Below are 41,397 nucleotides of genomic sequence, written 5' to 3'. Positions count from 1 at the left end.
CAACAGGCCGGATACATATGAGCGACTTCCGAGAACATGTCAGAAATCATTTGCGAACAGCAGCCGGTACATACATTTGGGCCGACATTACTTGGACCAACGTTGGCTTTCGGTGCGTTGCTGCTCTTTGTGCAAGGTGCAGCATCCGGAATTTGGGGCTGATTGTGTTGAAAAACTCCGAATTTCAGATGTCGCAACTTTTCGGAAAGAGCCCGTGTTATCGAAAAGTCAGATGAGATTTGCCATGAGGCGCAGTGAGCTGCCACATGAGCAGAAGAAGACTAATTTGGCCGAACCCCTCGCCTCGAAAAGTTGGCCGCGCTGTACGGGCAAAAATTTCTCCGATTTCGTCAAAAACGGAGTTTTTCAACAGTATGGGCTCACTGCCGACCTTCGCTGCACTTTCAAACAAAATCAGCTTCAAACCGGAGGCGAGCGGCGGCACTGCGGGACGAAGCCGACCTCGCGGCGCTCTCAACCAATGACCGCTTTCCAAATGCTGCTACCCCAGCGTAACGCACGTCGGGCAGTTTCCTGACATTCACTGCAAATGGCAATGGCCTGATTGGCTTCAGCGACATTTATGCATAGCCAAAATGAGCGATCTGACTTGATCGGAAGCATTTCAACTTTTGAATATTGGCATCGATCACGCGGCGGTGGTTTTTCAAAGGCAGCCGTTAAGAGTGACCGTAAATGTCTAGCACCAATTCCTAATTTATAGGGACATAACTTGGTTAGCGGGCTAAAGGTATCGTTAGCTTGATTGAAGCGCCCGAAGCAATTTCCATCAGTTCCAAGCGCCCGTCATGATTTTCCATCACTCTGCTTGCAATGGGTAGCCCTAAGCCACTGCCTGGCCCTCCGCCTGCTTGTGAAAAGCGGCTGAGAGCTGCAATGTGTCGATCTGCAGGGATGCCTGTGCCATCGTCACTGATGACGAGAGTTGCATTTAATCCGTCCTCCGACAAATCCAATGTAATCTGAGTCAGATCCGCTCCGCCATGGATGATCGAGTTGGTAAGTAGATTCAGCACAGCTTCACGAAGCATGGTTGTATCTCCTGTTGCAATTACATCCTCTGAGGGAAGGACATAGGCCAACTCTACATCACACTCGGGGTGTTGTTGACTAAATGCGATGCCGACGTTGCGGACGAAAGCTCTAAGTTCGACGGGCAATCCTGACCGCAGAATATCTGTGCCGCTCGCGCGTTCGAATGACAAAAGTTTATTCGTCAGATCGCTGGCCTCCCTTGCCGCAAGAAGTAATTCGGCACTACGCTTTTGTGCGGCTTTCGGGTTTGGCGCGTTTTCAACGGCTTCCGCTAACGCGAGCACGCCTGCAACGGGGTTTCTGAGTTGGTGCGCAGCGTTGGAAATGAATTCATCCTTCGAGCTGATCCGCCGCGAAATCCGGTCGAGCAAAGCGTTGAGTGTATTTACAAGCCCCTGCGCTTCTGCAGGCACAGCACGACGGATGGGCTTAAGCTCAGTCGGGCTGCGTTCTGCTATTGCGCGTTCCAGAGCAAGCAGGGGACGCAGTCCCAGCCCTACGCCGAACCAGACTACTACCGCCACACTGAGTACAAGAAGCGTGATCACCGCGAAGGAGCGTGATAGGACATCGCGCACAAAACTGCTGCGCACATCCGCGTTTTGCCAAACGGTAATACTGAAAACCCCAGCCACGCCACTTACGACGGTACTGTCGCGATAGCGTAGGACGCGGACCTTTTCGTTCTGATAGGTGCTGTTGTAATACTGCGGATCGGTTGGCTCATCCGTAAGGACGTTTGGCAGAACCGGCGGCGTTGAGTAGCCGGTCACGAACACCCCGTCAGGCGCGTAGACGTGATAAAATATCGGCCCTCCGGATGTGTCGTTCAAAAGCCGCTGAGTAGATGGGCTGATCGCGTCCCCATCCGACAGAGCCACATCGCGCGAGATCGCAAGCGCGGCTGACAATAGCCCCCGATCAAAAATGTTTTCGGCGCGATCGGTTGTCGTCCGAAACTGCCACGCGGCGGCGATAAGAGAGATGACCAGAAGCGGTGGCAGGATGATTAGGGTGAGCCGCGCGCGCAGAGACTTCAACTTCATGGTCATGTCCCGGCTGACATCTGATAGCCAATACCGCGGCGCGTACGGATATTGATACCGTGTTGTTTTAGGCGACTGCGCAGGCGCGAAACATAGACTTCGACGACGGTCTCTTCGACATCTGCCCCCACGCCATAGACATGATCCAAAACGGCGGTTTTCGAAACCGTGCGCCCCTCTGCAGCCAAGAGGCATTCAAAAACCGACATCTCGCGGCGAGGGAGGTCGATTTCGGTCTGACCATCTAATAATTGCCGCGCAGCGGGGTCAAACTGCAACGCTCCGAAGGTGCGTAACTGTTGCTGTGGAATGTCCCGCCTGCGCAACAGGGCCCGCACGCGAGCCTCCAACTCTGCCATCTCGAAGGGTTTAATCAGGTAGTCATCTGCTCCCGCATCAAGGCCTGTCACCCGATCTTCTGTATCTGCCCGTGCGGTAAGTAGGATCACCGGTCTGGTATCGCCCTGACCGCGCATTTTCTTGAGCAGCGACAGCCCATCCTGACCTGGCAGATTGATATCAAGGATGACCAAATCAGCCTGATCGCGGGCCAGATAATCCTCTGCAGCACTGCCGTCATGCAGCACATCGACAGAGTGTCCAGCGTCCTCAAGACGGTAGGTGATACCTTTTGCAAGGCTGACGTTGTCTTCAACCAGTGTGATCCGCAATTTGAATAAATCCCGATAATGCAAGTCTGGTGCAAGGTTCGCAGGTCAAAAGGAATACATCAACCGGGGGCGGACACCCTCGGAACGATTCTAAAATAGCCCCTTTGGGAGAAGGGGCATACAAAACCGGGAGGAATATATGTCCACTTTCAAATCCACGCGCCGCGTGGCCATGAGCCTTGTGGCCGCGGCCGCTGCAACATTCGGCCTGCAAGCGAATGCCGGTGGTCATGGCATCGATCTGACAGGAAAAACCGTTGAATGGATCATTCCATTTTCCGAGACTGGCGGCTCCGCAAAATGGGCGAACTTCTATGCGCCGTTGCTGTCCGAAGCGCTACCAGGCCAGCCGACCGTCGTTGTGAAGTTTATGCCTGGAGCAGGTTCAACCAAAGGGGCCAACTATTTCCAAGAGCAAACCTATGACGACGGCACCCTGATCTTCGGTTCTTCAGGCTCCACACAGTTTCCTTATCTGCTGGGTGATCCACGGGTGAAATTCGAATACTCTGACTGGAACGTGGTTCTTGCTTCTGGCACCGGCGGCGTGGCCTATCTGCCGCCAGAACTGGCCGCAAAGATGGATGGTCTGGACGCTACTGGTTTGCAAGACATCGATTTTATCTATGGCAACCAAGGGGCCACGCGCCTTGATCTGGTCCCGACATTGGCATGGGAAATGCTGGGCCTCAACGTAGAGAGCGTCATGGGTATCAAGGGTCGTGGAGACGGACGTTTAATGTTCGAGCGCGGCGAAGCCAATATCGACTATCAGACATCCTCGTCGTATCTTTCGGGCGTCACACCACTGGTCGAGGCGGGCACAGCCGTTGCCATGATGACATGGGGTGCGCTGGATGACGAAGGCAATATCGTGCGTGATCCCACGTTCCCCGACACCCCGACCTTCAAGGAAATTTGTGAAGCCACCGAAGGTTGCGAGACTTCCGGTCAAAAATGGGATGCGTGGAAAGCATTCTTTATCGCGGGCTTCCCTGCTCAAAAAATGGTGTTCCTGCCACAAGGGGCCACGCCTGACGCAATGGCCACCTACACAGCCGCTTTCGAGGCTATCAAGGCACGCCCTGATTTTAAGGAAATCTCGGGTAAACGTCTGGGTGAATATCCGCAGATGACGGGTGCTGCGGCACGAACCGCCATGGTCAGCGCCACGAAAGTTTCACCTGAGGCCAAAGCATTCATCGTGAACTGGCTTCAGGAAAAGTACGGTGTTTCTCTGAACTAAACTTTCCTTTTTGAACGCCCCACCCGCATGAGTGGGGCGTTTTTCCGAGGAAAGTGGGAGGATCATTTCATGGAAGTCATCATGGAGGCTTTGCCTGCATTCAGCGACGCTTGGACGCTAATATTGCAACCTGTTGTGTTGGGATATTTAGTCATGGGTGTCCTGATGGGACTGTGCATCGGGGTGTTTCCCGGATTGGGCGGCATTGCAGGTCTATCACTGTTGCTTCCGTTTATGTTCGGCATGGACCCCATACTGGGTCTGGCGCTGATGATCGGCATGGTTGCGGTCGTCCCGACATCTGATACCTTTGCCTCTGTTCTTATGGGTATTCCCGGATCTTCGGCCAGTCAGGCGACTGTGCTGGACGGCTTTCCAATGGCCAAAAAGGGTCAGGCGGCACGCGCGCTTTCAGCGGCATTCGCGTCATCTTTGTTTGGTGGTCTGGTAGGGGCCAGCTTTCTGACGGTGTTTATCCTGATTGCACGTCCCATCGTGCTGGAGTTCCGCACCCCAGAATTGTTGATGATCACCATCTTCGGACTGTCGATGGTCGGTATCCTTGCCGGTCGCATCGCGATCAAAGGGATTGTCGCCGCAGGCCTCGGCATGTTGATCGGTATGATTGGCGAAGGCGCGTCTTCGGGTGATCTGCGCATGTCGTCCTATGACTTTCCATATCTTACAGACGGCCTGAAACTCGTGATCGTGGGCCTTGGTATCTTTGCCATCCCCGAGATCATCTCGCTGCTGCGTCAAGACCGCGCCATCAGCCAAGAGCCGCAAATCGGCGGCGGTTGGATCGATGGTGTCAAAGACTGGTTCGACAATATCTGGCTATCTGTGCGTTGCTCTATCATCGGGGTTATCGTGGGCGTTATCCCCGGTCTTGGCGGGTCAGTGGTCGACTGGATCGCTTACGGCCATGCGGTACAAACGACAAAAGACAAATCCAACTTCGGCAAAGGCGAAGTACGTGGCGTGATCGGACCTGAGAGTTCCAATAACGCGAAAGAAGGCGGCGGGCTGGTACCCACCTTGCTCTTTGGCATTCCGGGCTCAGGCTCTATGGCGATTTTCATTGGCGCGATTGCCCTACTGGGATCTGGGCAGATTGAGGTTGGTCCCGCAATGCTAAAGAACAACCTCGACATCACCTACGCTATCGTGTGGCTGCTGGCGCTGGCAAACGTGGTCGGCACAGTCATTTGTATCGCCGCCTCTGGTGGCATCGCAAAGCTGACAACAATTCGCTTTGTCCTGCTGGCACCCTTCCTATTTATGATCATCAGCTTTGCGGCGTTCCAGTCAGGCCAGAACCTGATGGACCTCGTGGCACTGTTTGCTATCGGGTTCCTCGGCATCCTGATGCGGCGGTTTGACTGGTCGCGTCCGGCCTTCCTTATTGGTTTCGTATTATCAAATCCTGCCGAAACCTACGCAAACCAAGCGATTCAGATCGCGCAATCGCGCTTCCGCAAAGGTTTTGGCGAAGGGATCGACTACATCTTTTCGCCCATTGTTATCATTTTGGTAGTGATAACCGTAATCTCGGTTGTGCTTGGGCTGCGTCAGGCTAAACACATCATGGCCGAAGGCGATATCACAGCAGGCTCCAAGCGTGCGCCGATGGTCTTCATGCTGCTGGTTACCGCCTTCATCGGCTATGCGTTGTATGATGCGATGTCGATCCCCAGCTACAGCCGCGACCGGACCTTCCCGATCTTCGTGGCAAGCATTTGCCTGATTGGCTGTGCTTTTCTCATCATCCGGATGATGCTCAAGCCCGAGACGGACACGATCTTTGCCGATCGAGAACTGAATGGCGGAGATGCGTACGCGGCCCATGGATTGTGGCCAACGCTGGCATGGTTCGGGGCGCTGCTGGTGCTGACCTCACTGCTGGGTTTCATCCTTGCGCTAACGGTCTTTTTATTCACCTTCATGGTGGTCCGTGCGCGGGTCAGCATGGTCTTTGCCGCCGGATATACCGCCGCGGGACTTGCATTCATTTGCGCCATGGCATGGCTCCTGAACCGCGATTTCCCGCCCGGTCTTTTACAGGAATACTTTACCCTCCCATGGCCTTTCACATGACCCAAACAGAAATTCCTTTTATATTCATGCGCGGTGGCACCTCGCGTGGTCCCTACCTCAACCGCAAGGATCTACCGAATGATCTGGAAACCTTGGCACAGATACTCATCGCCATAGTAGGTTCAGGTCATCCGCTTAACATTGATGGGATCGGCGGTGGGGCGGCGGTGACGACCAAGGTCGCAATGCTTTCAAAGTCCGATGATGAGTGGGCTGATGTGGATTATTTCTTTGCTCAAGTGAGCGTCGAGGACCGGTTGGTGGATTTCAAACCCACCTGCGGGAACATCTTGTCTGGGGTCGGCCCTGCAGCCATCGAAATGGGGCTGATAGCAGCACAAGATGGCGAGACGACTGTAAACATTCGTGCTGTGAATACCGAGGCGCGGGTTGCCGCAGTTGTCCAAACACCAGGTGGGCAAGTCAGCTATGAAGGCATGGCTCAGATTGATGGCGTGCCGGGTACGTCGGCACCTGTAGCCTTGCAGTTTATGGAAACAGTGGGTGGCGTCACCGGTGCCTTTCTGCCCACCGGAAAGTTGGTCGATGTCGTCGACGGGATCTCGGTCACCTGCATGGATGTCGCCATGCCAATGGTAATAGCCAAGGCCAGTGATTTTGGCCTGACCGGATACGAGAGCGCAGCCGAATTGGACGAGAACCGCAGCTTTTTTGCCAAGATGGAGGCCCTGCGCATTAAGTCTGGTGCGCTGATGGGGATGGGCGATGTGACCAAATCCGTCACGCCAAAATTCGGGCTTTTGGCGCCTGCGCGTGCTGGCGGGACTATCGCGACGCGGTATTTCATGCCGTGGAACACTCATCCGACGATGGCCGTAACCGGTGCGCAATGTCTTGCAGCTTGTGTGCTGACGCCGGGCACTGTTGCGGAGGGGATGGCGGCCAAGCCCAATGAAGTTCCTGCCCCCATAACGCTAGAGCATGCCTCGGGCAGCATCGATGTGGTTGTAGATTACGCACAGACCGATGTGGGATTTGAGGTTATTTCTGCAGGTTTGATCCGCACGGCACGCAAGATTGCCGCTGGAAGCGTGTTTGTCCCTAAATCAGTATGGGCTGGCCTATGACACCACATGTAACAAGGGATAAGCCCATGAAAGTCCATATTCTTGACGATTGGTTTGATACGCTGCGCGGTCTGCCGTGCTTTTCGAAGCTGGCAGATCATGAGGTCACCGTCTGGACCGACCATGAGCCTGATCCAGCTAAACTTGCCGCGCGGGTGGCCGACGCCGAGGCGTTGGTGCTGTTTCGCGAACGCACAAAAGTTGGTGCTGAGTTGCTTGCGGGGTTGCCAAACCTCAAGCTGATTTCCCAGCGGAGTGTCTACCCCCATGTGGATGTGGCAGCTTGTTCGGCGTATAGCGTTCTGCTGAGTTCCAACATGCACGCGGGCGCGCCGTCCTATGCAGCGGCAGAACATACGCTTGCGCTGATCCTCGCCAGTTATCGCCAGATCCCACAGCAGACGGTGTCGATCAAGGCAGGCCATTGGCAATCCGGCGTTGGGCGCACGCTGCGTGGCAGAACACTTGGGCTTTATGGCTATGGGCGCATCGCGGGTGCAGTTGCCGAATACGCGAAAGCGCTGGGTATCAAGGTGCAATGGTGGGGATCAGAGGCTGGACGCTCACGCGCTCTCGCTGCGGGTGAAACAGTTGCTGAATCACGCGAAGCGTTTTTTGCGACCTCGGATATTGTCAGCGTCCACGTACGGCTCAAGCCGGAAACACGCGGCCTAATCACCGCCACTGATCTGGCACAGATGCAGCCCCGCGCGCTTTTCGTGAACACGTCGCGCTCCGGCTTGGTTGAAACCGGCGCGTTGGAGGCTGAAGTGGCAAAAGGCCAACTGCACGCCGCTGTGGATGTATTCGATCACGAGCCGCTGACCGATACGTCGAACATCTTGCTGACCCACCCTAATGTGCTGGCCACACCTCATATCGGTTTTGTAACCGAGGATGAATTTGACCTGCAGTTCTCTGACATCTTTGACCAAATCAACGCCTACGCGACTGGCGCGCCGATCCATATGATAAACCCCGAGGTCTACCCTTAAGCGTATTGCGCGGCCTCAACGAACCCGTCCTCGATCGCACGGCTTACAAAATCATTGAGTGCTGCGATACGCGGGTCGGTATTGTCAGGCAGCACCATCGCTTGGCGCACCGAGGTCAGCACGCCGGATAAGATGCGGATGTCGGGCGATCCTGCAAAAGCCCCCTCTAGCGAGGCACGGACACCGGCCACGGCATCACATCTGCCTGCACGGAATTCTTCAAAGCTTTCGGGTGGCGTACCTGAACGTTCCAGTGTGGCATGCTGGAGGCTCTTGGTCAGGTGCATATCATAGGCTGAGCCAGTCGAAGTTAATACCTTTACGCCGGCAGCATCGACATCCTCTACATCAGTGAATGGTGCATCACTGCGCACCGCATAGGTCGCCTCAATCACAATATAGGGCTGGGTAAAGGCGATTTTTTCGGCCCGCATGGGATCAATAGCAAGAAAACCTACGTCCCATTTGTTAAGGCGGGAATCTTCAAAGACTTTTCCGGCACCGCTGTAGATAACGGGCTCCATTCGCGCGCCGATCTCCTCCGCCAGTCTTTGGGCCAGCGCGGGGCTGACGCCCGTCAAATTGTTGCCATCCTGCTGGACCAATGCGCGATTGCCAGTATTGACTGCCACGCGCAACACACCGTCCAGTGCCAGTGTTTTCAATTCCGCTTGCATCGTTATTTCCTTTTTTCACGGTTAACATCGAACAGTCGTACGAAAAGCGGCGCACCGAGGATGACCACAAATATACGTAGCACGTGATGTGCCACCACAAAGGCCATATCCGCACCTACGATCAAAGCCAGCACTGTAAGCTCTGCCTGTCCCCCCGGCGCAAAGGCCAGGATCGTTTCCATTGGCGGGGCAAGGCCAGCAAGGTGGATGGTCTCAGCAAAGATGATGGTCAGCACCAGAAGGATCACGCAGAACCCCAGACCTGCCGTCACATCCGTGCGCACTTCGGCCATGGTGACACCTGCGTATTTGGTCCCCACGCTCATACCGATAAAGAACTGCGCGGCCCAGATCGCCTCTGCCGGTGGGCGGTGGTTCAGGATGCCCGCCAGTGCAAACGCCGCCGCCAGCAGAAGTGGGCCCAGAATTGTGGCACCGAACATGCCAACCCGCTTCGCGATCTGCCATCCAGCAAGACCGCAAAACACCATTAGCGCCAGTTGCACCGGCTCAATACTGGTTGCCGGCGCACCTGGAGGGTTGCTTAGATCAGCATCCCAGACCCATTTCAGTAAAAAAGGAAGCACAACCACAATTACCATAACCCGTGTGGCATGGATGAGTGACAAGGCGCGGACATCGCCGCCAGCTTCTTCTCCAAAGACAAGCATGTCCTGCAAGCCGCCCGGCATGGAGGAATAATAACTGGTTGCGAAGTCAAAGCCCCAGAGACGCTGAAAATACAGCACGCCGACCACTCCGATACAGCCGGTCATCACCGGGATCATCAGCAAGGTCGGCCACATTCCCACCATGGAACCCAATAACGTAGTTGTGAACGTCGCGCCCACAGCTACGCCCAAGATGGTGCGCATGGCATCATTAACCAACCTGATCCCGCGCATCGGCACACCGGCCATTGAGGCTATCAGACAGGCAAAGATCGGCCCCAGCAACCATGGGAGTGGTAAGTGCATAATCTTGAAAGCAAAAACGCCAATCGCGGCGATCCCAAAAGCGTAAAGGCGCGGCATCATTCTTGTAATACCTTGAGCCTGTGGCGCAGGGAGGTTTGCAAATGCGCCTCTGCAGCTTCACCCGCCGCCTGTTGGTCCCCCGCAGCAATAGCTGCGATGATTTGCTCGTGTTGACTGCTAACCGTTTTGATCCGCGCTTCGTCATCCAGCGTCGTCGGCCCCAGCAATATCAACGCATTGTTGAGCGCACGGGCCGAAGCCAGCAAGAAGCGGTTGCGCGTAGCGAGGTATATGCTGCGGTGAAAATCCTGATTGAGAGCGGCTGCGCGGGGAGTGTCGTGCCCCGCACTATCAATCTGTTCGTTGATATCCTTGAGAAGGTCGACCTCGGCGGGGTTAGCATGTTTGGCTGCCATCTCTGCAGCCGTACGTTCAAGGACGAGCCGCATTTCGTAGAGCTCAACGATTTCAGTGGAGCTCAACGTGCGAATGACAGCGCCTAAACGGGGTCGATGCTCGACGATCCCGTCGTTCTCAAGCTTGCGCAAGGCCTCTCGCACTGGTGTGCGCGACAGGTCCAATTTTTTAGCAACGTCTATCTCGCGCAGTCGGTCACCTGGAAGGAATTCCCCAGACCTGATCGCCGCATGCAAACGATGGTAAGCGAGTTCCCCCTGAGACATGTCTTGCAATTCCGAGTTGTGCATTCTAGTAATATCCAAATTGTATCCGCTTGGATACAATAACCACATGAAGAGGAAATACCAGTGTCAAAATCAGTGATTGTCGTCGGAACAGGTAACGCCGCCCTTTGTGCCGCGATCGCAGCGTTGGAAAACGGGGCGCAGGTGACCTTGCTGGAAAAGGCTGATCAGGCTTTGGCAGGCGGCAATACAAAATATACTGCGGGTGCCATGCGCTTTGCCTATGACGGGGCTGCGGATCTTTTGCCTCTGTTGCGCAACCCCAATGACCCTCGCGTTCAGAACGCCGATTTTGGTGGCTATGACACTGAGAAATTTAGCAATGACTTATTGGGCTTCAACGATGGCCGTCCGCTTTCTGAGGAGCAAGAAGCACTCGTCAACTTATCGGGCGAAACGATGCGCTGGCTTGCTTCGCATAATGTAAAGTTTGAACCGATCTATAGCCGTCAGAGTTTTGAAAAAGATGGTCGTCATGTGTTTTGGGGTGGCCTAACGTTGGCAGCAGAGAACGAAGGAGTTGGCCTTTTCGAGATGGAGCTGGCCGCTGTTGAGCGGATGGGCGGAACAGTCCGCTACAATAGCGCTGTCACAGGTCTCGTTACCGAGGATGACCACGTAATTGGTGTGCGCGTTGGCGATGAGGTCCTGCATGCGGACGCTGTGATCCTCGCTTCAGGCGGATTCGAAGCAAATGATGAGCTGCGGGTCAAGCATATGGGCCCGAACTGGAAAGCAGCAAAAGTGCGTGGCACTCCACACAACACCGGCGACGGTCTCATAATGGCGAGCGAAGTGGGCGCTGCTGAATATGGCCTCTATGCCGGATGCCATGCAACTCCAATGGACTTGCATATGGCCGACTTCGGGAATCTTGAACTGCCTGCTGGCGAACGTAAGAACTACCGCAAGATTTCATATTTTCTCGGTGTTATGCTGAATGCCGACGGCGCACGTTTCGTCGATGAGGGTGCCAATTTCCGCAACTACACCTATGCTCAATATGGTGCTGCCATTCTCGAGCAACCAGGTCAGTTTGCTTGGCAGGTTTTCGATAGCAAAGTGTTCGATCTGCTCTACGCCGAATACAGATTTCATGACGCCCATTTTGTTGAAGCTGACACCTTGGAAGCGCTTGCGCCCCTGATGGTTGGCGTAAACCCAGATGCAGCTATCGCTACGCTCGACGCTTACAACGATGCGGTGGATGCTCAAACCGCATTTGATCCAACCGTTCTGGATGGCAAAGCAACTGATGGTTTGACACCGCCCAAATCGAATTGGGCCCAGAAAATAGACGAAGGCCCCTTCCGCGCGTTTCCTGTCACCGGTGGGATAACATTCACGTACGGCGGACTGAAAGTAGACGCCAGGGGCAGTGTCGTTAGGGAAGACGGCTCAACAATTGCAGGCCTGTTTGCATGTGGCGAGATCGTCGGCGGTGTATTTTTTGCGGGATATCCTGGCGGGTCGGGCCTCACGTCAGGCGCTGTATTTGGCCGCCGGGCGGGTTATGGGGCATCTCAGGCAGAACACAATCAATGACAACTGCGCCGTTAAGGCCGTTGAGTGCGGCAAAGACCGCTTCGGGAAAGCTTCCTCTTAGCGCTGAACGAATAGCTACGGTCCACTTGGGTCGGGACTACATAGGTTGAAATTCCCATTTCTCGAAAGCGGACTTTAGCCGCGGTGCAGAAAATGGTAAGTGTGGGCTCGACGCCGCCTTTTGCTTACGCAGAAACACTTGGTGGCGCATCCACGGCGAAGCCGACATTAGTTTTCAGGTTATAATACTCTGTCAGCGCTATGTTGATGTTTGGGCTGGAGGGTTGAATGGAGGGCAAATCATGCCAAGAGTCCAACTTCCCGCCGTCGCCCCGAAACGCAGAGCTTGGAACAAGGGGCGCCTTGTCGGACAAAAGCGTCCACTACTTCCCAAGCAAGTCTGGGCCATCCGCGCGCGCTTAGAACTCGCGGGCAATCTTCGCGATTTGGCTTTGTTCAACGTCGCAATCGACAGCAAGTTGCGCGGGTGCGACTTGGTCGCGCTCAAAGCCGATCACCTAATCAGAGATGGCAGGGTGCGCGAACGCGTGTCGGTCGTTCAAAGCAAAACGAACAAGCCTGTGCAGTTTGAACTGGCTGAAAACACTCGAGAAACTGTGTCCAGCTGGATCAGATCTCCGGAAATGATCAGATGCCAATTCTTGTTTCCGAGCCGTTTTCATGATCGCCCGCACATATCAACACGCCAGTATGGGCGTTTGGTTCGGGACTGGGTTGTTTCCATCGGGTTAGAACCTAGTGGTTATGGCACCCATTCCATGCGCAGAACAAAGGTCGCGGAAATCTACCGCAAGACAGGCAACCTGCGTGCCGTCCAGCTTTTGCTTGGACACACAAAGGTTGATAGCACCGTCAGATATCTGGGGGTCGAGCTCGAAGACGCGCTGAGCATTTCCGAGCGGACCGACATCTAAGAACCTTGACGAACGGCAGGAGCCGTTCGTCATTTCAAAGCGGTCACGGCCGCTTGATAACTCTTACGGCAGTGCTGAGCCCTATCTGTGAATTCAGTTTCCAAGCTGCGCGCGCCTCATCAAAAGTAAGCGATCACAATTGGTCAAGTAAGTGGTCTCTCAGGCGCGCGAAGGACGGCTTATTCAGAAGCTCTTTGCGATAAACAAGGTAGTATCCAAAGCCATCCCGCGCGACTGGCGTGCCAACGCGCACAATCGCGCCTGATGCCACCAGATCATCCTCTAATCCCATGGTTCCAATGCCGATGCCTTCGCCTGCACTCACCAAGTCAAGCATCGTCGGGTAACTGGCGATCTTGGGAATTTGCCCACGATCCAGCAGGGACTGCCCTGTAAGATCACACCAAACAGGCCAAGTGACCCAGCCTACGTCATGAGGGTCGCCGTGATCAAAAATGAAGCGCGGATCAAGTGTCGCCAGTGCCGCATCAGGATCAAATTTCAGATGCTGATCCAGAAACTTAGGTGCTGCGATGATCTGGCAGTGTTCGCGGAACAGCAGATCTGCGCAATTCACACCAAAAGATCCACGACCAAAGCGGATCGAAAAATCGACAGACGGGTCATCGAAGGCGCGGTAATCATCGGCGGTCAGGAAGTTTACCGTGGCCTCCGACGCCATGCGCAGCGCGCTGATCTTTGGCATCAACCACAGATGCGCAATGCCAAAGGACGCACCAACAACCAATTCGTCTTTGCCGACACGTGTTGCATCCCGAATGCCAAGTTCAAGACGGTCTAGAAGGGTTGTCGCGAGCTCTGACAACACGGTCCCTTCTCGGGTCAGTTGGACAACACTGCCGTTGCGGCGAAAGAGCGGCGATCCGATCCAATCCTCTAACCGCGCCACATGGCGCGTAACGGCGGGTTGGGCGACAGACAGTTCCTGCGCCGCACGGGTGAAATTGCTATGCCGTGCAGCGGCCTCAAAGGCCAGCAGCGCGTTGAGAGGAGGGAGTTTTCGCCGCATGAGTGTATCGCCTTGTGATAACAAAAAGGTATTACAACATTCCACTTTTGAGGATCGCGGTAAAGTCAATTGATCTGCATAGTTTCGCAAAACCAGTGGGAGACGAACAATGGAAAAAGTCGCGTTCACGCAGATGAAAGACGGCACCAAAGAGGAATACGCGTTCCTCACCGAACATGAGACCGACTACGCCAAGGACACAGCGAAGCGGCTTATGAAAGCGATGGTTGAACTGGACGAAGGCCTATCAGGCTATCTCGTCACGCGGCTTGGCCATTCGTTGCAATCCGCGACGCGTGCGTGGCGGGACGGTGCGGATATCGACTGGGTCGTCTCCACGCTGCTCCATGATATTGGCGACATATACGCCCCCTATAACCATGATGAATACGCGGCGACCATTCTGCGCCCGTTTGTGCGCGAACAATGCGCATGGTGCGTTCAGACCCACGGCGATTTCCAGATGGTCTATTATGGGCATCACGTGGGCGGTAACCCCAACAAGCGCGACCAGTTCAAAGACAGCCCCTTTTTCGACGATTGCGCGGTGTTTTGCGAACGCTGGGACCAGGCGAGTTTCGATCCTGCGTATGACACCCTGCCGCTGTCGTTCTTTGCGCCGATGGTCGAAGAGGTGTTTGCCCGCACGCCCTATGATCCGAATATCATACAGGCTGGCGTTCGCGCGCCACTGACAGATGCTGTAGCGGCCGCAAACCGCGCTGCCGCCTAGCCCTTCGGAGGTGTCTTTATGACCGACCAGCCCGAAACGCCACCCCGCACCCCGCGCCGCATCTGGAACTTTACGCCTGCGTTACCGTTGCAGCTTGCCCCCTATTGGGATTGGCCGCTGCGTCCGCTCGCGTCACTGGTTTACCTGCTCAAAAGCTGGAACCCGGTTGGGATGCGGCTGATGTTCCTCATCGCGGCCGCGGTGACGTGGACGTTCTTCACACCCGATCTGTCCCGCGCCGAAACAGTGCAATTCGGTTGGGTGTTCGAAGTCTGGTTGCGCAATTTCGTTCTGCTGACGACAGTCGCTGGTGGCTTGCATCTGTTGCTTTGGAGGTTTCGCACGCAAGAAGACGAATACCGCTACGACATGCGCCCGATGATGAAGGGCGCAAAGGTTTTCTGGTTCAAAAATCAGGTTTGGGACAACATGTTCTGGTCCTATGTTGCGATGCACTTCTGGACATTCTGGGAATGCTTCATGTGGTACGCTTATGCTAACGGCTGGGCGACAATGATCACGTTTGACAGCAACCCTGTCTGGTTTGTGGCACTCATTATTATGATCCCGATTTGGGCAGGGCTATACTTTTACGCCCACCACCGCGTGCTGCATATGGGGTTCATGTATCGGCATGTGCATTCATGGCATCATCGCAACATCAATACCGGACCGTGGTCCGGACTTGCGATGCATCCGGTGGAAAGCTTCATCTTGATGACGGATACTTTAATCTGGCTTTTGGTGCCCGCGCATCCCATCCATGTCATTTTCTTGTTGTTCCACCACGGGATCGGCGCGCCTACGTCCCACGCCGGATTTGAAAAGGTAAAGCTGGGGCGCGGCGTTGCGTTGGACGTCGGTGACTTCTTTCACCAACTTCACCACCGGTTTTTCGATTGCAACTATGGCACCGGGGAAACGCCTTGGGACCGCTGGTTTGGAACCTTCCACGACGGGTCGGCGGACGGGAATGAGTTGGTCAAGGAACGCCGCCGCAAAATCTGGTCCGGCCAGTAAGGAGTTTACCTTTGAAGAACATCTACACCTTCGGGCGCAAGCCTGCGCAGCGCAACTATACCGTCGCAGACCTGATCGCGCTTAAGGGGTCGGGCAAGCGGCTGACCATGTGCAACCCAGCGACAGAGGCTGAATTCAAGGCCTGCGTTGAGGCTGACATCGACCTGCTGACTGTGTGGGATGTGCATCTGGAAATGACCCGTCAGATTGCGCCAACGCATTTCGCCGGCACCGCGATGAACTGGGGGCAATTTGCAACCAACGATGAAATTCTGCGCCACGCCATCGGCTGTATGGAAGCAGGCGCGGACATGTATTTCACCAACCGAAGCTTTGATGTGGTCGAGATGCTGGCGCGCGAAAGCATCCCTGTTCAGGTGCATATGGGGCTCGTGCCGTCGCTGTCGCACTGGGCGGGTGGCTTGCGTGCATTTGGACGTACGGCGGATGAGGCGATGCAAATCCTGCGCACGTTCAAACGCTACGAGGATGTAGGAGCCTTCGCCTGCGAGATTGAATGCGTTGCCGAAGATACCTTACGTCTGCTCAATGACCGCACGTCGATCGTCACAATTTCACTTGGGTCGGGCAATGCAGGTGATGTGATCTTCCTGTTCATGGCCGATATTTGTGGCGAGGCCGAGAACCCGCCACGTCACGCCCACGCCTTCCGCGATCTCGCACCCTTGCACCAGCAATTGCACACCGAACGGGTCGCAGCCCTCAAGGAGTTCCAGTCAGAAGTGCGCGGGATGGCCTTTCCTTACCCAGCTCAGTCGATCAGCATGCGGACAGGCGAATTGGACAAATTGCACGAAGCGCTTGAGAAAGTGTGACTGAAAGCTGTTGCGACAGCAGTTTTTGATGATGTCAACGGCATCTTGACGCCAGCATAATGTGGACCCCATACCCATCACTATGGACAGCTCGATTGCCCTTGCTAAGTCTGGTTTTCGTCAGTTGGGAGCGATCGTAGCGAGTGATCGGTTTGGATTCGACCGTTTCTGGCTCGATTGAATGGCTGGTTCATGGAAACCTGCTGCATTGCGTAGCTTCTTGTGCTGCACCTGCGAGAGAATGCTGCGTCAGCGAAGGCGGAAAGTCCAAGGTCGGCTTCGTCCGCATCTTACCAGCTCATGCGTCGTGCTGTGAAGGTCAGGTATCCCAAATTCGCATCTATCGCCGTGGGGCAGCTTCGGGCTGACAACGGCCATCAGGTATGTAAATCTGACGGCGGTGTTGCTGCAACCCTGCTGCCGCACTGCCGCAAGGCAGCTCTGAGTCCAGAGTTACCGATGCTAAGCCATGCCAGCGCTCCAGTAATTGATAGAGCAATGCAGCTCCGTTTCAAGCCATTGCCTGAATTTGCTGACGCTCGATTTTCGCGCTGAATGCTGGCTTGTCGCAAACCAATAGGCTGCGCCTGTCGGTGATCTGCGATCGAATGGAGACGCAACATGACCTTGCTCGAGAGCATCGCATGCGAGAGTCTCCCAGGCCATAAAGATGCCCTGTCCTGTCATCGCCGCATCTAAACACAATGAGGCGTCGGCATAGGTTGGTCCGGATTGCAGATCGACAGCTTTTAAGTCCTGGCCGGATAGCCAGCTTTTCCATCCGTACAACAGCTCGTTTTCGCGGATGATTGGGACGGTTCGTAGATCGTCAAGAGTGCCAAGACGCTGTGCCAAGTCGGGCGAACAAACGGGAAAAACACGCTGATCTAACAGCTTGACGGCGCCCGACCCAATTGACGGATCTTCACCGACCCGGATCCCGATATCGATCTCAGAATAGTCAAGATCGACGACCTCAGCAGTTGGCAGCACCCGCAAGCTAATGTTGGGGTTTTCCTGATTAAATCGCTTTATTCTCCATATAAGCCAACGACTTGCGAATATCGGCGCGACTGAAATAGTCAACATGCCTTCCTCTGGGGCACGAATTTCAGAGATGACCGACGAAAGCTCTTGCATGGCGCGTGTCAAACGCGGTGCAACTTGGAGACATATTGCCGTTGGTTTGAGGCCAGATGCTTCACGAATGAATAGGGACTGGCCCAGTACCGCCTCTGCCTTGGCAAGTCGTTGGCTCAAAGCGCCTGCCGTTATTCCCAACTCGTTGGCCGCCCGCCCAAGGGTGCCAGTTCGGGCAATGGCTTCGATGGCCCGCAGCGCAGAAAGCGGTATTGCGTTCAAGTTTTGCATTTAGTTTTTCTATACCCAAGAGATCGCGAAGTCGATTCCCAACATGATGTTTCTTCGTCAAAATCAACGTATGAAAAAAGCGTTCGCGATATATCTCAAATGGCTTTACAGAGCCCGACCACTGTCGCTTGCGGCAAGCTCTGCGGAAGCCAAATGGTCACGAGATCCACTGTCACATCCTGATATTGCGCGTATGTCGCAGCGGGAACTCGCGGACTTACCGTTAAGTCCCGAGCGGATCAAAAATGAATGACAACTTCGTCCCGCGCTGCCGAACTTTGACCTATGAAAATGCTGCAAGATGGACGAACGGCCGCAATGCGAAAGCTGCAACGCAGCGTTCGAGCTGTTCGTGGACGGCGGCTCCGGGCCGTCCTTACGAACGGCCCAAACGTTAAATCTCAATAGCTTCCGCAATAGCCAAAGCATCTTCGAGCTCGACGCCGAGATACCGGACCGTGCTGTCCATCTTGGTATGGCCGAGGAGCAACTGCACCGCGCGCAGATTGCCAGTCTTTTTGTATATCTGCGTCACTTTGGTCCGACGCATCGAATGGGTGCCGTATGCAGTCGCCTCAAGCCCAATCGACGTCACCCAATCACGGACGATCCGCGCGTATTGACGGGTCGAAATGTGCAGACGCTCATGAAAGCGACCTGGCCATAGGTACTCTGAGCCAACCATGAGCTCATCCTCCATCCATTTCTCGACAGAGGCGCGCGTTCCTTCGGAAATCTCGAAGCGCACGGGTTTTTGCGTTTTGCTCTGCAAGACGGATGCACGTTCTTTGACCTGACCAGAGGCCATGACGTCAACGACCTTCATCTTGACCAGATCACAGCCGCGAAGCTTGCTGTCTATCGCCATGTTGAAGAGCGCAAGGTCACGATGGTTCTCAGCCAGTTCAAGCCTTACTCGGATCGCCCAAACGTGTTTTGGTTTCAGCGGTCGTTTCTGGCCGACTATGCGGCCCTTGTTCCATGCAGGGCGCAGAGCGCGAATGGCTGGTAAGTTTGGTGTTTCCATGACTGATCCTCCGATCCGCCGCGCCCCCCCCACAACGACAACCCGACGTTGACTAGAGCACGATATCACAGGATGCTGCGCTGCCTCCGAGGTCCGGTTAGAGCCCTATCTTCGGGATGCTGCAAGATGCGCGAAGGTCCGCTTCGTGAGTTTGGCGACTTCAATTGCCTCGCATGTCGCAGTCAAAACTGCCAGAGTGCAGGATGACATGTATTTTTTGCTCAATAATCGCAGGCCAAGCCCCCGGACATGTTCTTTTTCGTGGCCAACGTGTAATTGGATTTCTGTCACTTGAAGGCCATCCGCTGGTTGTTCCGTTGAAGCACATCACCAGTCTTAAAGATTTGGATGATGAGACTGGCGCAGAGGTTTTCCAGTCTGCGAGGAGAGTTGCCAGCGAATTGCAGGCAGTGACGGGCTGCGATGGTGTGAATCTCCTTCTCTCGGATGGACCGGCTGCTGGGCAAGACGTGTTCCATTTGCATTTACATGTGAAACCGCGTTGGCATGGAGATGATGTGCGGTTGATATGGGATACAGCCACGGCTTCAGATAATGAGCGCAAAAGTCTCGCAGATGAACTTCGAGCGCGCTTATCGGAGGTTTGACCGATGTAAAAACTGACGTTCAGAGCATCAATTGCTAAGTCAGCTTCGTCCGCCCTGCCGCCGCGCCTTCCAGTTTGGCGTTGATTTGGTATGCAAATGCAGAGAATGTCGGCAAAGAGCCCAAGGTACCGAATGCTGCATTGTGCACGAATGTCCGCTGCCCGAAGTATGGTCAAAAACGTGTCGTGATCAAACCGCGTTCTGCAAAGGGCATGAGGCACACGATTTATGAAGGGTTTTTCTCTGAATCTTCGTCGGGAAATAAGGACCGGCTTTAGCGATGCGCCCTAAGCACAGCACCATGCGTTACTGTATGAACACGGAGCTATGTCATAGCTTATTGCGAAGCAGTTCTGCTATGTTTAAATTGAAGTATCTGAAAACCTTGGCATGCTTGGGCGATGAAAAAGCAAACGCAGACCAGCCTGCGCGCGCGTCTGCGAACTGACACGCGCTTGGCCCATGAACAGCTTGACCAAGAGGTGTCTAGGTTCGACCTGACGACGCCCAATGGGCTTATCGGCTTTTTAGATATGCAGTCCGCCGCGTTTCAAACTCTCTTGGAGTTCTACGCCTCTGCGAAAACAGAAGCCATGATACGAGATCTCCTTGAGCGTGCGACGCTTGATCTTTGTGAACTGCGGTCATCAGCTGAAACGGTACCGGCGGCAATCGAACCGGTCCACCCACTCTCCATCGACTACGCTGTCGCCGGGTCGAGGCTGGGCTCACGACTCCTCAAGAAGCGATGGCAGGCAGCCACAGACCCGAAGGTCAGGCGCGCCCGTGCTTACTTTTCGGCACCAAGTTACATCGATATATGGGCATCATTTTGCGACGCCACCGAAGCGATGCAGTCAACTGGACCGCAGGCCGATCAAGTCGTCAAAGATGCCAACCGAATTTTTCACATGTACCATGAGTGTGCCCGCGCTCTCATGCTTACGAAAGAAGCGACCCATGTCTGAGACAATTTCAAACCAGCCGCAATACGACTACGATCTGACCAACTGCGACCGCGAACCAATCCACATCCTTGGGCGTGTTCAAAGCTACGGATGCCTGATCGCAGTTTCGACCGACTGGATGGTGACATACGCATCTGAGAACTCTGGTGACCTGCTGGGACTTGATGCTCAAACCATCGTGGGCTCTCGCTTCACGGATATCTTCCCCCAAGAAACAGTCCACCATCTGCGGACGAAAATGCAGATGCTCAGCTATCACGCGGAGGCGGCGCGCGTGTTCGCCTATCCCGTATTGGAGGATGAACGGCTTTTTGACGTCTCGATCAGCCAGAGCGATCACAACATCATCTTCGAGTTTGAGCCACGTAACGGGCAAAAACAAACCGATCAGGATCGGTCAACTGTGCGCGCTTTGATCGGTCGCGTTAGACGACACAAAACAATCGATGACATGGCGCGCGAAGCCGTCCGAGCGGTCAAGATGCTGTCCGGATTTGACCGTGTCATGGCGTATAAGTTCAACGAAGACGATAGCGGCACGGTGATTGCGGAAGTTGCCCAACCCGATCAGGAACCGTTTCTGGGTTTGCGCTATCCGGCGAGCGATATTCCAAAGCAAGCACGTGCGCTCTATCTTCGTAGTCCATTGCGGATCATCTCGGACGTCGATGCAAAGATCTACCCAATACACCCTTCTTTTGATCCAAATGGTCAACCACTCGACCTTTCGTTGGCCATGACACGTGCCGTTTCTCCGGTCCATCTTGAATATCTGCGCAATATGGGCGTCGCCGCTTCGATGTCCGTGTCGATCATTCGAAATGGCAAGCTTTGGGGCCTGTTTGCGTGTCACCACCCGACGGCCAAACATATTAGTTATGAGACCCGCAGCGAGATCGAGCTCTTCTCAGAGCTCTTCAACTATCAACTCGCGCAAGTGGAAATGACCTCCGAACTGACAGAGGTTGATCTTGCACGGTCGCTGCATGATCGGTTGATGACACAGCTTTCCGGTGGCAAATCCATGGCGGAAGCCTTTGATGTCCTGTCTGAGAATATCAAAGAGGTTATCCCGTTCGACGGCGCTGCCGTCTACACGGATGGAGATTACAAATTTGCTGGAACCGTACCGACCAAAGAAGAATTTTTGGGTCTTGCACGGTTCCTGAACACCACGCAGTCGGGACAAGTCTACCATACAAATGCGCTTTCGACGCGTTATCCTGCAGCTGCAGACTTCGGAGATCGGGTTGCCGGTATTCTGGCTCTTCCGGTGTCTCGCACGCCGCGGGACTATCTCGTGCTGTTCCGTCGTGAGATCGCTTCCTCGGTAAAGTGGGCGGGGAACCCCGAAAAACCCGTCGAACTTGGTCCGAACGGAATCAGGCTAACTCCGCGTAAAAGCTTTGATGCCTGGCAAGAGGTCGTGCACGGACAATCCGCGCCCTGGCGCGCTTCAGAGCTCCGTGCCGCTGATGCCCTTCGGGTAACGCTGCTGGAGGTCGTGCTGAAGATGGCCGATGAACGGAACGCGGCACGCAAGCAGGCGCAGGATCAACAAGAACTCTTGGTTGCGGAGTTAAACCACCGCGTCCGGAACATTCTGAACCTTATTCGTGGATTGGTATCCCAAGGTCAGGAAGACGCGAAGTCGCTAGACCACTACCGGTCCGTTCTGGAAGATCGCATCTTTGCACTGGCGCGCGCGCATGACCAGCTGACACAAACAGAGTGGAATTGGGTTCCGTTCCGGTCTTTGGTCGAAACCGAGGTAAAGGCGTTTCTAACGTCGAAGGCCTCGCGCGTGAACATCACCGGAGATGAGATTGAACTGTCGCCCACAGCTTTCTCAACGCTTGCGCTGGTGATACATGAGCTTGTGACGAACTCGGCCAAGTACGGAGCCCTCAAAGACACATCGGGCCGCGTTGTGCTCGATGTTCGTCTGCAGCCAGATGGGGTCGCGAAACTGTCTTGGTGCGAAGAGAACGGCCCCCCTGTGCAGCCGCCAAAGCGACGTGGCTTCGGGTCGACAATTATCCAGCGCTCCATTCCCTTCGAGCTGAAAGGCCAAGCCGACACCCGCTACCGTGTGACAGGGTTCGAGGCAGATTTCGTCTTACCGTCTGCGCATGTGCGGAAGGCAGAGTCGACGGTCATTAAGTTTGAAGATGATGCAACGACAAAGGCCTCGGACGTGCGTCTTCAAGGTGAATGCCTCGTACTAGAGGACAACATGGTTATCGCGCTGGATGCGGCGGATATGCTTTCGGACTTGGGTGCCAAACATGTCAGCACAGCAAGCTCTGTTGCCACTGCGCTTCCGCTTATTGAGAAACGTGACATCTATTTTGCGCTGTTGGATGTCAATTTGGGCGATGAGACATCGCTACCCGTGATCGAGAAGTGTTTGGAGTTGGGCATCCCCACGGTCCTTGCAACGGGGTATGGTGCGAACTCAGCCGTCGTCGAGCGGTTTCCAGACGTTCCGGTGCTCAACAAGCCATACAACTCAGACAGCCTCAAGCAGGTTGCCGCGAAAGCGCTTGATATCTAGTCTTCAACTCAAGAAAACTGGTCGCTATTTCAGGCTCCGCGCGACCAAGTTATTGATATGAATCATCTTTATGCCCGCGGCCCCAGATGTCCGCACGCACGACTTTCTCTAACCCGATAGGCTCCTCGAAAGCAGACCCTGGAGCGGCTACAGCGGAATACTGCTTCGTTGCGCTCTGCCGACCTTCCCTTTCCGAAAGTGCTGCATGATGGACGAATGTCCGGTCTGGTGAAGCTGCGCTGCAGCGCTCAGCCTCGAAGCGAACGGCAGGAATGGGCCGTAATCGGCGGCCTGCACGAAGGGCGGGAAGCGGAAGTTCGCTACGCTCGCGAACAGAAAGGGCTAACTTTAGAAAGCAGACATTTTTTTTGCACTCAGTAAAGGTGCGGCCAAGAGTATTTGCTGTCTCAGGTGCTTGTCGGTCTACCCTCTGCACGGCACCGTGGAACGTAGTAGGCCCCAACTGATCCTCCGCGCCGCCACTTTGGAGAAGTTGGACCTATCCTTTTGGACTCAATCAATCGTGTTGCTCTTCGCGAGGTTGCACGAAGGACAACCGATCTGTCCATTTGTCACCGTTGTCTTTCCGCCATGAGAGTATGGAATGATGTGATCAGCATGCCATTCGCCCCACGACAGCTTTTCACCGGTGCAGTGGGTCTTGATCTGACAGTGGCCCAAGCCGCGGCGGAAGATTGCCAGCCGCTGCTCGAAGCTAAACGTCCTGATGGAGTCTTTCAGTTCGATATCTGGATATGCCGAGAAGAACAGCTTCTCCAGAAATTCCAATCGGCTGCGGATCGATTCCTCTGCATCGGTGGAATAACTCGTTAGGCGTTTGTATTCGACCAGTGCGGGATCGCGGTCTTCCTCTTCCAGCCTGTCGTTCGCACGTCGATCGGTCTCAAATGCGATGAACCATTTTGCTAAATCAGCCTCAGTCCCGATGTGCGCATATCCTCCGATCAGCGTTGAAACCAAACAATAGAGCGAAATCGCATTGTAACGTTCAAGCTCTGGCGTCTTTTCAGGGAATGCCCGCAACAAGTAATCCAAGACGCGCCTCACCTTTTTGCCAGTTTTGCCCGAAGTGTCGAACGTAGTGTTTTCACGGTAGATACGGTTCAAGTCGCTATCGCGCACACTGGCGGGCCCACCCGCCATCTCAATGCAGATCATTTGGGACGCGACCTGATCATAGGTAAAGCGGGAGTTGGAAAACTTGCAGTTTTCAAAGAACGCATGGCCTGCGATCTCTTTGGCAAAATCGCGCATCTGACCGGGCATAGCGTTGCGCTTTTCCTGTGCCTTCAGGGTCGTTCCATTCTGGAGACGCAAGAACATGTCTCGGACTTCATCTTCCTCGTCGGTCTGCACGGCATCATCAATGATAACAACATCAACCGCATAGGAATCAAACACCGTGCTTATATCCATATCGAGGTCGGCGTATTTCTTTCCGCCAACGGCAATCCCTTGGATCGGGTCGGTGTCGCGGGGTAAACCATACTCGCCCGCCTGATATTCCCAGATCGTGCGCAACCGCTGTTGGCCGTCGATCACCTCATATCTCACGCCGTCATCCCGCTCGACAGACCTCCAATACATTTTGGGAATATCGTATTCCCGCAAAATTGAATCGATAAGCAACTGCTTTTGCTTACGACTCCATGCAGGGGGGCGCTGGTAATCGGGCGTTGGGTCGATGCGGGGTTTCCACGCGCAAATGGTCGCGATGGGAAGTGTCTTCTTGCTCATTTTCATTCGACTAGTTCACCTTGCTTTGTGCCAACACATCCCACGCCGTGATCATACGTTGAACGGGTTTGTCCGGGGCGGCATTGGGAGTGACAAACACCGCACCCACCCGTGTAAATGGCCCTGTGACGGTCAGGAATGCATCAGCCACCCGATCTTCCGACGCGGATGGGCTGATAAACTGGAACGCCTCAATGTGATCGGCACCAATGCGACACTGGTCACGCAAACCGTTCAGCGTGTCATCTGGTTCGATCATCATGATCATCTCGGATGATATCAGGTGGGCCAAGATTGCGGCTTCGTTGAACACTCCTTCCACCACGCCTGCGCCACCCATGATCGGAATGTGAGAAAAGCAGTTTTCCCTCATCGTGGCGATGATCGGGAGGATTGGGTCGTCCCAGCGCGCGACAGCCACGTCTCGAATATTGACCCCGATCTTACCCGCCGTCGTCGCTTGGGCCAATTGCGCTTGGATACTACGGCAGAAATCAACGAACGTTTGCGTCAGCGCAAAGGTTGGCAGGCCGCTCTTTTGTTGTTGGTGGACGTGCAGGTTTCGAACGTCTTTGATGTATTCAAGCTCAGTGCGACGCCGTTGAACCCGAGCGTTCTTTCGGCATGCCGCAGATAGCATAAACTCCTGATTGCCTTCCTCACCAGCTAAGCGGTTAACGACAGCCTTGATCTCCTCGAAGACCTGCAAGAACTCGGTATTCAGGTCTGCCGCGCTCAAACCTCAGGCTCCGCGTCGGGGTGTCCTGCGGCGAGGGTGTTGCAGTAGGCCAGTGCGAGGTCACGGGACAGGTAGCACCCGTGTTTGGCCATCTCCTGCTTTTCCACGATTGGGAAGGTAGAGTAGATGTAGCTAATATCGTCGCGGCTTTGTTCACGATTGTCGGCGTAAAATAGGCCGTAAAGGTGGAAGAATACCGCGTCGAGCTTGGCACGAAGACGTAGGCGGCGGTCCTCATCCCATGGGAATGGCGGCAGCACTTCGCCCTTGGCGTCCACATGCCCCATGTCACGTGCAAACGAGGCCATGTCATGGGCGGTATAGGTGAGTTCGAGAACCAGCGGCTTGATGACCTCGGCTGCGGTCATTGGGCCAAAGGTGTGGGTGGTGAAGGTTTCGGGCGGAACGATGGGGAGTTGTTCAACCAAATACCAATTTAGATGGGTGCTTTGGGCCTTCTGACGGACAACATAATCGGACACGATTGAATTGAGATTTGCCAAGAAAAGCATGGCTTGACCCGAAGCGCCGTCTTCAAGTGCCATGTTGATGATTGGTGCCGTGTTGCCCAATGCCACAGGTGGAACAAATCCAGCGATCATTGTTCTTACGTCTGTCGCCCTTGCGATATCTCGAAACGCAATGTTCCAGTTGTTGGCTACCGCTGCCCCTAACTTGCTCTCCGCAACCCAGAATTGTGGTGTTGGTGCAAATTTCGGATCAGCTTTCTGTTCGTCAGACACGTCGCTACTCAATGCGGCGTTATGCACATTCTCTTCGTTTACTTCGACCGACGCAGCGCGGTGGTCAAACTGATGAAGCATACGGCCCACATAAAGTGGCACCCACTTGCCGTCGCCGCTTTCCCAGATGTTACCACCAAGGTGCCAGGCCCCCTCCTGTCCCTCCAACTCCGCTTGGGTGCGGAACAGGCCCGAGTCATTGGTCATGTGGAACATGGTAACGTATTTTACAGGCCATACTTTCACGAGCGTATCACCAGAGCGATCAACAAGGACTGGCAGGCGGGCATAGATGGCTTTGGTCAGGTTTGCATCGCGGCGAGTGCGCAGGATAGGCGCTGTGCCGGTGTTGGGGTTCACACGGGCAAAGTCTTCAGCTGATAGCGGGAAACGGCGGTCTGGGTTTTCCAACTCGGCCAGATTGTGGATGTAGAACGCGCAGTTGGTTTCAGCGAATGTGCGATGCGCCGCCCCGATGAGTGCGCAGAACTTGAAGGACGCATGCACATCGGGAAAGAAGACCTTCTTGTTCTCAAAATCATACAGCGCCTTGAGCCGCCCTGTCGTCGCCACGCCTTTGAAGAATGTCGATGCGGTCTTGTCCGATGCGATCCCTGATGGCGTCAGCAGGCCCATCATGCCCGTGGGCGACAGTAGGTTCATCGCCCGTTCTACGAACAAGGAATACAGATTGATGTCCCCACCTGACAGCAGCGGATAAAACCCGCCCTTGCGGGCCATGTTCGCCGTCGCCTCCGCACGGCCCTTGGCCGTAAGGTAGTCATCAAACAGCGGATCACCTGCCTTCTCCAGCGCCTTGATCATCTTGCCTCTATCCGAGGCACGTTGGGCCAGCGCAATCTTGGGGTCACGTAGTCCGAACCATTCGACCTCTTGCAGCTTGATCCGATCCCAAGGTGGATTGCCGATCACGGCATCAAAGCCACCAGTGCGTTCCCCATCCCATTGCCGCCAAACACCAGGGAATGCGACCTCCCAGTTCATGAACCGTTCTTCGGCCACCAATGCCAAGGCATCATCAAGGATGGCAGCAAAGCGCATCGCTTCCGCCCGTGCGGGCGTCTCCGCATCCCCTTTTTTGACTTTAACTTTGACCTTACCGCGCGCAATTTCAATCGGGTCACCGAACTGCCCGTCGAGCCACGCTTGGATCGCCGCCTTGTCGTCCTTGGACTTGAGGCCAAGCCAGTCGATGGCGTGGATCAACTTCATGAACCGATCCAACGGGTCCGTCATGGCCACGACACCAGCAAAGATGTCAGCCGATTGATGTGCCTCGGCTATTTCAGCGTCTGTCAGACCTTCGATGGTGGTCATCGAGGCCGCAGAAGACCGCGCCTTGGTCAGTGCATCATGGATCAGGAGCTCCTGCCCGCTGACGTTCAAACGGGTGAGAACACGGCCCACAGTCTCGCCGAACAGGCTGTCACCGCAGCGCAGGTGGTGGTCGAGGAACGACAGCGGAGCGCCAACGGTGAACGAGTGCAGCCAGAGAGCCACCTTGGCCAGTTCGACCGCCATCTGATTCTTGTCCACGCCATAGACGCATCGTTTCAGCACCATACGTCGGATAATGTGACGGTCGTCGAGTTGTTCGATATCGACGGTCCAGTTGTTGGCCTCGGCGTTACGATTTATCGTGTTACGGATGTCCGCAATACGGTTGGCAAGCGGCGAGATGTAGGGCTCTTCGGCCCAATCCACAACGCTAGTCGCTTCGGCCATGGTGTTGATGATGGTATCTGACAGGAAATCGACCAGATTGACCAGAAAGTGCCCCGACCCCATTGCCGGATCAACGATGCGCAGGCCCAGCAGCGCCTCGGCCGGGTCAAGCCCATGCAGAAGTGCGATCTTGCTATCATCATCACGGGGGTCATCTCGCAGTGCCTCTGCCTTGGTGTTGAAGGCTTCGGTGCGGTCTGTGATCAATGGCTCCAGCGTTTCGCGCAGGATCAACCCGACCAGTTCATCGGGTGTGTAGTAACTGCCACTGGATTTACGGGCGAAGAGGTTCGGGCGAACGATCAGTCCCTCTTCGTCATCATGGCTCAGTTCGAATTCTAGTAGGCGTTCGTAGATCGACCCGAGTTGCTGGACCGACAGATCGCGGTAGTTGATGTAACGGCGCTGCCCGTCGATGCGTTCAAAGCTGAGAAGGTCGATGACATCGGCCATCACATCATCGGCAATCCGTGCCGTAGCCAGCAGCGGAGTCGCATCACGGTTGAACAGACCACCGTTGTAGGCGGGCAACCCGATAGAGGTATCACCCTTGTCGATGGCCCGAGACAGGTCATCGATGATCGCCCAGTAGCGGCTTTGACTGGTTGAGAACGTATCATTGTCGTCTTTGCGTTTGCCTACATTGCCGCGCACGTTTTCACGTAAGGCGTAGTCATCAAAGCGTTTGTCACGAACAGGTAATAAGTTCCGGTCCTCGGCATACAAGAGGAACAGCAACCTGTAGAGCAGGATCAGGGCCGCATGGCGCACCTCTTGCAGGGACGCCGAGGGCTGGTTTACGGCGATTGCTTTGGCCAGCAGTGGAAAAACGGTTTGGAAGACGACATCAGACAGGTTTTTGGCGACGCGCTCTTCATAGAACTTGCCTTCATCCAGTGCGCGAAGGTGGAACGTCTTGCCTCCACCGACCGCAGGGGCGAACGATGCACGTCGAAACATCATGACAAAGACACGTAGCAGGTGGTCACGCTCGTCGTCGGCTTCGGGCCCAGCATCCTGCTCAAGCAGATCGCCGCGCACTTTAAGCAACGCGGCCAGATCAAGCTCGAAGAATTGTTCGGATACGGACCGAGCGCCCTGATAGTATAACCGCCACACAGCTCCGTTTGTCAGGAATCCCCAACGCAAATTGCCGCTGGTCAGATCATCGACGCGACGAAGATAGCGCAACATCTGGGTGGACGGCGCAGTGGCCTCATCCTTTTTGCGCAGGCCGCGATCCAATGCACGATCCCAGCGTTTGGATTCGACAACGACCACACCGTGGTTGTATCGCTTCCAATCCTCAACGTGCTTGTCAGCCAGCGATTTTGCTTCAGCATTCAAAAACAACAGGCCGTCTGGCACGTTGTCACGCCCGACAGGGGCAAGATTTTGCTGGCGTAACACCTCGTCCCATCCGAGCACAGCCAAAATTGGCCATATCAGATCGTCTTCAGTCTGGGCTTCGCTTGGCGTTCGTTCCGTTGGAAACTTGTTGTAAATCTCACGAAGCTTTTCACGTATCGCATCAACATCGACCGCGGCGTAGTCCGCATCGTTTTGAATTGCCTCGTTCAGATAGTCCCGCGTGAAAAGCGAACCAGCGAGATATAAGTTATGGTTCATTTTACACCAATTCATGTGTCCGAGAATACTGCTGACACTATGCCTCGATAAAGCGAAGGATCAAAAGGGCTAGTTGGATCATTTTTGCGGCCAGAACCAATTAGCCACATTGATTTTGGCTACCACCAATGCAACCTTGGCTGATGAAAGGCGTTCGCCATGTTCATGGCATGACACAAGCCGTCAGGCCGAAAGCCCGATTTTCTAGTATATCAATGGCTTCTACAATCCGTGCCGCCGCCACTCATTGCTGGACGGTAAAAGCTCCTTGGCATTAGAGCGATAGGCTGCATAAGTGAAATGAGAAATCGGAACGTAAGCGCGACAAGGCCACAGAGACCGTTAATGCGGCGAGATGAGGTGGCGGCAGAATGACACATTAAACAATGGATCCCCAATGCCGTTCGATCAGCACATTCAGTTTATAAATACGCTTATTGAAGCCCGTCCCGTGAACGACGAATTCACACTGCCTGACCTGTTCCAAGCTGGATGGCCTGAAGGAATAGTTGAAAGCCAGCATCAAACTCTCGGTGCATGGTTCCGTCGCAAAGTAGCCGAGGGACGAATTCTTTGCGTTGATGACATTGATATTCCGACAGGTAAAATTCACAACATCCATTATCGGCGTGTAGTGGAGGGCAGTGGACAAGTCTGGGTGCGCATGAGTTTGACACGTGATACTTGGAGTTGGGTTGATCAGCAAAGGGGCGACCAACAACGGACAATTTTCCTTCAAAACCTTATTGAAACGGCGCGCGTGCAATGAACAATCCGATCCACAAGTCATTCGAATCGCTGGACGTCCAGTCGCTTGAAAATGTTAAGATTATGACCCGACCAGACGAGGTTCCGGAGTGACAGAATGACCATCCGTGACAAACTTGTTTCGGCTCTTAATGAAGCTAAAGAGCAAGCGGCCGATGAGCGCCAGAGGATAAGCGAACTTATTAGGGGTAAAGACGAACCACTGGCGCGTCAGATATGGGATGAGGAAAGCAGCCAATTCCTGCGCTACTATGAAGAGGAGGTTGAAGTCGCTGAAAGCAGTTTACTTTTGCACGACGCTGACACTTTCCATCTCCCCATGCCCCACTACAGCGACAAGCATGCTTGGGACGAGTCGAGACTGACCTACAGTCGGTATTTGATTCGGGACGAGCGTCGCAAACTTCGCCGTGCACTGCTTGAAGAGAGACGGCGCGAGGACGACGTCAGGAGTGCGAGAGGCAACCAGAAGATTGGAATTGGAGGACTTATAGTCGCTGGCATCGCTCTCGTCCCAGCTTTCATCTCAGCTATCTTAGACTTGCTTAAGGGCTAGTTTTCAAGATGCCGCAAAATGCTAAATGACCGATCTGTCGAAGCCGTGGCACGGCATCAAATCTCAGCGATGGGCGAGACATGTTACTGCGTCTGCAAACTCTTTCGCCTCGCGGTGGTGTGCCTGAATGTCGCTGAAGGGCTTGAAGCTGCCGTTGCTATAAGAGGCGTAGATGGCAGCTTGCTGAAAGCGAGGACGTTCGCCGACATTGCGTGCGACTGAGGACGCTTTTCGCCCGTCAAATTTACGAACACACATTGATATCGGTGATCAAACCCTCCTCCGCGCAGCCAAAACATCCAGGTGCGCCCCGCACATACGCCCCTAAGACATCAGGAAATGAGCGTCTGCTTCTCGCTTCGGCACTTCACCGTCCCTGATATATCCGGCCACGCGGCAACAGAATACGCAGCAATGTTCAACGGGCCTTTGCGCTAGGGCCCTAGTGATGAAATCGCTGTGCGAATAGAGCCTGTTTTACTGACACCCGTTACTTCTCATGTTTCACTTTTAAAGAAAAAAAGAGTTTGCCGACGAATGTGTCAACTTAGCTGAGCGAACGCCATATTTTGTTGACACTTTAGTTGCATCAGTTGTCCAAAACGGCCCAATAAGTTTACATATAAGTTTACCTTTTCCCGAAAATGTTGACAGTTGGTTGACACATTTGGCAAAAATGTTGTCGCTTTTGGGTGCTATGTAAACATACGATTAGTGACATCGCCCCGTGATTATCAGAATACATTTTTAATGCAGACAGCTTGAATTCAGCAGATAGCGGCCCATCACTTTCGTCGATTTGGTTGTGTTGCGCCACACGCTTTCGAGGCCTGATGGCGCAGCTTTACCTACAAAGCTCCCGATTTCCCAAGCAACGCGAGACGCACGCCCTGAACCCTTGCAAGGTTTGGCGCAGGGTCCGTGTCTTTGCTGATCAGCCGTATGAAACCTATCCAAGCCTTTTCGTTTTCGGACAGATCTGCGATCAAAGGCATCAGTTCAGATGAGGGCAAGTTGGTCATTTGTTAAAAATACTCCGGAGGGCAGTGCGTGACCGCGTGGTGAGTGCAGGATCTTTGTGGTCCGAAGCCTCACGCAGCGCTTCCAGCCAGGTGACTTCGTTGCGTGAGACAATGGTCCCGAAGATCTCGTCGATCACCTTTGATGTTGTTTCGTAGCTCGACTGTTCGACCGCCATTTTAAAAAGCAGCCGCGGGTCGACTTCGAGCGCCTTAGCGAGCGCGGACACACGGTCCAACGGGATCTTACTTTTCCCGCTCTTCAGCATGCTCATCATGTTAACGTTGATGAATCCGGCTTCGGTAGCGATCTCTTGCTGGCTTTTGCGCGGGCGCAACTCGAGTATTCTCTTGGTCAGATATGTTGCCAGTCGCGTATCTGCGTATGGGGGTTTGGGGGCCATCGTCTTTTCCATTTATGATGTATCGCAGCAATTCGACTGCTTGATTTCATTATAGAACGGCTGATGTTGGGAGTGCGTTGGGAAGAACTGACCGCCAGATTTGTTTGTAAGATTAATCAACCCACTTGCTTCATAAGAACTGCGCGACAAGTAGCCAAATGAAACCTATAGGATTAGCTTAATCACGGCTTTTGATGATCAAAAGAATAAGGCCCGAAATCTTTCGATTCCGAGCCTGTATTGAGATGTTACAGTGATTAGCGGCTGTCGTTGCCTGGGCCGTAGCCGCCATAGATGTAGCCCTCGCCAGCGGACTGCAGATTTGAACGCGTGCTAATGCTCATGTCGTTCTGCTTGCTGTCATTGGCTGTGTTCAGGCGCAAATCATTTGAACGCGTGGAACCCTCGGGTTGCGCTTTTGACTGCGAACCGGCCGCATAGTTGGTTTCAGCGGTGATCGAAGTGTCCAGACGCATGTCTTTTTCACGTGAAGAAAGATCCGCGAAAGCCGTTGTTGAGATCAGTGCGGCGGTGGCGGTTGCGATGAAAAGTTTCATATTTTAGGTCCTTTATATTTCCTGTCGATCAAACGCGAGTTGCGTTCTCTCGACTTCCACTAAAACAACGACACAGCTCGCTAGAAAGTTTCTGCGCGATCTTCAGGAGGTCCGACTGGGAGAGAGTATTGCCGTGTCACGGCCTGAAAATTTCAAAAATATGCCGATAATGTGTGCCCCGATAACAGGGGGTTAGCCGTTAGACGACCCAATCCGGTGGCCACTTCAAACGCGCCGATCACAGTGACGTAACCCGATGTTACAATAGCATTTTCCTGCGCTCTTCATAGCGCAACGCATTGATCCGAGGTCATGTAGCAGAACGTCTCGGACACGAGGTTTCCAGAAGTAAGACCCAACGCTAACTGGACCTGTTCTTTGAATTAAAGGACGGGGCGACGTGAAAAGCGTGTTTCTGAGCGGCTCGAAGGCGGTGCAAACGTTTCACACAGGGAGGATTGTGTTATAGGAGAGGCAACGTGGTAATAAATTTTTGCTATACATTTTGCATTACAATTTGCGTCACAGCGAAACAAAATAATTATTTAATATCAAAGCGTTAATAGTTTAAAAACAGACCGGTGGCGGACTTCGTCTCCGCCACCATACCTTTCACTCAGTGCGCCTATTGTTGATCATTTCATGATGATCAGCACCTGAGATTTACGGCGACGACAATCGGATTTTGGCCATGTCTTTTTGATCTCTTGCCCATGGCAAAAGACCTCTGAAATCAAAAACAAGACAGAGCAGCAAGCGCCTATCAGCGCTCACATTTTCTTAGGTGTTGAACAAGAAGTGCAGCACGTCGCCGTCTTTGACGGTATAGGCTTTACCTTCTGAACGCATCTTACCGGCTTCTTTCGCGGGGCCTTCGCCGCCAAGCGTAACAAAATCATCATAGGCGATGGTTTCGGCGCGGATGAAACCTTTTTCGAAATCACCATGGATCACGCCGGCGGCTTTGGGGGCGGATGTGCCTTGCTTGATCGTCCAGGCGCGTGCCTCTTTCGGGCCTACGGTGAAATAAGTCTCAAGGTGCAGCAACTCATAGCCGGCGCGGATCAACCGGTCGAGACCGGCCTCGTCCAGACCCATTTCGGTCAGGAACATCTCGGCCTCATCAGCTTCAAGCTGGCTGATCTCTTCTTCGATCTGGGCAGAGATGATCACGGCTGAATTGCCTTGCGCAGCGGCCATTTCAGCGACTTTCGCAGACAGCGCGTTGCCTTCGGCAGCCTCAGATTCGCCGACGTTGCAGACATAGAGAACGGGCTTGGTCGTCAACAGCTGCAGCATACGCCATGCTTTGGCGTCGTCTTCGTCAATCGTAACGGTGCGGGCGGGTTTACCGTCTTCGATGGCAGCTTGGGCAAGAGCCAACAGCCGGTCTTGCTGCGCAGCATCTTTGTCGTTGCCCTTGATCTTGCGGACCAAACCGGCGCGGCGTTTTTCAATGCTTTCCAGATCGGCAAGCATCAGTTCGGTATCAATTGTCTCGGCATCCGCAACGGGATCAACGCGACCTTCGACGTGGGTGACATCGCCGTCTTCAAAACAGCGCAGCACATGGGCAATCGCATCGGTTTCGCGGATGTTGGCAAGAAATTGATTGCCCAGACCTTCGCCCTTGGATGCCCCTTTGACGAGGCCCGCAATATCAACAAAGGTCATGCGGGTCGGGATGATCTGTTTGGACCCTGCGATTTCAGCCAGCTTATCAAGACGCGCGTCCGGAACGGCCACTTCGCCCACATTGGGTTCGATTGTGCAAAACGGAAAGTTCGCCGCCTGCGCCGCTGCTGTCCGTGTCAGCGCATTGAACAGGGTCGATTTGCCGACGTTCGGCAGACCCACGATACCCATTTTGAAACCCATGACATCTATCCTTTATAACTTGGCGCTGTCCTAGGGTTTTGCAGGCGTTTACGCAAGTCTTAGCGATATCAGGGGTGGTTTCGGGTTTGGTAAATCAGGATCCATGCCAGAATGATAAACATCGGATGGGTCAAGCCCCCGGAAAAGATGATCGCGGGGATCCAGATCAGCAGCACGACAATGGCCGTGAAAATGCGGCCTGTCAGCAGGATTGAAAGCGGCGGGAGCAGCAAGGCGAGTACATAATTCATAGCCCATAAATAGGGCCTGCGCCCTGAATTTAAAGATGCCACCAGATGTCGTGCCCAAAAATTCGAATTTCCGGATCGGAAGTTTAGAAAATTCCACCACCCTACGGTGCTGTGTTGCATTGATTTCTGTCGTTATATTCGGCATTGCAACAGGACCATCTAACAAGGGCTGCACCAATGACACGCATCGACGCCAAATTCGCTGATCTGAAATCGCAGGGCAAAAAGGCATTTGTGTCTTATGTCATGGCTGGCGATCCTGATTTTGACACGTCGCTGGAAATCGTGCGCGGGCTGCCTGCTGCCGGTGTTGATATCATTGAGCTGGGCCTGCCCTTCACCGACCCCATGGCCGACGGCCCTGCCATTCAATTGGCCGGTCAGCGCGCGCTTGAGGGCGGGATGACGCTGGATAAAACCCTCGCCCTTGCCGCCGCCTTTCGCGAGCAGGATGACACCACCCCGATTGTTTTGATGGGCTACTACAACCCGATCTATTCCAAAGGCGTCGATAAATTTCTGGTTGCTGCCAAGGCCGCAGGCGTCGACGGGTTGATCGTCGTCGACCTGCCACCAGAGGAAGATGCCGAACTGTGCATTCCCGCCCAAGCCGCCGGTCTGAACTTTATCCGCCTTGCCACCCCAACGACCGATGACAAACGGCTGCCGCGGGTTGTGCAAAACACATCGGGCTTTGTGTACTATGTCTCGATCACCGGAATCACCGGTTCTGCCGAGGCTGAAGCCAGCGATGTCGCGCCCGAAGTTGTGCGTATTCAAAAGGCCAGCGGATTGCCCGTGATCGTGGGCTTTGGTGTGAACACGCCAGAAAAATCCGAAGCCATTGCAGCGGTTGCTGACGGTTGTGTTGTCGGGTCCGCCATCGTGTCCAAGATTGCAGGCGGCGCGCCGGTTAAGGACGTGCTGGCATTCGTGAAAACCCTGTCGGACGGTGCGCACCGCGCCTAAGCGCAAAGCGATTGATTTCGCGCGCGTCTATTGGTTAGGTAACCTGACCAATATATAGGATGCCCGCCGATGCCCGTGATCACGACAATAGACGACCTTAAGCGCCTGCATGAACGCCGCGTGCCGCGCATGTTCTATGATTACGCCGAATCGGGCAGCTGGACGGAACAGACCTTCCGCGAGAATACATCCGACTTTGACCAGATCCGTCTGCGCCAGCGCGTTGCTGTGGATATGAGCGGCCGGACGACCAAAACCCAGATGATCGGCCAAGATGTGGCCATGCCCGTGGCCCTTGCGCCTGTCGGGCTGACCGGCATGCAGCACGCCGATGGGGAAATCAAAGCCGCCCGCGCCGCCGAAGCCTTTGGCGTGCCCTTTACCCTATCCACCATGTCGATCAACTCCATCGAAGACGTGGCCGAGGCGACAACCAAGCCGTTCTGGTTCCAGCTTTATACCATGCGCGACGAGGATTATGTGGCGCGGCTGATCCAGCGTGCCAAGGATGCGAAATGTTCTGCGTTGGTGATCACGCTTGATCTTCAAATTCTGGGCCAGCGCCATAAGGATTTGAAAAACGGCCTGTCTGCCCCGCCCAAACTGACCGCGAAAACCATTGCGAACCTCGCGACCAAATGGTCGTGGGGGATCGAGATGCTGGGCGCGAAACGCCGGACCTTTGGCAATATTGTGGGTCACGTAAAAGACGTGGACGACACGGCCAACCTTGGCGCGTGGACCGCTGAACAGTTTGATCCCACGCTTGATTGGGGTAAAATCGCCAAGCTGAAAGAACAATGGGGCGGCAAGGTGATCCTTAAGGGTATCTTGGATGCCGAGGACGCTAAAATGGCGTTGAAGGTCGGGGCCGACGCGATCATCGTCAGCAACCACGGCGGGCGTCAGTTGGACGGGGCCATCAGCTCGATCCGGGCCCTGCCCTCGATTTTGGATGCTGTCGGCGATCAGGTCGAAGTGCATCTGGACAGTGGAATCAGGTCCGGCCAGGACGTGTTGAAAGCAATGGCGATGGGGGCCAAAGGCACCTATATCGGCCGCGCCTTCATCTATGGTCTGGGGGCAATGGGCCAACAGGGTGTCACCACCGCGCTAGAGGTAATCCATAAAGAACTGGATTTGACCATGGCGCTTTGCGGTGAAATCTCGGTCGAAGCTTTGGGTAAACATAACCTTTTGGTTCCAAAGGGTTTTGAGGGAGAGTGGCAGGATTAATCCGGCCAGAGGCGCGCGATCAGGTACACTCAAGCGTGTCGTAATCCGGCATGCGGGTGCGAAATAACAGACAAGGGCTGCCGTATCATAAGATCGGCTGCCCGAGCTGCCTGCCGATCTGGGGCTTTTTAGGCTTTTCACAGCGGCCAATCCCGTCTATACGCGCGGCTTCACGCGGACATACAGCCTTGGAGGATGTCCGCCCTAAACATATTGGAGAATAACATGGCTGGAGAGATTCCTGATCTTGAAGCTTTCGAACGGACGGGGACAGGCAAGGGCGCCGCTCGTCAGGCACGTCGCGACGGTATGGTGCCGGGCATCGTGTTTGGCGGTGACGTTGATCCACTGCCAATCAACCTGGACTTTAACAAACTGCTGACCAAGCTGCGCGCCGGCCGTTTTAAGGCCACGCTTTTCAACATGAAAGTCGAAGGCCACGACGACGTTCGTGTGATCTGCCGCGACGTTCAGCGTCACGTTGTGAAAGACCTGCCAACGCACGTCGATTTCATGCGCCTTAAGCGCACCACCAAAATCAACCTGTACATCCAGGTTGAGGTTTCGGGCGAAGAAGAATGCCCAGGCCTGCGCAAAGGTGGCGTTTTGACCATGGTACGTCCCGAAGTTGAACTGGTTGTGACCGCAGGCGACATTCCTGATCACATCACAGTCGACATTTCCGGTCTGGAAATCGGCGATAGCGCGACAATCGCAAACGTCGTTCTGCCTAAAGGGTCCAAGCCGGTCATCGACCGTGACTTTGTGATCGCTCAGGTATCCGCGCCTTCCGGTCTTGCCAGCCAAGATGATGAAGAAGACGAAGATGTTGCAGCAGACGAAGTGCCAGCAACAGAAGTCAAAGAAGACTGATAGAACCGAACGACCTTATACAGGTTTGTTCAAGACGAAACGGGGTCGCCATTGGCGGCCCCGTATTCCGTTTGGCACATCCGTTTGATATGCTGGCGCAAATAGTGGGGTATGGCATATGAAACTGATCGTGGGGCTTGGCAATCCGGGTGCGAAATACGCCCGTAACCGCCACAACATCGGCTTTATGGCCGTGGACCGCATCGCCGAGGATCACGGATTTTCCCCATGGAAGGCCAAACATCAGGGCTTGGTCAGCGAAGGCCGGTTTGGGTCCGAGCGTGCCATTTTGCTAAAGCCCGAAACATTTATGAACCTGTCCGGTCAATCGGTCCAAGCCGCGATGCGGTTTCACAAGATCGACCCCGCCGATGTCATTGTACTGCATGATGAAATCGACCTCGCCCCGGCCAAGGTGAAATGCAAAACCGGTGGGGGGCACGCGGGCCATAACGGCTTGCGGTCAATCCACGCGCATATCGGTCCGGATTATGACCGTGTGCGCCTTGGCGTTGGTCATCCGGGTCACAAGGATGCCGTGCCCGGCTATGTTCTGCGCGACTTTGCCAAGGCTGATGAAGATTGGTTGGATGATGTTCTACGTGGTATCAGCGATGGTGCGCCCGAACTTGCCCGTGGAAATACGTCGAAATTCATGAACGCAGTGGCGATGCGGGTATCACCCCCAAGGTCCGGCACAGGGACCAAGAAGCCTGCAAAACCTACCGACGTGGCCAAAGCTCCGGCCCAGCCCAAAGCCGATGCGACCCCACCCACACCGGAGCCGGACGCCCGTTCGTCCCTCCAAAAATTAATGGACCGCTTTAAATGACACTGAAACAAGCTTTCGAAGATCAGGCGGGCCATTGTGTCGCGTTGGGCTCCCCCTTTATGGAGCAATTGATGAATGTGCTGGCGCGCGACTGGCCCCACGACAGTGCCCTTGGCCGAAAGTTTGCCAGCGTAACAGGTGATGTCGGGCCCATGGGGGCATCCCTGCCCTTGCGTATTGCGGGCGGATTACATGCGCTGGTGCTCAACCGGAAATCACCTGATCTGGCAAAGGCATATCCGCCCAACAACGTGTCTGATGCAGAGCTGTCCGAGGCCGTGCTTAACGCCCTAAGCGCGCATGAAGCATTTCTGCTGGAGTGGACCGACCATGCCCCCCAAACCAACGAGGTACGCCGGTCAGCAGCCCTGATCGCAGGCGCGCGGGTGGCAGCAAAGCATTTCAATCTGCCGATCCACCTGTCGGAATTGGGGGCCAGTGGCGGTCTAAACCTGATGTGGGATCACTTTGCGCTTGAGATTCAAGGCCATCGTTACGGGCCAAACATGTCATCGATCCTGTTGTCGCCGGAATGGACGGGCCAACTGCCACCATCCGTACAGCCGCAGATCGAAAAACGGCGCGGCGTGGATTTGAACCCGCTCGACCCCACGCGCCCGGATCATCTGATGCGGCTGATGGCGTATCTTTGGGCGGACCAACCCAAACGGTTAAGCCTGACCCGCTCTGCCGCGTCCGTGCTGGATGTAAAGGTGCAGCAAGGGGACGCAATCGACTGGCTGGCAAAGCACCTGCCGCAGCAACCCCAAGGGTGCCTGCACCTGATCCAGCACACCGTCGCATGGCAGTATTTCCCAAAAGACGTGCAAGCCCGTGGCAAAGCATTGATCGAGGCCGCTGGCAAACGCGCCACCGCCAATCGCCCCCTCGCGTGGCTGTCGATGGAAAATGACGGCGAGAATAACAAAGGCGCCGCCCTGACTTTGCGCCTGTGGCCCGGTGATATCACGCTGAACTTGGGCCGTGCGGATTTCCATGGCCGTTGGATCGACTGGCAGCACACAGACTGACCCCAAGTTGCACTGGCAAGCACGGGGCCGCTGTGATTGGATGCCTCAAAGATAGAGGGGGGATCCATCATGCGGACATTCGGAAAATGGCTTGGGCGAATTTTACTGGCGCTGATCTTGGCAGCCGTGGTCGTTGGGTTTTGGAAGCGGGATGAAATTACGCGCCTCTTGGCCGTGAATTCGTTGTTCAGCGAAGACAAGATTGTCACTAACTTCAGCCATATGGATCGGGCCTTTCTTTCCACGCCAGTTTCGCGCGGCACCGGCCCCACAACCGAACTGACATACGGCGCTGAATTCACCTTACCCCCACAAGTCGACGATTGGATCGCCCAGCGGGATGTGACCGCGCTTGTTGTTCTGAAAGACGGCGAAATCGTTTACGAGAACTATTTCAAAGGCACCGCACCCGAGGATCTTCGGATCAGTTGGTCGGTCGCCAAAAGCTATCTGTCAGCCTTGGTCGGTATCTTGCTTGAGGAAGGTCAGATCGCATCGCTGGATGATCAGGTCACCCAATACGCGCCATTACTGATTGGCACCGCCTACGACGGGGCCACGATCCGTAACGTGTTGAACATGGCCAGCGGCGTCACCTTTGACGAAGATTATCTGGACAAGAATTCGGACATCAACCGCATGGGCCGCGTGATCGCCCTTGGTGGCGAACTGGATGCCTTCGCTGCATCGCTCAAGGACAGCTTCGCCAAACCGGGAACCAAGTGGCAATATGTATCCATCGACACGCATGTGATCAGCATGGTCATCCGCGGCGCGACAAACCGCTCCATCCCCGATCTGCTAAGCGAGAAGATCATCGCCCCCATGGGGCTTGAACGGGAACCCTATTATCTGACCGATGGATCAGGCGTTGCCTTTGTGCTGGGCGGGCTGAACCTGACCACCCGCGACTATGCGCGCATGGGGCAGATGTTTTTGCAAAACGGGATGTATAACGGTCAGCAGATTGTGCCTGCCGACTGGGTTGCCACATCAACCGCACCCACTGCCCCGACTCAAGCCGACGCAATCGGTTATGGCTATCAATGGTGGGTTCCCAAAGGGGCCGCACAGGGCGAATTCATGGCGCGGGGCGTTTATGGGCAATACATCTATATCAATCAGGCGGATGGTGTGGTGATCGCGACAAACGCCGCCGATCGGAAGTTCCGGAACCCCGGCGTTGCGGATCAAAACGTCGAAACATTTCGGTTGATCAGC

35 protein-coding genes (1 of these 35 only partly in view) are annotated in these 41,397 nt (G+C 54.7%); 20 read left to right on the top strand and 15 right to left on the bottom strand.

Features of this window, described 5'->3' with window-relative positions; translation table 11 throughout:
* Positions 1-737: 737 nt before the first annotated feature.
* Positions 738-2,102 (bottom strand): sensor histidine kinase, encoded by a 1,365-nt coding sequence (locus WNY39_RS12485; protein WP_342845834.1) that lies wholly within the window; start codon positions 2,100-2,102, stop codon positions 738-740.
* 2 nt (positions 2,103-2,104) lie between these two features.
* Positions 2,105-2,773, bottom strand: coding sequence for a response regulator transcription factor (locus WNY39_RS12480; protein WP_342845833.1), 669 nt, complete (start codon positions 2,771-2,773; stop codon positions 2,105-2,107).
* A 139-nt stretch (positions 2,774-2,912) separates the two neighbouring features.
* Between WNY39_RS12480 and WNY39_RS12475 the strand changes: the two genes are divergently transcribed.
* The 4 genes from WNY39_RS12475 to WNY39_RS12460 all read left to right on the top strand — a co-directional run bounded on the left by WNY39_RS12475 (position 2,913) and on the right by WNY39_RS12460 (position 8,199).
* Entirely contained in the window at positions 2,913-4,019 is a 1,107-nt protein-coding gene (locus tag WNY39_RS12475; protein ID WP_342845832.1) for a tricarboxylate transporter, read from the top strand.
* Between the two features lie 69 nt (positions 4,020-4,088).
* Entirely contained in the window at positions 4,089-6,116 is a 2,028-nt protein-coding gene (locus WNY39_RS12470) for a tripartite tricarboxylate transporter permease (RefSeq protein ID WP_342845831.1), read from the top strand.
* Complete coding sequence (locus tag WNY39_RS12465) at positions 6,113-7,204, top strand: 4-oxalomesaconate tautomerase (protein ID WP_342845830.1); 1,092 nt, start codon at positions 6,113-6,115, stop codon at positions 7,202-7,204. Before WNY39_RS12470 ends, WNY39_RS12465 begins: the two co-directional genes overlap by 4 nt.
* Positions 7,205-7,230: 26 nt before the next feature.
* The gene (locus tag WNY39_RS12460) at positions 7,231-8,199 is read left to right on the top strand and encodes a D-2-hydroxyacid dehydrogenase family protein (protein ID WP_342845829.1); all 969 of its coding nucleotides are present in this window, start codon (positions 7,231-7,233) and stop codon (positions 8,197-8,199) included.
* Here WNY39_RS12460 and WNY39_RS12455 read toward each other — a convergent pair.
* The 3 genes from WNY39_RS12455 to WNY39_RS12445 are packed head-to-tail and all read right to left on the bottom strand — an operon-like array spanning position 8,196 to position 10,560.
* Positions 8,196-8,876 (bottom strand): transporter substrate-binding domain-containing protein, encoded by a 681-nt coding sequence (locus WNY39_RS12455; RefSeq protein WP_342845828.1) that lies wholly within the window; start codon positions 8,874-8,876, stop codon positions 8,196-8,198. The genes WNY39_RS12460 and WNY39_RS12455 overlap by 4 nt on opposite strands.
* A 2-nt stretch (positions 8,877-8,878) precedes the next feature.
* The gene (locus WNY39_RS12450) at positions 8,879-9,913 is read right to left on the bottom strand and encodes an AbrB family transcriptional regulator (RefSeq protein WP_342845827.1); all 1,035 of its coding nucleotides are present in this window, start codon (positions 9,911-9,913) and stop codon (positions 8,879-8,881) included.
* Positions 9,910-10,560, bottom strand: coding sequence for a GntR family transcriptional regulator (locus tag WNY39_RS12445; protein WP_342845826.1), 651 nt, complete (start codon positions 10,558-10,560; stop codon positions 9,910-9,912). The genes WNY39_RS12450 and WNY39_RS12445 overlap by 4 nt, the downstream gene beginning before the upstream one ends.
* Before the next feature lie 60 nt (positions 10,561-10,620).
* Here WNY39_RS12445 and tcuA point away from each other — a divergent pair, with 60 nt between their 5' ends.
* Together tcuA and WNY39_RS12435 are read left to right on the top strand one after the other, a co-directional pair.
* Positions 10,621-12,102: an FAD-dependent tricarballylate dehydrogenase TcuA gene (tcuA, locus tag WNY39_RS12440; RefSeq protein WP_342845825.1), complete on the top strand. Its 1,482-nt coding sequence runs from the start codon at positions 10,621-10,623 to the stop codon at positions 12,100-12,102.
* 302 nt (positions 12,103-12,404) lie between these two features.
* Positions 12,405-13,037: a tyrosine-type recombinase/integrase gene (locus WNY39_RS12435; protein WP_342845851.1), complete on the top strand. Its 633-nt coding sequence runs from the start codon at positions 12,405-12,407 to the stop codon at positions 13,035-13,037.
* A gap of 133 nt (positions 13,038-13,170) precedes the next feature.
* Here WNY39_RS12435 and WNY39_RS12430 read toward each other — a convergent pair whose 3' ends face one another.
* Positions 13,171-14,067: a LysR family transcriptional regulator gene (locus WNY39_RS12430; RefSeq protein WP_342845824.1), complete on the bottom strand. Its 897-nt coding sequence runs from the start codon at positions 14,065-14,067 to the stop codon at positions 13,171-13,173.
* A gap of 109 nt (positions 14,068-14,176) precedes the next feature.
* Between WNY39_RS12430 and WNY39_RS12425 the strand changes: the two genes are divergently transcribed.
* Genes WNY39_RS12425 through WNY39_RS12415 form a run of 3 tightly spaced genes read left to right on the top strand, consistent with a single transcriptional unit; the run spans position 14,177 to position 16,656 of the window.
* Entirely contained in the window at positions 14,177-14,800 is a 624-nt protein-coding gene (locus tag WNY39_RS12425) for a peptidase (protein ID WP_342845823.1), read from the top strand.
* Positions 14,801-14,818: 18 nt separating this feature from the next.
* Positions 14,819-15,820 carry a sterol desaturase family protein gene (locus WNY39_RS12420; protein WP_342845822.1) on the top strand — a complete coding sequence of 334 codons (1,002 nt, stop codon included), beginning with the start codon at positions 14,819-14,821 and terminating at the stop codon, positions 15,818-15,820.
* A gap of 11 nt (positions 15,821-15,831) precedes the next feature.
* Positions 15,832-16,656 carry a 3-methyl-2-oxobutanoate hydroxymethyltransferase gene (locus WNY39_RS12415; protein ID WP_216038058.1) on the top strand — a complete coding sequence of 275 codons (825 nt, stop codon included), beginning with the start codon at positions 15,832-15,834 and terminating at the stop codon, positions 16,654-16,656.
* Between the two features lie 462 nt (positions 16,657-17,118).
* Here the strand turns inward: WNY39_RS12415 and WNY39_RS12410 are convergent, their stop codons facing one another.
* The gene (locus tag WNY39_RS12410) at positions 17,119-18,027 is read right to left on the bottom strand and encodes a LysR substrate-binding domain-containing protein (protein ID WP_342845821.1); all 909 of its coding nucleotides are present in this window, start codon (positions 18,025-18,027) and stop codon (positions 17,119-17,121) included.
* 394 nt (positions 18,028-18,421) lie between these two features.
* Entirely contained in the window at positions 18,422-19,054 is a 633-nt protein-coding gene (locus WNY39_RS12405; RefSeq protein WP_342845820.1) for a tyrosine-type recombinase/integrase, read from the bottom strand.
* A 203-nt stretch (positions 19,055-19,257) separates the two neighbouring features.
* Here WNY39_RS12405 and WNY39_RS12400 point away from each other — a divergent pair, with 203 nt between their 5' ends.
* The 3 genes from WNY39_RS12400 to WNY39_RS12390 all read left to right on the top strand — a co-directional run bounded on the left by WNY39_RS12400 (position 19,258) and on the right by WNY39_RS12390 (position 23,187).
* Complete coding sequence (locus WNY39_RS12400; protein WP_342845819.1) at positions 19,258-19,662, top strand: HIT family protein; 405 nt, start codon at positions 19,258-19,260, stop codon at positions 19,660-19,662.
* 401 nt (positions 19,663-20,063) lie between these two features.
* The gene (locus WNY39_RS12395) at positions 20,064-20,630 is read left to right on the top strand and encodes a biliverdin-producing heme oxygenase (RefSeq protein WP_342845818.1); all 567 of its coding nucleotides are present in this window, start codon (positions 20,064-20,066) and stop codon (positions 20,628-20,630) included.
* The gene (locus WNY39_RS12390) at positions 20,623-23,187 is read left to right on the top strand and encodes an HWE histidine kinase domain-containing protein (RefSeq protein ID WP_342845817.1); all 2,565 of its coding nucleotides are present in this window, start codon (positions 20,623-20,625) and stop codon (positions 23,185-23,187) included. Before WNY39_RS12395 ends, WNY39_RS12390 begins: the two co-directional genes overlap by 8 nt.
* 513 nt (positions 23,188-23,700) lie before the next feature.
* Here WNY39_RS12390 and WNY39_RS12385 read toward each other — a convergent pair.
* Genes WNY39_RS12385 through WNY39_RS12375 form a run of 3 tightly spaced genes read right to left on the bottom strand, consistent with a single transcriptional unit; the run spans position 23,701 to position 29,802 of the window.
* Positions 23,701-24,951, bottom strand: coding sequence for a DUF262 domain-containing protein (locus tag WNY39_RS12385; protein WP_342845816.1), 1,251 nt, complete (start codon positions 24,949-24,951; stop codon positions 23,701-23,703).
* 4 nt (positions 24,952-24,955) lie between these two features.
* Complete coding sequence (locus WNY39_RS12380) at positions 24,956-25,684, bottom strand: hypothetical protein (RefSeq protein WP_342845815.1); 729 nt, start codon at positions 25,682-25,684, stop codon at positions 24,956-24,958.
* Positions 25,681-29,802: a restriction endonuclease gene (locus WNY39_RS12375; protein WP_342845814.1), complete on the bottom strand. Its 4,122-nt coding sequence runs from the start codon at positions 29,800-29,802 to the stop codon at positions 25,681-25,683. Before WNY39_RS12375 ends, WNY39_RS12380 begins: the two co-directional genes overlap by 4 nt.
* Positions 29,803-30,199: 397 nt before the next feature.
* On the opposite strand from WNY39_RS12375, the gene WNY39_RS12370 reads away from it, so the two are divergent.
* The gene (locus WNY39_RS12370; RefSeq protein WP_342845813.1) at positions 30,200-30,571 is read left to right on the top strand and encodes a hypothetical protein; all 372 of its coding nucleotides are present in this window, start codon (positions 30,200-30,202) and stop codon (positions 30,569-30,571) included.
* A 96-nt stretch (positions 30,572-30,667) separates the two neighbouring features.
* Positions 30,668-31,126, top strand: a complete 459-nt coding sequence (locus WNY39_RS12365) for a hypothetical protein (protein ID WP_342845812.1) — start codon at positions 30,668-30,670, stop codon at positions 31,124-31,126.
* Between the two features lie 1,018 nt (positions 31,127-32,144).
* On the opposite strand, the gene WNY39_RS12360 is transcribed toward WNY39_RS12365, so the two are convergent.
* The 4 genes from WNY39_RS12360 to WNY39_RS12345 all read right to left on the bottom strand — a co-directional run bounded on the left by WNY39_RS12360 (position 32,145) and on the right by WNY39_RS12345 (position 35,235).
* Positions 32,145-32,549 (bottom strand): helix-turn-helix transcriptional regulator, encoded by a 405-nt coding sequence (locus tag WNY39_RS12360; protein ID WP_342845811.1) that lies wholly within the window; start codon positions 32,547-32,549, stop codon positions 32,145-32,147.
* Positions 32,550-32,806: 257 nt separating this feature from the next.
* A complete protein-coding gene (locus tag WNY39_RS12355; protein WP_342845810.1) occupies positions 32,807-33,106 on the bottom strand; it encodes a hypothetical protein in 300 nt (99 codons plus the stop codon).
* 780 nt (positions 33,107-33,886) lie between these two features.
* Entirely contained in the window at positions 33,887-34,984 is a 1,098-nt protein-coding gene (ychF, locus tag WNY39_RS12350) for a redox-regulated ATPase YchF (RefSeq protein WP_342845809.1), read from the bottom strand.
* A gap of 68 nt (positions 34,985-35,052) precedes the next feature.
* On the bottom strand, positions 35,053-35,235 hold the full coding sequence (locus tag WNY39_RS12345; RefSeq protein WP_341233367.1) for a hypothetical protein: 183 nt from the start codon (positions 35,233-35,235) through the stop codon (positions 35,053-35,055).
* A gap of 177 nt (positions 35,236-35,412) precedes the next feature.
* Here WNY39_RS12345 and trpA point away from each other — a divergent pair, with 177 nt between their 5' ends.
* The 6 genes from trpA to WNY39_RS12315 form a co-directional block, all read left to right on the top strand.
* On the top strand, positions 35,413-36,204 hold the full coding sequence (gene trpA / locus WNY39_RS12340; RefSeq protein ID WP_342845808.1) for a tryptophan synthase subunit alpha: 792 nt from the start codon (positions 35,413-35,415) through the stop codon (positions 36,202-36,204).
* A 69-nt stretch (positions 36,205-36,273) separates the two neighbouring features.
* Positions 36,274-37,440, top strand: coding sequence for an alpha-hydroxy acid oxidase (locus WNY39_RS12335; RefSeq protein WP_342845807.1), 1,167 nt, complete (start codon positions 36,274-36,276; stop codon positions 37,438-37,440).
* A gap of 225 nt (positions 37,441-37,665) precedes the next feature.
* Positions 37,666-38,313: a 50S ribosomal protein L25/general stress protein Ctc gene (locus WNY39_RS12330; protein WP_341233364.1), complete on the top strand. Its 648-nt coding sequence runs from the start codon at positions 37,666-37,668 to the stop codon at positions 38,311-38,313.
* A 118-nt stretch (positions 38,314-38,431) separates the two neighbouring features.
* Positions 38,432-39,145, top strand: coding sequence for an aminoacyl-tRNA hydrolase (gene pth / locus WNY39_RS12325; protein ID WP_342845806.1), 714 nt, complete (start codon positions 38,432-38,434; stop codon positions 39,143-39,145).
* The gene (locus WNY39_RS12320) at positions 39,142-40,176 is read left to right on the top strand and encodes a DUF2332 family protein (RefSeq protein ID WP_342845805.1); all 1,035 of its coding nucleotides are present in this window, start codon (positions 39,142-39,144) and stop codon (positions 40,174-40,176) included. The genes pth and WNY39_RS12320 overlap by 4 nt, the downstream gene beginning before the upstream one ends.
* Before the next feature lie 69 nt (positions 40,177-40,245).
* Positions 40,246-41,397: the 5' portion of a serine hydrolase gene (locus WNY39_RS12315; RefSeq protein ID WP_342845804.1), read on the top strand. It continues 21 nt past the right edge of the window; 1,152 of the gene's 1,173 nt are visible here — the first part of the coding sequence; the start codon lies at positions 40,246-40,248; its stop codon lies off the right edge, out of view.

Source organism: Sulfitobacter sp. AS59, assembly GCF_038899995.1.
GTDB lineage: Bacteria > Pseudomonadota > Alphaproteobacteria > Rhodobacterales > Rhodobacteraceae > Sulfitobacter.
The sequence above is the reverse complement of the archived record's forward strand: the minus strand, read 5'-3'. Positions and strand labels throughout refer to the sequence as shown.

Coding starts and splice junctions, on each gene's coding strand:
- WNY39_RS12370 (WP_342845813.1), top strand. CDS start 30,200: ATGCCGTTCGATCAGCACATTCAGTTTATAAATACGCTTATTGAAGCC.
- WNY39_RS12425 (WP_342845823.1), top strand. CDS start 14,177: ATGGAAAAAGTCGCGTTCACGCAGATGAAAGACGGCACCAAAGAGGAA.
- WNY39_RS12330 (WP_341233364.1), top strand. CDS start 37,666: ATGGCTGGAGAGATTCCTGATCTTGAAGCTTTCGAACGGACGGGGACA.
- WNY39_RS12385 (WP_342845816.1), bottom strand. CDS start 24,951: ATGAAAATGAGCAAGAAGACACTTCCCATCGCGACCATTTGCGCGTGG.
- WNY39_RS12420 (WP_342845822.1), top strand. CDS start 14,819: ATGACCGACCAGCCCGAAACGCCACCCCGCACCCCGCGCCGCATCTGG.
- WNY39_RS12460 (WP_342845829.1), top strand. CDS start 7,231: ATGAAAGTCCATATTCTTGACGATTGGTTTGATACGCTGCGCGGTCTG.
- WNY39_RS12320 (WP_342845805.1), top strand. CDS start 39,142: ATGACACTGAAACAAGCTTTCGAAGATCAGGCGGGCCATTGTGTCGCG.
- WNY39_RS12465 (WP_342845830.1), top strand. CDS start 6,113: ATGACCCAAACAGAAATTCCTTTTATATTCATGCGCGGTGGCACCTCG.
- WNY39_RS12435 (WP_342845851.1), top strand. CDS start 12,405: ATGCCAAGAGTCCAACTTCCCGCCGTCGCCCCGAAACGCAGAGCTTGG.
- ychF (WP_342845809.1), bottom strand. CDS start 34,984: ATGGGTTTCAAAATGGGTATCGTGGGTCTGCCGAACGTCGGCAAATCG.
- WNY39_RS12450 (WP_342845827.1), bottom strand. CDS start 9,913: ATGATGCCGCGCCTTTACGCTTTTGGGATCGCCGCGATTGGCGTTTTT.
- WNY39_RS12345 (WP_341233367.1), bottom strand. CDS start 35,235: ATGAATTATGTACTCGCCTTGCTGCTCCCGCCGCTTTCAATCCTGCTG.
- pth (WP_342845806.1), top strand. CDS start 38,432: ATGAAACTGATCGTGGGGCTTGGCAATCCGGGTGCGAAATACGCCCGT.
- WNY39_RS12430 (WP_342845824.1), bottom strand. CDS start 14,067: ATGCGGCGAAAACTCCCTCCTCTCAACGCGCTGCTGGCCTTTGAGGCC.
- WNY39_RS12475 (WP_342845832.1), top strand. CDS start 2,913: ATGTCCACTTTCAAATCCACGCGCCGCGTGGCCATGAGCCTTGTGGCC.
- WNY39_RS12395 (WP_342845818.1), top strand. CDS start 20,064: ATGAAAAAGCAAACGCAGACCAGCCTGCGCGCGCGTCTGCGAACTGAC.
- WNY39_RS12390 (WP_342845817.1), top strand. CDS start 20,623: ATGTCTGAGACAATTTCAAACCAGCCGCAATACGACTACGATCTGACC.
- WNY39_RS12405 (WP_342845820.1), bottom strand. CDS start 19,054: ATGGAAACACCAAACTTACCAGCCATTCGCGCTCTGCGCCCTGCATGG.
- WNY39_RS12455 (WP_342845828.1), bottom strand. CDS start 8,876: ATGCAAGCGGAATTGAAAACACTGGCACTGGACGGTGTGTTGCGCGTG.
- WNY39_RS12360 (WP_342845811.1), bottom strand. CDS start 32,549: ATGGCCCCCAAACCCCCATACGCAGATACGCGACTGGCAACATATCTG.
- WNY39_RS12375 (WP_342845814.1), bottom strand. CDS start 29,802: ATGAACCATAACTTATATCTCGCTGGTTCGCTTTTCACGCGGGACTAT.
- WNY39_RS12355 (WP_342845810.1), bottom strand. CDS start 33,106: ATGAAACTTTTCATCGCAACCGCCACCGCCGCACTGATCTCAACAACG.
- WNY39_RS12335 (WP_342845807.1), top strand. CDS start 36,274: ATGCCCGTGATCACGACAATAGACGACCTTAAGCGCCTGCATGAACGC.
- trpA (WP_342845808.1), top strand. CDS start 35,413: ATGACACGCATCGACGCCAAATTCGCTGATCTGAAATCGCAGGGCAAA.
- WNY39_RS12400 (WP_342845819.1), top strand. CDS start 19,258: ATGACATGTATTTTTTGCTCAATAATCGCAGGCCAAGCCCCCGGACAT.
- WNY39_RS12470 (WP_342845831.1), top strand. CDS start 4,089: ATGGAAGTCATCATGGAGGCTTTGCCTGCATTCAGCGACGCTTGGACG.
- WNY39_RS12410 (WP_342845821.1), bottom strand. CDS start 18,027: ATGCAAAACTTGAACGCAATACCGCTTTCTGCGCTGCGGGCCATCGAA.
- WNY39_RS12445 (WP_342845826.1), bottom strand. CDS start 10,560: ATGCACAACTCGGAATTGCAAGACATGTCTCAGGGGGAACTCGCTTAC.
- WNY39_RS12365 (WP_342845812.1), top strand. CDS start 30,668: ATGACCATCCGTGACAAACTTGTTTCGGCTCTTAATGAAGCTAAAGAG.
- WNY39_RS12485 (WP_342845834.1), bottom strand. CDS start 2,102: ATGAAGTTGAAGTCTCTGCGCGCGCGGCTCACCCTAATCATCCTGCCA.